This window comes from Actinomyces urogenitalis (assembly GCF_002861525.1).
Taxonomy (GTDB): Bacteria; Actinomycetota; Actinomycetes; order Actinomycetales; family Actinomycetaceae; genus Actinomyces; species Actinomyces urogenitalis.
Map to the genome: position 1 here is coordinate 171,995 of NZ_PKHA01000002.1, position 57,671 is coordinate 229,665.

49 protein-coding genes (2 of these 49 running past the window's edge) are annotated in these 57,671 nt (G+C 66.5%); 17 read left to right on the plus strand and 32 right to left on the minus strand.

What is annotated here, in order from left to right; translation table 11 throughout:
• The 6 genes from CYJ26_RS03470 to CYJ26_RS03495 form a co-directional block, all read left to right on the plus strand.
• Positions 1-738, plus strand: the 3' portion of a protein-coding gene (locus tag CYJ26_RS03470) for a glycosyltransferase family 4 protein (RefSeq protein ID WP_101637956.1). The gene continues 411 nt to the left of window position 1, outside the view; only the last 738 of its 1,149 coding nucleotides appear in the window; its start codon lies beyond the left edge, outside the window; its stop codon occupies positions 736-738.
• Positions 735-1,712, plus strand: coding sequence for a glycosyltransferase family 2 protein (locus CYJ26_RS03475; protein WP_006549045.1), 978 nt, complete (start codon positions 735-737; stop codon positions 1,710-1,712). Before CYJ26_RS03470 ends, CYJ26_RS03475 begins: the two co-directional genes overlap by 4 nt.
• 127 nt (positions 1,713-1,839) lie before the next feature.
• Complete coding sequence (locus tag CYJ26_RS03480; protein ID WP_006549044.1) at positions 1,840-2,763, plus strand: ABC transporter permease; 924 nt, start codon at positions 1,840-1,842, stop codon at positions 2,761-2,763.
• 1 nt (position 2,764) lies between these two features.
• Entirely contained in the window at positions 2,765-3,961 is a 1,197-nt protein-coding gene (locus tag CYJ26_RS03485; protein ID WP_006549043.1) for an ABC transporter ATP-binding protein, read from the plus strand.
• A 43-nt stretch (positions 3,962-4,004) separates the two neighbouring features.
• On the plus strand, positions 4,005-5,054 hold the full coding sequence (locus tag CYJ26_RS03490) for a class I SAM-dependent methyltransferase (protein WP_040319752.1): 1,050 nt from the start codon (positions 4,005-4,007) through the stop codon (positions 5,052-5,054).
• 2 nt (positions 5,055-5,056) lie between these two features.
• Complete coding sequence (locus CYJ26_RS03495) at positions 5,057-6,685, plus strand: glycosyltransferase family 2 protein (RefSeq protein ID WP_244902005.1); 1,629 nt, start codon at positions 5,057-5,059, stop codon at positions 6,683-6,685.
• Between the two features lie 105 nt (positions 6,686-6,790).
• Here CYJ26_RS03495 and CYJ26_RS03500 read toward each other — a convergent pair whose 3' ends face one another.
• The 5 genes from CYJ26_RS03500 to CYJ26_RS11120 form a co-directional block, all read right to left on the minus strand.
• Entirely contained in the window at positions 6,791-7,966 is a 1,176-nt protein-coding gene (locus CYJ26_RS03500; protein WP_244902006.1) for an acyltransferase family protein, read from the minus strand.
• The gene (locus tag CYJ26_RS03505) at positions 7,930-9,810 is read right to left on the minus strand and encodes a rhamnan synthesis F family protein (RefSeq protein ID WP_101637958.1); all 1,881 of its coding nucleotides are present in this window, start codon (positions 9,808-9,810) and stop codon (positions 7,930-7,932) included. The genes CYJ26_RS03500 and CYJ26_RS03505 overlap by 37 nt, the downstream gene beginning before the upstream one ends.
• 72 nt (positions 9,811-9,882) lie before the next feature.
• A complete protein-coding gene (locus CYJ26_RS03510; RefSeq protein ID WP_040319751.1) occupies positions 9,883-10,716 on the minus strand; it encodes an NAD-dependent epimerase/dehydratase family protein in 834 nt (277 codons plus the stop codon).
• Between the two features lie 13 nt (positions 10,717-10,729).
• Positions 10,730-12,646: a rhamnan synthesis F family protein gene (locus CYJ26_RS03515; RefSeq protein WP_006549037.1), complete on the minus strand. Its 1,917-nt coding sequence runs from the start codon at positions 12,644-12,646 to the stop codon at positions 10,730-10,732.
• A gap of 84 nt (positions 12,647-12,730) precedes the next feature.
• Positions 12,731-15,496 (minus strand): N-acetylmuramoyl-L-alanine amidase, encoded by a 2,766-nt coding sequence (locus tag CYJ26_RS11120; RefSeq protein ID WP_101637959.1) that lies wholly within the window; start codon positions 15,494-15,496, stop codon positions 12,731-12,733.
• A 285-nt stretch (positions 15,497-15,781) separates the two neighbouring features.
• Between CYJ26_RS11120 and rfbB the strand changes: the two genes are divergently transcribed.
• Positions 15,782-16,777, plus strand: coding sequence for a dTDP-glucose 4,6-dehydratase (gene rfbB, locus CYJ26_RS03525; RefSeq protein ID WP_006549035.1), 996 nt, complete (start codon positions 15,782-15,784; stop codon positions 16,775-16,777).
• Positions 16,778-17,157: 380 nt separating this feature from the next.
• A complete protein-coding gene (locus CYJ26_RS03530) occupies positions 17,158-18,684 on the plus strand; it encodes a C40 family peptidase (protein ID WP_244902007.1) in 1,527 nt (508 codons plus the stop codon).
• 84 nt (positions 18,685-18,768) lie between these two features.
• Here CYJ26_RS03530 and CYJ26_RS03535 read toward each other — a convergent pair whose 3' ends face one another.
• The 10 genes from CYJ26_RS03535 to CYJ26_RS03570 form a co-directional block, all read right to left on the minus strand.
• Complete coding sequence (locus CYJ26_RS03535; protein WP_101637961.1) at positions 18,769-19,158, minus strand: hypothetical protein; 390 nt, start codon at positions 19,156-19,158, stop codon at positions 18,769-18,771.
• A gap of 238 nt (positions 19,159-19,396) precedes the next feature.
• Entirely contained in the window at positions 19,397-19,936 is a 540-nt protein-coding gene (locus tag CYJ26_RS10700) for an N-acetylmuramoyl-L-alanine amidase family protein (protein WP_180950838.1), read from the minus strand.
• Complete coding sequence (locus tag CYJ26_RS10705) at positions 19,845-20,396, minus strand: ComEC/Rec2 family competence protein (RefSeq protein WP_180950839.1); 552 nt, start codon at positions 20,394-20,396, stop codon at positions 19,845-19,847. The genes CYJ26_RS10700 and CYJ26_RS10705 overlap by 92 nt, the downstream gene beginning before the upstream one ends.
• A 174-nt stretch (positions 20,397-20,570) precedes the next feature.
• The gene (locus CYJ26_RS10560; protein WP_006549031.1) at positions 20,571-20,873 is read right to left on the minus strand and encodes an MBL fold metallo-hydrolase; all 303 of its coding nucleotides are present in this window, start codon (positions 20,871-20,873) and stop codon (positions 20,571-20,573) included.
• A 146-nt stretch (positions 20,874-21,019) separates the two neighbouring features.
• Positions 21,020-22,870, minus strand: coding sequence for an LTA synthase family protein (locus CYJ26_RS03545; RefSeq protein ID WP_101637963.1), 1,851 nt, complete (start codon positions 22,868-22,870; stop codon positions 21,020-21,022).
• 85 nt (positions 22,871-22,955) lie between these two features.
• Entirely contained in the window at positions 22,956-24,944 is a 1,989-nt protein-coding gene (locus CYJ26_RS03550) for a DUF6541 family protein (protein ID WP_101637964.1), read from the minus strand.
• Positions 24,941-26,236, minus strand: a complete 1,296-nt coding sequence (locus CYJ26_RS03555; RefSeq protein WP_006549028.1) for a nucleotide sugar dehydrogenase — start codon at positions 26,234-26,236, stop codon at positions 24,941-24,943. The genes CYJ26_RS03550 and CYJ26_RS03555 overlap by 4 nt, the downstream gene beginning before the upstream one ends.
• A gap of 89 nt (positions 26,237-26,325) precedes the next feature.
• Positions 26,326-28,488 (minus strand): DUF6541 family protein, encoded by a 2,163-nt coding sequence (locus tag CYJ26_RS03560; protein ID WP_048683494.1) that lies wholly within the window; start codon positions 28,486-28,488, stop codon positions 26,326-26,328.
• On the minus strand, positions 28,485-29,894 hold the full coding sequence (locus CYJ26_RS03565; RefSeq protein WP_006549026.1) for a glycosyltransferase: 1,410 nt from the start codon (positions 29,892-29,894) through the stop codon (positions 28,485-28,487). Before CYJ26_RS03565 ends, CYJ26_RS03560 begins: the two co-directional genes overlap by 4 nt.
• Entirely contained in the window at positions 29,891-31,147 is a 1,257-nt protein-coding gene (locus CYJ26_RS03570; protein ID WP_239668747.1) for a glycosyltransferase family protein, read from the minus strand. Before CYJ26_RS03570 ends, CYJ26_RS03565 begins: the two co-directional genes overlap by 4 nt.
• A 117-nt stretch (positions 31,148-31,264) precedes the next feature.
• Here CYJ26_RS03570 and CYJ26_RS03575 point away from each other — a divergent pair, with 117 nt between their 5' ends.
• Positions 31,265-32,914: an asparagine synthase-related protein gene (locus tag CYJ26_RS03575; RefSeq protein WP_006549024.1), complete on the plus strand. Its 1,650-nt coding sequence runs from the start codon at positions 31,265-31,267 to the stop codon at positions 32,912-32,914.
• A gap of 46 nt (positions 32,915-32,960) precedes the next feature.
• Here CYJ26_RS03575 and CYJ26_RS03580 read toward each other — a convergent pair whose 3' ends face one another.
• Positions 32,961-34,088, minus strand: coding sequence for a glycosyltransferase family 4 protein (locus CYJ26_RS03580; protein ID WP_101637965.1), 1,128 nt, complete (start codon positions 34,086-34,088; stop codon positions 32,961-32,963).
• Between the two features lie 36 nt (positions 34,089-34,124).
• Here CYJ26_RS03580 and wecB point away from each other — a divergent pair, with 36 nt between their 5' ends.
• The gene (gene wecB, locus CYJ26_RS03585) at positions 34,125-35,207 is read left to right on the plus strand and encodes a non-hydrolyzing UDP-N-acetylglucosamine 2-epimerase (RefSeq protein WP_006549022.1); all 1,083 of its coding nucleotides are present in this window, start codon (positions 34,125-34,127) and stop codon (positions 35,205-35,207) included.
• 21 nt (positions 35,208-35,228) lie between these two features.
• Here wecB and CYJ26_RS03590 read toward each other — a convergent pair whose 3' ends face one another.
• The 5 genes from CYJ26_RS03590 to CYJ26_RS03610 all read right to left on the minus strand — a co-directional run bounded on the left by CYJ26_RS03590 (position 35,229) and on the right by CYJ26_RS03610 (position 40,684).
• On the minus strand, positions 35,229-36,524 hold the full coding sequence (locus tag CYJ26_RS03590) for a glycosyltransferase (RefSeq protein WP_006549021.1): 1,296 nt from the start codon (positions 36,522-36,524) through the stop codon (positions 35,229-35,231).
• Positions 36,521-37,828 (minus strand): lipopolysaccharide biosynthesis protein, encoded by a 1,308-nt coding sequence (locus CYJ26_RS03595; RefSeq protein WP_006549020.1) that lies wholly within the window; start codon positions 37,826-37,828, stop codon positions 36,521-36,523. The genes CYJ26_RS03590 and CYJ26_RS03595 overlap by 4 nt, the downstream gene beginning before the upstream one ends.
• A gap of 98 nt (positions 37,829-37,926) precedes the next feature.
• Positions 37,927-38,919, minus strand: a complete 993-nt coding sequence (locus tag CYJ26_RS03600; RefSeq protein ID WP_034236830.1) for a Gfo/Idh/MocA family protein — start codon at positions 38,917-38,919, stop codon at positions 37,927-37,929.
• 2 nt (positions 38,920-38,921) lie between these two features.
• On the minus strand, positions 38,922-40,061 hold the full coding sequence (locus CYJ26_RS03605; RefSeq protein WP_006549018.1) for a DegT/DnrJ/EryC1/StrS family aminotransferase: 1,140 nt from the start codon (positions 40,059-40,061) through the stop codon (positions 38,922-38,924).
• Positions 40,061-40,684 carry an acyltransferase gene (locus tag CYJ26_RS03610; protein WP_006549017.1) on the minus strand — a complete coding sequence of 208 codons (624 nt, stop codon included), beginning with the start codon at positions 40,682-40,684 and terminating at the stop codon, positions 40,061-40,063. The genes CYJ26_RS03605 and CYJ26_RS03610 overlap by 1 nt, the downstream gene beginning before the upstream one ends.
• 109 nt (positions 40,685-40,793) lie before the next feature.
• Between CYJ26_RS03610 and CYJ26_RS03615 the strand changes: the two genes are divergently transcribed.
• A complete protein-coding gene (locus CYJ26_RS03615) occupies positions 40,794-41,510 on the plus strand; it encodes a glycosyltransferase family 2 protein (RefSeq protein ID WP_006549016.1) in 717 nt (238 codons plus the stop codon).
• Positions 41,511-41,522: 12 nt separating this feature from the next.
• A complete protein-coding gene (locus CYJ26_RS03620) occupies positions 41,523-41,906 on the plus strand; it encodes a DUF2304 domain-containing protein (protein ID WP_006549015.1) in 384 nt (127 codons plus the stop codon).
• On the opposite strand, the gene CYJ26_RS03625 is transcribed toward CYJ26_RS03620, so the two are convergent.
• Positions 41,842-42,708: a glycosyltransferase family 2 protein gene (locus tag CYJ26_RS03625; RefSeq protein ID WP_006549014.1), complete on the minus strand. Its 867-nt coding sequence runs from the start codon at positions 42,706-42,708 to the stop codon at positions 41,842-41,844. The genes CYJ26_RS03620 and CYJ26_RS03625 overlap by 65 nt on opposite strands.
• 153 nt (positions 42,709-42,861) lie before the next feature.
• Here CYJ26_RS03625 and CYJ26_RS03630 point away from each other — a divergent pair, with 153 nt between their 5' ends.
• On the plus strand, positions 42,862-44,154 hold the full coding sequence (locus CYJ26_RS03630; RefSeq protein ID WP_244902009.1) for an LCP family protein: 1,293 nt from the start codon (positions 42,862-42,864) through the stop codon (positions 44,152-44,154).
• Positions 44,155-44,209: 55 nt separating this feature from the next.
• A complete protein-coding gene (locus tag CYJ26_RS03635) occupies positions 44,210-45,826 on the plus strand; it encodes an LCP family protein (RefSeq protein WP_244902010.1) in 1,617 nt (538 codons plus the stop codon).
• A 16-nt stretch (positions 45,827-45,842) separates the two neighbouring features.
• On the opposite strand, the gene CYJ26_RS03640 is transcribed toward CYJ26_RS03635, so the two are convergent.
• From CYJ26_RS03640 to CYJ26_RS03660, 5 genes are all read right to left on the minus strand, one after another.
• The gene (locus CYJ26_RS03640) at positions 45,843-46,898 is read right to left on the minus strand and encodes a HAMP domain-containing sensor histidine kinase (RefSeq protein ID WP_101637967.1); all 1,056 of its coding nucleotides are present in this window, start codon (positions 46,896-46,898) and stop codon (positions 45,843-45,845) included.
• Between the two features lie 188 nt (positions 46,899-47,086).
• A complete protein-coding gene (locus tag CYJ26_RS03645; protein ID WP_269320475.1) occupies positions 47,087-47,638 on the minus strand; it encodes a response regulator transcription factor in 552 nt (183 codons plus the stop codon).
• Positions 47,639-48,003: 365 nt separating this feature from the next.
• A complete protein-coding gene (gene galE / locus CYJ26_RS03650; protein ID WP_024034479.1) occupies positions 48,004-48,993 on the minus strand; it encodes a UDP-glucose 4-epimerase GalE in 990 nt (329 codons plus the stop codon).
• Positions 48,994-49,057: 64 nt separating this feature from the next.
• Complete coding sequence (gene purE / locus CYJ26_RS03655; protein WP_006549006.1) at positions 49,058-49,582, minus strand: 5-(carboxyamino)imidazole ribonucleotide mutase; 525 nt, start codon at positions 49,580-49,582, stop codon at positions 49,058-49,060.
• A gap of 43 nt (positions 49,583-49,625) precedes the next feature.
• Positions 49,626-50,981: a 5-(carboxyamino)imidazole ribonucleotide synthase gene (locus CYJ26_RS03660; protein WP_374044888.1), complete on the minus strand. Its 1,356-nt coding sequence runs from the start codon at positions 50,979-50,981 to the stop codon at positions 49,626-49,628.
• Positions 50,982-51,014: 33 nt separating this feature from the next.
• Here CYJ26_RS03660 and CYJ26_RS03665 point away from each other — a divergent pair, with 33 nt between their 5' ends.
• From CYJ26_RS03665 to CYJ26_RS03675, 3 genes are all read left to right on the plus strand, one after another.
• Complete coding sequence (locus CYJ26_RS03665) at positions 51,015-52,334, plus strand: hypothetical protein (protein ID WP_034236829.1); 1,320 nt, start codon at positions 51,015-51,017, stop codon at positions 52,332-52,334.
• Between the two features lie 36 nt (positions 52,335-52,370).
• A complete protein-coding gene (locus CYJ26_RS03670; protein WP_034236828.1) occupies positions 52,371-53,000 on the plus strand; it encodes a GtrA family protein in 630 nt (209 codons plus the stop codon).
• A gap of 105 nt (positions 53,001-53,105) precedes the next feature.
• Positions 53,106-53,780, plus strand: a complete 675-nt coding sequence (locus tag CYJ26_RS03675; protein WP_024035143.1) for a VTT domain-containing protein — start codon at positions 53,106-53,108, stop codon at positions 53,778-53,780.
• A 72-nt stretch (positions 53,781-53,852) separates the two neighbouring features.
• Here CYJ26_RS03675 and CYJ26_RS03680 read toward each other — a convergent pair whose 3' ends face one another.
• The 5 genes from CYJ26_RS03680 to CYJ26_RS03700 all read right to left on the minus strand — a co-directional run.
• On the minus strand, positions 53,853-54,398 hold the full coding sequence (locus CYJ26_RS03680) for a hypothetical protein (RefSeq protein WP_180950840.1): 546 nt from the start codon (positions 54,396-54,398) through the stop codon (positions 53,853-53,855).
• Positions 54,343-54,990, minus strand: coding sequence for an ABC transporter ATP-binding protein (locus CYJ26_RS03685; protein ID WP_219619530.1), 648 nt, complete (start codon positions 54,988-54,990; stop codon positions 54,343-54,345). Before CYJ26_RS03685 ends, CYJ26_RS03680 begins: the two co-directional genes overlap by 56 nt.
• Positions 54,991-55,069: 79 nt before the next feature.
• The gene (locus CYJ26_RS03690) at positions 55,070-56,149 is read right to left on the minus strand and encodes a sensor histidine kinase (RefSeq protein WP_048683457.1); all 1,080 of its coding nucleotides are present in this window, start codon (positions 56,147-56,149) and stop codon (positions 55,070-55,072) included.
• Positions 56,150-56,248: 99 nt separating this feature from the next.
• Positions 56,249-56,917, minus strand: a complete 669-nt coding sequence (locus CYJ26_RS03695) for a response regulator transcription factor (protein ID WP_006548998.1) — start codon at positions 56,915-56,917, stop codon at positions 56,249-56,251.
• 138 nt (positions 56,918-57,055) lie between these two features.
• A protein-coding gene (locus tag CYJ26_RS03700; RefSeq protein ID WP_024035872.1) for an adenylate/guanylate cyclase domain-containing protein crosses the window boundary here: on the minus strand, positions 57,056-57,671 show its 3' portion. The gene runs 557 nt beyond the window's last position; only the last 616 of its 1,173 coding nucleotides appear in the window; its start codon lies off the right edge, out of view; the stop codon is at positions 57,056-57,058.

Here is a 57,671-nt window from a genome sequence, read left to right on the forward strand (position 1 = left end):
ACTCACCGAGGCAACGCCTACTTCCGCCGCTGCCTGGCTCGAACCATCGCCCACGCCGACGCCGTCATCGCCCCGTCTAGGGCCACCGCTGACGACTGTGTCGATGCCGGTATTGCGGCCGAGCGCATCGAGGTGATCCCACATGGTGTTCGCCCCCGGACGGTCAGCTCAGCGCATGTGGAGTCCTTCCGGCAGACTTACGGCCTCACCCGTCCGTACCTGTTGTGGACCGGCACACGTGAGCCACGTAAGAACCTGCGGGGTTTACTGGCTGCTTTTGAGCTAGCTGCGCCGCATCTACCTGATCTCGACCTGGTCCTCGTGGGCCCGGCCGGATGGGGCGAAGACTCGACCCAGCAGCCCGTACCAGAGGCCTTGCGCGCAAGAGTCCATGTGCTGGGCCGGCTGTCTGATGACGACCTTGCTGGCGCCTACCGTGGAGCACGTGCCTTCGCCTTTCCCTCGCACTGGGAGGGATTCGGCCTCCCCGTCCTAGAAGCCATGGCCTACGGGGCACCGGTGGTCACCAGTCGCGGTACATGCATGGAGGAAGTTGTGGGAGATGCTGGTTTGCTCGCTGATCCTTCCTCACCAGAAGATATTGCCGCGCAGCTCGTCCTAGCGGCAGGCAGTGCCCACGATGAGCTCGTCGAGACAGGGCGGGTACAGGCCGCTCGTTTTACCTGGGAAGCCTCTGCGGCCTCCCATCTCGCGCTCTATGAGGAGATCGCCCGGTGAAGGACGTACAGGGCAGGCGCCCCAGCGCGCGCATCGTCATCGTCAATTGGCGCCAGAGCGATCTCACTATCCAGGCTGCACGCTCACTTCAGTCGCAGCTGAGTGAGGGGGACCGTCTCGTCGTCGTCGATAACGGATCTGGGGACGGCTCTGCCCCACGCATCCGCAAGGCCGGCTTCGAGGTCGTTGAAGCCGCCACAAATGGTGGCTTTGCGGCCGGCGTCAATCTCGGAGCGCAAGATCTCACGGAAGACGCACTCGTCTTGCTCAATAACGACGCTGTGGCCAGACCGGGCTTCCTCTCTGCCCTGCTGGGAGGTCTCGGCGGCTCTGTCGGGGCGACGACGGCGCTCCTGCTGCTCACGGGCCGTTGGCGCCTTGCGCTACCAGGCGAAGAAGGCGAGCGCGCCCTCGACGGTAGGCTGTGGACTCGTGTGGATGAGGGCACCAGGACCACTGTTGGTGAGCAGGGAGAAGGCGTAGAGCTCGTGAACTCCACGGGCAATGTCGTCGACCGGCACGGCAACGGATATGACCGTGATTGGCTCACTCCCGTGAGCCAGCTCGACGCACCAGCGGAGGTCTTCGGCATCTGTGGCGGGGCCTGCGCCATCGCCGCACAGCCCTGGAAAGAACTCGGAGGGCTTCGCGAAGACCTCTTCATGTACTACGAGGACAGCGACTTCTCCTACCGTTTACGTCAGGCAGGCTATGAAGTGCGCTTCGTGGAGGAAGCAGTGGCGCAGCACGAGCACTCGGCGTCATCGGGCACGAACTCGGAGATGTTCATCCGTGTCAATACCCGAAACCGGCTCCTCGTGGCCGCCGACCACGCCTCGCGCGTGGTCTTCCTCGATGCACTGGTCCGCACCATCGTGCGGGCCCTCCGCACGGGGTTGAGAGGTCCCGTCGCTCAGGGTCTCCGAGAAGCCCTGAGGCGCCTCACGGACAAGAGCCTCAAGCCTCCGCACTGACACAACCGAGCACGCAGCCTCAGATTCGAAACCGCTATGCTCCTGTGCAACAGTGCTGCGCCATGGGATCACAATGTCTCGCGGACAGCGCGATGACGGCACAAGCTCAGGTCAAGGAGGAACGCAGGTGACCACCGCCTCGGAACGCGCTGAGCGTTTAGCACTGGAGCCAATGCGTGCAGCAACCCCTCCAGCAGGTTTCTTCAAGGGTACTGGTGAATCCCTTCATGATATTTGGAGTCGCCGAGATCTCATTCGACGCCTTACTCGACGTGAGATTCGGGCCAAATACAAAGACTCAGTCCTCGGTGTCCTGTGGAGCCTTCTCAAGCCCTTCGTCAACCTCCTCATCTACGTCCTGGTCCTAGGGCGCATTATGGGTGCCGAGCGCTCTATCCCAGACTTCGCTATCTATGTCTTCACCGGTCTCACCGCATGGCAGTTGTTCTCAGACATCATCTCGACCTCCACTGCCTCAATTATCAATAACTCAGGGATCATCAAGAAGATTCAGCTCCCCAGGGAGATCTTTCCAATCTCCGCGGCCGGCGCCTCATTGTTTAACTTCCTGATGCAATTCATGATCCTCGTTCTCGCCGTCACGATCCTGCCTCTCACCAGCAATGCGACGCCACCACAGCTTGGAGCCAATCTCCTCTACCTGCCTTACGCTCTGGTGCTTTTACTTGTCTGGGCCCTCACCCTGGGCCTAGCCCTGTCTGCTCTTAATGTCTACCTGCGAGACATTCAGTACCTCGTCGAGATTGCTCTCATAGTCGGCATGTGGGCCTCTCCTATCGTCTACTCCTGGGAGATGGTGACAAAGGTGGCACACGGCTCGTCCTGGATTGAGGGTCTCTACCTCGCTAACCCTGTCACCCTAGTCGTCATGGGCTTCCAACGCTCCATGTGGGGAGCGGGGGCAGACCAGGTTCTCGCGCCGCACCTCCTTACTCGCATGAGCGTTAGCCTGGTAATCGGCTTGATCAGCCTCGGCTTGGCGCAGCGTCTTTTCGCCGTCCTTCAGCGCAACTTTGCTCAGGAGCTCTAACATGACCACTGTCATCTCCGCAGAAAGCATTGGAAAACGCTTCGTCGTCCATAAGGACAAGTCCCTCAAAGAACGTGTTGTCAACGCCCGGGCCTCACGGAGACATCGTGAGGACTTCTGGGCCCTCGATGACATCTCTCTCGAGATCGCTGCAGGCCAGAGCGTGGGGTTGGTAGGTGCTAATGGTTCGGGCAAGTCGACTCTGCTCAAGGTGATCGGGGGCATTCTCACCCCCGATCGTGGCTCGGTACGCCTGCGAGGTCGTCTAGCCGCACTGCTAGAGCTTGGGGCCGGATTCCACCCAGACCTCACTGGCCGCGAGAACATCTACCTCAACGCAGCAATCCTGGGCCTGTCGGAAGCAGAAACTCAGCGACACTTTGATGAGATCGTCCACTTTTCCGGGATCGAAGAGTTCATCGACACCCAGGTGAAGTTCTACTCCTCCGGCATGTACGTACGCCTGGCCTTCTCAGTCGCTATCCATGTCGACCCAGATATCTTATTGGTCGACGAGGTTCTTGCGGTAGGCGATGAGCCTTTCCAGCGTAAGTGCCTCGAAAAGATCCGGCAGTTCCAGCAAGAAGGACGCACCATCGTCCTAGTCTCTCACTCCGAGGAGCAAGTACGCGAGGTGTGCGATCGCGCAATTATGCTCGATCACGGTCATGTTGTTCAGGATGGCTCTACCAACATGGTGATGGCAAGCCTGCGCAATAAGTATCAGCAGATCATCGAGGCTAACAGGACAGTGGCACCTATTGTCACCAGATCCTCCACTGGTCTGAGTTTCAAAAACGTCGACATCGACGCAACTCTTGACCCGCACGGCAGGCGACAGATTGCACCAGGAAATCCGCTGATCATCCGCGGCACGATTCTTGCGCCTTCCGGTCTACCTGAAGGCTGGGTGCTGTCAATGATGGTATCCAACACGGAGGGCGCCTCCGTGATTGGCACAAACTCACAGCTGCTCAATCACCGCTTGCCCCGGCTCCACGAGAGCGGCAGTTTTGAGGTCGTTCTCCAAGATCTTCAGCTCAGTGACGGCGAGTACAAGGTAACCCTCGCTGTTCTCGACCAGACGATGACTCCCATCGCCGAAGCAAACGATGCCCTGAGTTTCGTTGTGCACGGACCAGGCCTCACGATCGGAAATATCAATTCAATTCCGTTGCTGTCTGTCTCACCAGCCTGATATTTCTCCTACGATCTTTTGAACACTTCATTAGGAGTCCACCTTGAAATACCGCACAATTGTCGACCTCAGCGAACCGAATTCGAGTCAAGCCATCATCGCCAGGCAGATTGACGCCCTGTGCCCGCGGGGAGCCCGCGTCCTTGATCTTGGCTGTGCAGCAGGAGACCTCGGCGCGGCTCTCACTGAGCAAGGTTTTCATGTCACAGGTATCGATCGAGACGCTGAGGCGCTCGCAATTGCTAAGGACCGCATGGCACGCACCCTCGAGGCAGATTTGGCGGAGCGCTCGTGGGTGGGAGCACTTCGTGATGTGGCACCCAACGAGTCCTTTCACGCGATCTGTCTGGGAGACCTTATCGACCAGCTCACCGAGCCTGCTACTTTTCTTCGTGAGGCCCTTGAGTTCTTAGCCACTGAGGGTGTTGTTCTGATCTCAGTGCCAAATGTTGCTCACGGCGCGCTGCGTCTCTCTCTGCTTCAGGGCCAGTGGAGATATACTGAGGAGGGACTGCTTGATAGCACTCACACGCGTTTCTTCACGCTGAATTCAGCTGCTGAGCTCATCCGCTCATGCGGCCTGGGGATTAGTGAGATCAAGGCGACTAGCCGTGAGGTCTTAGACACCGAGGTCTTGATTGACGACGCAGGCTTGCCCGGGTCGATTGTTGAATGGGTTCGCAACCAGGACGGGACAAGCGACTATCAGTACGTTTTCACCTGTTCACCTCAGACACCACCTAATGCTCCCCTGCCTGCTGTCATCCGCGAGGCACCTGCGTCGCGCCCCTATGACCAACATGCTGAACGCCACCGCCTCGAAGCCCATCAAAACCTTGTGAGCCAGCGCCGTGAGCACTTGTTTGAGACAACAGCCCAGCAGCGATACGACACGCTGACGACTCGCGACAAAATCATTGGTCTTCAGGCCCAGGTTGCTCTGCTCAAGAAACAGCTTAATGACCGCGAGATCGAGGCCATTGCGCTGCACGATCAGCTCGTGCGTGCTCACTCTCGACTAGACAGGACCATTGAGGGCGTTACCTATCGGGCAGTACGCAAGACTCTGCGTAGGTTTAAGAAGGGCGAGTGAACATGAGCGCCCCATTTTTCTCCATCCTTACACCGGTCTACAAGCCACGCCCCGATCACCTGGAACTGACTATTGAGTCTGTCCGGTCCCAGACCTGTGAGGATTGGGAGTGGATCCTTGTCGATGATGCCTCAGGAGATCAGGCAGTCCTTCAGGTGCTTCGCCGAGCGGCACAGCGTGACCCGCGCATTAACGTCGTCGAGCGAGAGACGAATGGTCATATCGTCGCTGCTTCCAATGATGCGCTTGCCCGCGCCAAGGGCAACTGGATAATCCTGGTCGATCATGATGATCTTCTTGTTCCCGACTCTTTGACGGTCATCAAGGCAGCCATTGACGCTCATCCTCGAGCGGGCTACATCTACACCGATGAAGACAAAATCGACAACGACGGCAACCTGTCACAGGAATTTCGCAAGCCAGATTGGTCGCCAGAACGTTTACGTCACCAGATGTATCTCGGACATCTCTCAGGACTCCGCCACGATCTTGTCACACAGGTCGGAGGGTTTCATGAAGGGTTCGATGGCTCTCAGGACCATGATCTCGCCTTACGCGTGACCGAGATCAGCGAGGAAGTGGTCCATGTCCCCCGCACCCTATATCACTGGCGTATCGTCCCTGGCTCCACCGCTGGAGATTCCACCGCCAAGGACTACGCCAGCGTAGCAGGGCTGAAGGCAGTCCAAGCACACTTGGAGCGAGTAGGCCTGGATGCAACGATGACCGCTGAACCACACCCTACAATTCCATACACCTATAACCTGCACCGTGAGCTTCCTGAAGACACGCTCGTAAGCGTGGTCATTCCAACGCGCGGAACACAAGGCAGGATCTGGGGCAAGCGTCGTGTCCTCGTCGTCGACGCTATTCGCTCTTTGCTGACTCATACCTCGCATGAGCAGCTGGAGATCGTCGTCGTCTATGACCTCGACACCCCCCAAGAAGTCCTGACTGAGCTCAAAGAAGTCGCAGGCGCCTCGCTCACTTTGCTTCCTTACGATGCTCCCTTCAATTTCTCCGACAAGTGCAACCGAGGCTTCCTCGCCTCCTCAGGTGATGTTGTTGTCTTCTTGAACGATGACACGGAGATCATCTCTGATCGTTTCGTTGAGGAACTATGTGCCCCGCTCGTTGAAGAAGATGTCGCAGCAACAGGTGCTCTGCTCTTCTATGAGGACTCCACGATTCAGCACGCAGGCCTTGGATTCCAAGACAACGAATTCGTTCACCCCTATCTCGGCGCCCAAAAGACAGATCCCGGTCATTTTGCTGAACTATGTGTCGATCACGAAGTCAGCGGCCTGACCGGTGCTGCTGTGGCTACACGTCGCGAAACCTTCGAGGAGATCGGAGGATTTACGCTTGACCTGCCAAGCAACTTCAACGACGTTGACTTTGCCTTTAAACTGCAGCATAAGGGTAAGCGCATGGTATGGCTCCACGACGTGCAAGCTTATCACTTTGAATCCAAGTCGCGGGTCAATACAGTGCACGGATGGGAGCACCAGTTCATTCTGGATCGCTGGGAGCAGCCAAAGACTGACCCCTATATGCCTTTCGCGACCACAGAACTGACGGAGATTCAAAAGGCGTTACGACTGTTGACAGGGGCCGCCGGCCCTCAATAGGAAAGAGGGTCGTGCATCGCCGAGGTCTGCGCGCCAGAAGGCTCTGTGGCTTCCCACGCGCAGACCTCGGCGATGCACATGCTTCAAGGGGATGAGTTCAGTGGCCTAGGAAAGCACAGCCCTATCGAGAGGTCTCCACCACCGACCTTCAAAGGCCTTGGTGACAAAAGCGACGACGGCCTTGACCAAGTGATCAAGGGCGACAGCCAGAGCCGCGATGATGATCAGGGAGGCCAGGAACATCATGGCGAACTGAATGGGGAGGAAAGCGCTGGTATCCATCACCATAAACAAACGCATGATGACGACGTGGTGTACCAGGAAGATCGGGTAGGAGTACTTTGCCCCCCACTCAATGAGGAGGCGGACTGGACCAATGGCCACATATCGGGCCACGGCGACGAGGATCAGGAAAGTCGAGATACCTACGAGCGCCGTACCCACATCTTTGGGCAGTACCGCAGGCCACAGCGAGTTTGCCAGGAGGACAAGGCCGGCACCTATGGCTGAGAACGGGTGGACTCGGCGAATATGACGAACGAGATAGATACCGAAGGCGAGTTCTGGCAGGCGCATCGTAAGGATCACCGAACCCGGGATTGACGGGAAATAGGTCTTCATCACGACGAAGGTGACAGCGAAGATGAGGAGGAGGCTCATTGCTGACGTCTTTGGGAAGCGATCCACGCACCACAATAGAAGGGGAAACACCACATAGAACAGGATGATGAAACCTAGAAACCACTCACCCAGCAAATAGGCCGTCGTGAATCCGAGGACGCTTGCCAAGCCATCGACGCCCAGGAGCGTCCAGATAAGAGAACGTGCCGGAGCCGCGTTCGGTGGTACACCATTGAGGGCCACAAAGAAGTAAAGCGTCCCCAGTAGCCAGGCGATCCAGAATGCCGGATAGATTCCTTTAAATCGCTTCCAATAGAAGCGACGAAGATCGACAGGGCGCTCGTAGGTATAGGCCAGCGCAGCACCAGAGATGATAAGAAAGAGGGACACACCGAGGTCGCCCACGTAGATACCAAAAGGCTGGTTAGTGAGCAGGTAGCGTCCGTCACTCAAGAAGGGGTTATTGAAGTGCGAGAGAACAACGAGCAAAGTTGCCAACGCACGCACGAGATCCAGATAGAACAAGCGTGGGCGTCGCTTCATCATCTGCGTAACAGCCGCAATTGGGGCCACGGACACCTCTGCTTCTCGCGAACTCATGGTCTCGCTCACGGTGTCCCCCATCATCTCTTCCTCCACATAGAACTTGCCGACCGCCACAGCGCTCGCACTCTCGGACGCATCGCCTGCGGTACCAGAACGGCCACCTGGGCTTTGACGATCTGGCGTGTACTACGCATATTGTTGAGACGAAGGAGCATCTCCATCGCTGTCCTGCCTCCCCATCTTTTCGCTATCGCTCGTGCGAAAGAATGCGTGTAATACGCCAGGGCTGTGAGCTCAGCGCGGGCAAACGAGTCGGAGAAGAGCCAGCCGGAGTAGTAGCCCCGAGCCTGTGCCATGTAGCAGTACACACGCTCAATGGCGTGGCTGATCGTACCGTCAATAGGAAGTGGCTCTGCCGGGAAGTCGTCATATCGCCATTCACGCTCCAAGAGTGGTCGAATGGCCTGCGGGCGGAACCAGAAAACTGAGCCGAACGGAGCAATCGCCTCCTTGTCCGGATCGATGGGAGCGTGCAGCCCGAAGGACGCCAAGAGCTCTTTGGTGTTCTTGTCATTGGGGCCCCAGCTAAAGGCCGAGATCGGGAAGTAGTCCCCGTGGTGGGGAGCCGAAGGGGTGAGAACACCCAGCCTGGGCTCAGCCTGGAAGGTAGCGATGACGTTGGAGACGAACTCTGGCGTTGCCAGGACGTTCTCGAAGCAGCGCTTCGCGAAGCCCTCACCGACGGAACCGGGGCGGATCTGCGTGACCTTCTTGTCATGGATGAAGCAGACGAGGTCATAGTCCAGCAGGCGTGGGCAAGCACCCACGAGCAGCGCAGCGACGTCGCGCCCTCGGTTCTCAATGAGGATGGTCTCAACATTGAGTGAAAGACCTGCTGTCGCCTCGCGCACCTGCTGCGCCTTCGCTTCAGTATCAACAGTGGCGATGAGGTCGCAGCCAGCCGGCATGGAAGCGGCGTAGTGAAGAAGCTGGGGCAGCAGGTCCATGTGGTAGACGTGCATGACCAGCGCGATCTTGCTCTCCTCGGGCTGCACCGCGACCGCCTGTGTGGGCAGGATGTAGGTGAGCTCAAGGTTCTTGACGAGATCTGCGAGGTTGTTGGTTCGTAGCAGGTTCTCCCAGATGAGGTCCGTGTCGAAGTCGGTGTGGTCGCGCAGGTAGTCGTAGAGCTCGCGCGTGGTGGTGCCAACAGACTGGTCCAGGACATCGCCGTAGTCGTGGAAGAAAGAGCGGCGTTTGAAGATCGGGCAGCGCTTGTCCTTGATCAGGGTGACCGGCGCAAAGACAATAGGCTGGTAGGTGAAACCTTCGAGGTCGTCTGTGTTGACGTACGCCTCTGCCTTGAATCCGCGGTCCTGGAAGTAGCGGGTGAAGGGAATCTCGTGCTTGGTGACAGAGTCGAGGTAGGTCTCCATCTCCGGCAGGTTGTCCCAGTAGTCCTGGAATGCCTGACTCTGCACCAGGGAGCGGCGGTAGACGTGGAAATGGGACTGCAGGTGGCGAGGGTGGTGAAGCTCGTCAATTTCACCGCGATACTCCGACGGCGCGGCGTGGAACCATGTGGGGCCCCAGAAGTCTAGGTCTCGGCCCGCCATCTCGGAGAACATCTCCTCAAAGGGGTACACCGGCCCCATGATGGTGGCGTTAAAGAGGACGATCTCATCGAACTGCGTCAAGGCGGACCACCCGTAGTGGTCAAGAGCGGCCTTGTACGCCCATGCGTCCAGACCTCTGTTCTCACGCACAAGAAGATGATCGGCATAGCGGGTCAGGGCGACACGACCCTGATCAGTCAGCTTCCCGTTGACGACGACGACGAGCTCGGCAAGCTGGGTCTTCATGCCTTCCAGCATGACCTCGACGTAACGGTCCACGATGCCTTCGCCGTCGTAGAAGAAGAAGATTCCTAGACGGCGAGAATCAGTACCGAGGATCATGGACAGCCCTTCGTACTCAGCACAGGACCCCAGGGAATCACATATGAAGCACCCTGGGGCTCGGTCACAAGGTCAGCGAGCGAGGATCTCGTTGATCTTACTCGGGTCACCCCACACGCCTGGCGAGTCGTAGGGCCGGTCCGGGAAAGCCCCGTATTCAAGGGTAATATTGAGGTTGTTCTCGGCGATGTAGCGCTCGACTCGCTCAGCGAGGCCCACCGGACGGCCTGTGCAGGCGTTGATGATGCCGTTGACCTCCTCCTGAGCGAGGATGGCAGAGATCTGCTGGGCCAGCTCATCGATAGAGATGAAGTCGTACTTGTTCTTGCCCGTGGTGAAGGGGAAGGTCTTACGCCCCTGCTCAGCGGCGTCAAGCAGCTTGGAGAAGATCGAGGAGCCGAACTTGTCATCCCCTACGATGTAGTAGGCACGGATCCACTGCAGAATGCCACCGTGCGCCTGGGCCGAGAGAAAAGCAAGCTCGCGCAGAGCATTCTTTGAGATGCCGTACAAGGACGCCGGCGAGCACGGAGTGTCCTCTGTGATAGGGCCTTCCCAGTAGCCGACCTCATGCATCGTGCCCATGACAGCGAGCTGCTTCAGACCTCCTGCGTAGAGGTTCTCAATGAGCTCATAGTGTCTCGGAAGGTCGTCAATGTGAGCGGGAGATCCATGCTTGAAGCCATCACGCCAGGCCATGTGGAGCACAGCATCCGGCCGTCCCATCTGGTCATAGATGTCTTTACCACCAGAGAAAAGATCAAGAGGCAGACGGTCCGCTCGCTCATCCACGCCGTCGAGCCGCAGGTCAACAGCAGTGACCTCCAGGCCACGGTCCAAAAGCGCCGTCACCACATGCCGACCGATGTATCCCCCAGCACCAGTCACAAGAACAGACTTTCCCACGGCCAGGATCGTATCAGGGGCGGCGGCGCGGTTTGGGGAGGAGTCGCGTGATACCACCGTTTAGACGTCGGTAGGCAGGCTTGAGAGTCTCAGCGAGACCTGGTAGGCGGTGTTCAAGCTCGCGTCGAACCATCGCGCCGAGGCTCGCCTGCGGACCGCTGCGGGAAGCGAGATAGCGCTGGGCCTCTTCAACATCCTCGGGCAGCAAGGCAGCGAGCGCCTGGTAACGATATTCAAGCAGAGCGTAATCCTGCTGAGCTCGGCCGGTCAGAAGCTGACGATAGTGGGCACCCGTACTAAGGAGGGCTGGGACTTCAAGGAATTCAAGGAGCTGACCAGCATCGCGGGCACCGTATGCGGTCCTCAGCGCAGACAGATCACAGGAACGCAGCACTGTCAGACCTGCTGGACGCACAAGGATAGGAGCGCGATAGGCACTGACTGGGCTGTGAGCATCCAACGGAACGCTCAGGCCCAGCGCCGAAGCGCAGTCAACAGCAGCATCCCGGAGGCCCTGCCAGCCGTGTCCCAGCGCTGAGCTGCCACGCACGGGGCTTGGGAGGCCCAGGCCGCCCAGGCTCGGATGCTGGTAGAACAACGATCGCGCCGCCAGCAGGATAGCCAGATCACGAGTGACCGGCTGCTCACCCTCCCCGTCAGGAACCTGTGCGGTGCACTCTTCCGGGGTCTCTTCTCCCCCAGCGCATGTCAGGCGCAGGAGCACACGATCCTTCTCGTCATCATCCAGAAGGTCGGCAGCGTCGCTCAGGAGCGCTGCGAGCGCGCCCAGATCCGGCTGACTTGCCACACGCAGCTCCGCCCGCCCGCGCAGGTCTTCTCCGACCTGTGAAAGAGCAGCCTCTGCCTCACTCTCAACGCGGGAATCGACGGTGAGGATCACGCGTACGCATGTGCGGGCATCGCTGAGGACCCTCAGCCTCGCGACAATCTGCTCAGCTGACGCCCCATCTCCGACATGAAGGTGCGCGTAGAAGGGCATCTCAACCTCGGGTGAGGCTACGTCGTCTGGACGCTGCTCAGTGAGCCCAGCGTTCGCAAGCAGAGTGCGTGGTTCGCTCGAACGGACCAGGCCGGAGAGGATCATGGACTCACTCACCGCGCTGTCCGGAGTCTGACTCACCGTCCTCAGGATGTCGGCACCGTTGGCACCACAGGCGTCCAGATAGAGCGGGTCGTGGAAGAAGATGCGACGTTTGAGTGCCGGGCAGCCCGCCTGGAGCAAAGCCATGGGTTCTTCGAGAGACGGATTGAGGCTGGCGAATTCTTCCGCCGGGTACACCGCAAAGGAGCTGTACCCGCGTGCGTTGAAATATGGCGTGAAACGCGATTCATGATGTGCGATGGAGTCGTGATAGCTGCTGACAGGCGGCATGGTCTCCCAGTAGCGGCGGAAAGCCGGATCCCTCAGCAGAGGCGAGCGCACAGCGAGGAAATGAGACTGTAGATGCCGAGGCATCACTGCCTGACCTAAGAAGGGGTGAGGACGCTGTTCCGCGTGCTCCGTCAGTCCCCAGAACGAGGCCTCTACCCGTTCAGCAGCCTCCTTGAAGACCGGTTCCCAAGGACGCACCGGCGCGAAGAAGGTGTTGTTAAGCAGTACAAGCTCATCAAGGTCTCCGATCTGGTTCCAACCGAGGTGAGCCAAGCCGTCCTGATATCCGCCGACGTCCATGCCCTCGTTACCGCGTACGAGCACATCATGGGCAACCGCATCCAGCCGTGCTTTGCCAGCCACTGACACAGCACCGTTAACGACGACGAGAATGTGGTCAAGAAAGGGGAGCAAGCTCCTGATCACTTGGACCACGTAGTCATCAACGACACCGTCTCGGTCATAGAAGAGGTAGATACCCGCTCGCCGGCACGCTCTGAGCTCACTCGAGAGACCTTCGACCTCAGCTCCGCTCATGCTCACCTATCCACGCGATTGAGAGTAACGGTGTCCAACCGTCAGGTTCCGGACACCATCGGCAGCATAAGGCAGCTCCGTCTCTCAGCCGAAGTGGCTGCGCACCATCGCCATCAGGTCAGTTCCGTACCCCTTCGCCGTGGCCCACCCAGCACCACTCGGATTCTCCTGGGTGCCCAGGTACTCGATGTAGGGGGCGCTCCCCTTCTTCACGTAGGAGAAACGAGGATCGACCACGTCATGGGCCAGCCTGGCCGTCGTCACAGTCGGGTCGGCGTACGCCCGTAGGTGCTGTACCTGTGCCCTCAGCCCGATCTGGACGCTCGCGAAGCTGTTTCCCGGGTTACCTCCACCAGTCGCACCGAGTCCACCAAAGTTGAACTGAGTGGCCTTGACGTCCCCGCCGTACTGAAGCCAGCCGGTCTCCTTCATCGCCTGGACAAAGAGAAGCTCAGGACTCACGCCCTCGGCGGCAGCCTCGTCATAGGCAAGCCCGGCGAAAGCTGAGATCGTGCTGGCCCCACCACGTCCCAGCACAGAGGCCGGGTAGGTCTCTCCTGAGCGCTGGTAGGCAGCCACCATCTTGGCCACCGTCACTGATCGTGTGCTCGTCGGTGCGGCCATCACGAGGTGCAGTCCCTTGGCCTCCGCCTCAGAGATGTAGCCCTTCCAGGCTCCCGATGGAGCGAATTCGCTGTACCGACCGTCGATCAGCTGCGTACCAGTCACCATGGCACCGCTGCCACGCAGGTAGTACCACGTGCCGGAGAGATTGATCCACCCCGTGGACATCGCTCCGGAGGCGTTGAGGTAGTACCACGAGCCACCGATCTTCTGCCAGCCAGTGAGCATTACGCCAGAACGATCCAGGTAGTACCAGGTGCCGTTGACACTCAGCCAGCCGGTCATCATCTCGCCAGAGGAGCCGAGGTAGTACCAGCGTCCGTTGACATGAGCCCAACCAACAACCATGGCGTTGCCTGGCCTGAAGTAGTACCAGGTGCCGTTGATCAACTGCCACCCGAGCGCTGCGGCACCGCTGGGATGCAGGTAGTACCAGGTCGAGCCCAGGTGCAGCCACCCCGTCACCATCGCGCCGGAGTCACTCATGTAGTACCAGCTGCCGCTAACTTCAACCCAGCCGGTCGTCATGGCACCAGACCCGGTGAGGTAGTACCACTTTCCGCTGATTGCCTGCCATCCGGTGGCCATAGCGCCATTGACCGGCGAGAGGTAGTACCAGCTCCCGTTGACCTTCTGCCAGCCAGTCAGCCGTGCGCCGTCCGCGCCGTAGAGGTACCACGTCTTGTCAACAAGCCTCCACGTGGGAGCGGCAGGAGTCGATGAGCCGCCACCAGTCGATCCACTACTGATCTGGCTCTGAGCGACAGAGCGAATCTGCCCCATCTTGGAGTAGCCCCCGTCACCCGGACAGGTTGTGTACCCGACATCGCGGTGCGCAAGGATCCTGGGCAGGTTCACCACCTGACCAGCCTTGTACTTCTCCGTCGTCAGGATCGTGAAGCTCGCCGACGCTGACGCGTTGGTGACGCCAGAGCGCTTGAGGAACCAACCAGCCATCTTCCCTACGCGGTCAATCTGCACGTCGGTGGGGCTTGTCGAGACGTAGTTCCCCATCATGGAGATGCCCATGGTGCCCGTGTTTACGCCACGTGCGTGCCCGCCGATGACCATCTTCCCGGCGGCCGATGAGAGGGTGCCATAGCGGCCTTCAAAGACCTGGCCGTACTTGTCGACGAGGAAGTTGTATCCGATGTCCCCCCAGTCCAGCGTCACGGCATGGTAGTAGTAGATTCCTGCGACGATCGACGCTGACTGCGCTGCGGTGTAGTTGTTGGTTCCAGCCGTGTGGTGCACAACCACGTGCGCAGCGTTGGCGTACTTGGGGGACCACGTCATGTAGGCCTGATTGGCTCCCCACTCGGCGCGCGTCACGACGGGCACCGGCAAGCCGTTGGCGGTCGTTGTCGCAGCCAACGCCGTTGGCAGGTCGAGATTGACACCATGACCTGCGCTCGTCGCGGCAGAAGCAGTCGCACCAGTCGTCTCAGAGACATCCGTTCCTTCATCGGCGGTCGTCCCGTCCTCAGAGCCAACCGGCGCAGTGGCGTCCACCAACCGATCCACCAGCTGTTCCTGCGTGACCGCAGTGTCCTGAGCAATCTCCGTCGGATCCGCCTGAGTAGTTGTCACGTCATCGTCGGACAGAACCTCCTCGCCAGCAGGCTTCGCCGGAACGAGCGCCAGAGTGAGGTCCGTCGGCAGCGCACGGCCTCCACTGACGACCGCCGCCTGAATCGCATCAGCACCGCCGGTCACGAACTCATCCGTCCCTCCGTTGCCTGAGGCATCGTCCGGGCCCGCGTCAGCAGCTTCATTGAGGTACCAGGATGACCAGACACCGCCCTCACGCACTCGCAGATAGATCTGCGTCCCCGTGGGAAGGGCCTCACTACCGCTCCACGTGAAGCCTGCGACGAGGAAGCCGTCAACCTCCAGAGGCTCAGTGAGGAGGTCAGCGTCCCGCTCCAGGTCCGGAGCATCTGTGGCTGCAGCCAGCAGAGATGCGCGGGCAGGAGCGACCCCGTTTCCCTCGGCAGTCCCTGCGGGTACCTCAGCACCGGCCCCAGAGCCCGGCTCCTCCTCACTCAGACCCGCCTGCGCCAGCTCAGTGGTCTCACCACTGGCAGTAGTGAGCTCGATGAGCTGGACCGGTGCGGGGGCTGCCTCGCCAGCAGCCGGCTGAGCCTGAACCGCGGCAACCTGTCCAGCACCCGCGAGTACCAGGGAGATAGCGGATGCGACACGGAGGTAACGAGACGCCGGCATGGAGGGTCCTTTCGGCACGTGAAGGAGTTCCCACATCGCCGAGACGTGTGGGGCAGCCGTGACTGATGTGACTAGTGGGAACGATACTGAGATTCCACCGCAAGAAACGGCCAATTGAGGAGGATCACGTAACTACATGCATGTTGTTCATGCTCATGTACCGGATGACAGGATCGACCATCAACCCACCTGCAGCACTCCACCCCGGACACGGCCCCTGTGGCATCATGGCGAGCGGCAGAACGGCGTTGCTGCGCCGTACCCGATCGTTCAGGGAGCTTGTACATGAACGTCCTCATCACCGGAGGTGCCGGCTTCATCGGTGCCAACTTTGTCCACCAGACCCTCGTACGTCACCCAGACGCCAAGGTCACGGTCCTGGACAAGCTCACCTACGCCGGCAACAAGGGATCCCTGGCGGACCTGGGCGAGCGCGTCACCCTCGTCGTCGGCGACATCGCCGACGCTGACACCGTCGACCCGCTGGTCGCCGAGGCGGACGTCGTGGTCCACTTCGCCGCCGAGTCCCACAACGACAACTCGCTACTGGACCCCTCCCCCTTCATCCGTACCAACCTGGTCGGCACCTTCACCCTGCTGGAGGCAGTACGCCGCCACAAGGTGCGCTTCCACCACATCTCCACCGACGAGGTCTACGGAGACCTCGAGCTAGACGACCCGGCCAAGTTCGAGCCGACCACGCCCTACAACCCCTCCTCCCCCTACTCCTCCTCCAAGGCAGGCTCGGACCTGCTCGTACGCGCCTGGGTCCGCTCCTTCGGCGTGGAGGCCACCATCTCCAACTGCTCGAACAACTACGGCCCCTACCAGCACATCGAGAAGTTCATCCCCCGCCAGATCACCAACCTCATCGACGGAGTCAAGCCCAAGCTCTACGGAGCCGGTGAGAACGTCCGCGACTGGATCCACGTCCTGGACCACAACGACGCCGTGTGGGACATCATCGAGAAGGGCCGCATCGGCGAGACCTACCTCATCGGCGCCAACGGCGAGAAGAACAACAAGGAGGTCGTCGAGCTCATCCTCGAGCTCATGGGCTACGACAAGGACGACTACGAGCACGTCAACGACCGCCCCGGCCACGACATGCGCTACGCCATCGACAACTCCAAGCTCGTCGAGGAGCTCGGCTGGTCACCGAAGTACACCGACTTCCGCTCCGGCCTCCAGGCCACCATCGACTGGTACACCACCAACGAGGCCTGGTGGCGCCCCCTCAAGGCCGAGGTCGAAGCCAAGTACGCCGCACAGGGACAGTAACAGCTCCAGGCCTGTCAGGAGACGCCCCGAATTACTGCATGATGACAATCACGCCCGATATAGTGACATTATCGTCTCGACGCCTGCGCACAGCGTACGTCCCGCTTGCTGTCCTCACCCTCGCCCTCGGCGTCGCTATCCCGGCGCACGCCGATGACGCGGCGTCCACACCGATGCCTACGACCACCATCTCTCCCCCCCAGCAGCAGGAGACGGTCGGCACTGGATCGGACAGTACTTCTCAGCCTCCGGTCCCGTCCCAGGCCCCTGAGGCTGACGGTAGCGCCCAGTCACCCGTCAGGCTGACCGGGCAAGGCCGATGGATAGCCTCAGGCAGTCGCTGGTGGTGGCGAGACAATGATGGCTCGTACCCGCACGGCGTGTGGGGCGAGGTTGAGGGCAGCCTCTACGCCTTTGACGGCTCCGGATGGATGCGGACGGGCTGGTTCAAGGATGGTGACGCCTGGTACTACCTCACCGGCTCCGGCGCCATGGCGAGGGGATGGGCCAAGGTCGCCAGCACCTGGTACTACCTCGACCCCTCCACCGGCAAGATGGCCACCGGCTGGCTCGACACAGGCGGCACCACCTACTACCTCACCGCCTCCGGAGCCATGCACACCGGCTGGTTCAAGGATGGTGACGCCTGGTACTACCTCACCGGCTCCGGCGCCATGGCGAGGGGATGGGCCAAGGTCGCCAGCACCTGGTACTACCTCGACCCCTCCGACGGACACATGCACAGCGGCTGGGCAAAGGTGGGCTCGCACTGGTACTACCTCGCGCCCTCGGGTGACATGCGCACAGGCTGGCAGCAGGTCTCCGGCACCTGGTACTACCTCCACGGTGACGGTCACATGGCTACCGGATGGCTCCAGCTCGGCAGCACCTGGTACTACCTCGACCCCACCACCGGCAAGATGGCCACCGGCACCATCACCGTGGACGGCAAGACCTACTACCTCACCGGCTCAGGCGCCATGGCTACCGGGTGGACCAAGATCGACGGTGCTTGGTACTACTACACCTCTTCGGGGGATCTCGCTAAAGGTTGGCTGGACCTTGGCGGCACCTGGTACTACCTCGACCCCACCACCGGCAAGATGGCCACCGGCACCATCACCGTAAACGGCGGGACCTACAACCTGAGCCCGAGCGGGGCGTGGATCGGGTACACCGCTCCTGCTGGCTATCTGCAGCCGACCGATCGTATTACTCCCCTTGGCTGGGCCACGAACGAGCTGACGCCGGGGATGAACGGTGTCAAGGTCCGTATCGTCCAGCAGCGTCTAGGCATTAGTAATGGAAGCGCCTTGGCAACCGCCAACGGGACCTTTCAGAATGCTGTCCGAAACTTTCAGAGGCGAGCAGGGCTCCCTCAGACTGGTGTTGTTGACCAGCAGACCTGGAACGCCATGGGAACCGGCTTCTCCTGGTGGGTGGACCAGTACCAGGCCACACCGATCGGGCTGAGCGCGACCAGGAGTGAGCGCATCGAGGCGATGATCGGCTATGCCTGGAACCAGCTCGGCTCCTCATACACGTGGGGCGGAGCGGGTACCTACGGTCTTGGCTTTGACTGCTCCGGACTGGTGCTCCAGTCGCTGTACCACGGTGGCATGGACCCTCAGCCCATCAACGTCATCAAGCACGCGTGGCCGGCCTACCGCACGTCCCGCGAGCTCTACGCCTACCAGGGGTTCATGCACGTCCCCTTCAGTCAGCGACAGCGCGGGGACATCGTCTTCTATCGCAGCAGAGGGACCGTCGTCCATGTCTCGATCTACCTTGGCAACGACCAGGTGATCCACACCGACTACATGGGGCGGCCTGCACGAATTGACAACGTCACTGCAGGGTACTCCTGGGGAGCCATTGCCCCGGAGGTGGTTCGTCCCTTCCCGTGATCCATGCGCACCCCACAATGCTATGAGGGGGGCTGCCCGGAGCTTTCCGGACAGCCCCCTCATAGCACTTCTCGTTCACGTCGTCTAGAAGACCACAGGCCAGGACGGCATGCAGGCCGTCAAGGTGGTGTGTGCGGCGACCTGAGCGTCAGTGGCCTCCTGATACGCCGGATTCACTTCCGGCTCTCGCCCCTCCTTGACAGCCATCTCCGCTTCTCGTTCATCAGCGAACTCCGGGATCTCCCCCTGAGACAGGCGCGTAGTAATCATGACATAGTCATCGAGAGCCTGGATGGCGGCCTGTGCGGTCTCATCACCTCCAGCCGCGTCCTCCAGCTGCGACCGGTACTGGCCGTCAACCAGTGTCACGAAGGCCAGCCAGTGCGACTGCGAGTCCTGTCCAGCGGCAACATCTGCAGAAAATGCCTGGCCCTGCGAGGTCGTCGAGAGGGCTTCAGCGAGAATCGAATCCATCGCAGCACATCCATTCGTCGGTGCGATGGTCTGGGGAGGCCCAGATGGAACAGGAGCCGCCGAGGAGGCTGCACTTGGCCGCTGAGCCCCTACCGGATCAGAGCCGGGACTTGTGCAGGCTGCAGAGCCAAGGACGAGAAGTGCGACGCTAAGGGCTGCGGAAAGAACATGATGCCTCATAACTCGAGGCTAGCGTCCTGAAGCCGGTCGGTGCCTAGACTTCACGTCCAAAACAACATCAGGCATACCAGAGCCATGCTCCACTGCTAGCAAAACGAGACTCACGGCCATCAATGACGACGGTGTCTTTGTCGACCATCACACCATCCGTACCCAGGTAGTACCAGGTGCCAGCGACACTCTGCCACCCGGTTGCTATCGCACCATTGGGATGGAGGAAGTACCAGGCACCGTCCACCTTCACCCAACCGGTCGCCATCGCACCACTGGGTTGCAGGTAGTAACGAGCCCCACCGATATCCTGCCACCCAGTCCTCATAGCGCCGTCAGCGCCCAGGTAGTACCAGGTACCTCCCTGCTTCATCCAACCGCCGGAGCGCATCGCGCCAGAGGCCTCGAAGAAGTACCACGTCACACCGTCCTTGGCCCACCCAGTCGCCATCACGCCGGTGTCAGTGAGGTAGTACCACCGTCCCTGGTCCTGGACCCACGTGTTCTCACTTGCGTCAGGCTTGCCGTTGAACCAGTAGTACTGCCCCCAAGAGCTTCTTCCATCCCCACTGAGGAGTGGCCTTTCCTCCTTGATATGCCGTGACATGAGGTCCCGGCGAGGCTCGCCAGCGATAGACGAGAGACGTCTTGACCCCAGCGATAGCCACAGAGCTCTCATCCATGGTGAAGACCACGGCCTTACTGCCATTCGAGCGGATCTCGTCTGCCGGGTACCAGCTGACACCACGACGATTGAGGACATCAACCGTGTCGCTGAACATGTAGGAGTATGAGCCCGTCTGAACGGCAGGCTCCGGATCAAGAGCCTCGAGGAGCTCCTCACTGTTCGAACGGGACAGACCGTGGTGCCCGAGCTTGAGGAAGCCGCCCTTCCCGATCTCAGTTGCGAGACGGCTCTCATCCCCATCGGTCTTCTCGATATCGCCCGACAAGAATGCCGTCTTGCCGTGCGCCGTGACCTTGACGCCCCAGGACATGAGATTGGCGTCCGACAACGCGCCGGGATACTTGTAGTCCTCGGAGTAGCTGACGATCTCGACTTGCATGTCTCCGAGCTCAAAGACCGGGAAAGCAGTATGGAACGCAGAAGGATCAGGGACAACCGGCGCCGCTGGATCAGCAAGGCACCATAATCCTTCCCCGCTTTGCTCCCTGCCTCGACGAGCTGGTCGTAGATGTACTGCTTGTCCCACAGCCGCGCCGAGTCGGAGATCCATAGGTCAGTACTCAGGAGCGTAGATCCTCTTCGGCCTGTATCGCTCGATGACGGTGTCTGCCGTGCCGATATGATCCGAGTGAGGATGCGTACCGATATAGAAGTCGGCATCTGATGCGTTGACGCCGATCTGTCCTAGGTACCGCCAGGGCTCTCCTTCATAGTCCGGGCCCGAGGTGACGGTATGCGGACGAAGAAGGTAGCGAGGATCTGAGCCGTTCGGATAGTCACGATCTTCACCCGAGTCCACAAACGCAAAGCGGCCGTTGCTCTCCAGGATGATGGCATCAGATCCCGCGAAGGCCATGACATGAATCGCCTCCCGCTGGCTGCTACAGCCCCAGGCGCAGGAAAGACGACAAACAATGACGCGACAAGGTCCGCAACCATAGAGCACTGTCGGGATCAGGTCGGCTGGGGAACCAGATTTCTTCCTACAGACTGCTGGCACCGCTAGCCGGTTATCGTGCCTTGTGCCTCATCCGCGCTGGGAACGATCTTGACCTTGATGTGCGCGTTATAGAACTCGGACGAGTCATTGAGCCTCTCGCTAAGCGTGTCAACACCAAGCTCTTCGGCCAGGGTCTGGCTCAACGAGAACATATTGGTCCCCAGGCCCAGACGATCACCCTTGATCCCCACCCCCATCGCGGCCAGGGTCGTGGGGAAGATATCGACCGAGGTAAAGCTCCGGTTAGTCACTGGCCCCTCCGCCGTCACTCCGGGCGCAGGGTTGACGATGAGGTTGACAACCGTCCGGTCATAGTCTGCGCTCACCCCTACGCGTTCAAAGTAGGAGTCATCCATATAAAGGTGGTCACCAGTGATGACAATGGTCGTGTTGTCGTAGAAGGGTTGCTCCTGGATCCACCGAACCAGAGCCGTCACCTGCTGCTGAGAGTGCAGGACCACGTTAGACAGCTGCTCGGCATGGGGCCGTTCCGTCACCTCCTCGGAGAGATAACCGTCGGGGAAGTGCGTGTCCGCGTTCTCGAGGATGAAATAGAAGGGATCGCCTTGAGCCGCCAGCTGTGTGAGCTCCTGCTTGGCGAACTCATACATCTTGTCGTCCTCGTACCCCCACCACACGGAGTAGTCCTCAGGGAGGTAACCGTTCTGGGTCGCATAGACGTGATCAAAGATCTTAAAGGCTCCATGATCCTGGAACAGGTCGCGCTTGGCACCAAAGTCAGCGTTCGCAGCCATCATGATCTCGTTGGTGTACCCCTGTTCCTTAAGCAGGTCACCAACGGTCGCAAAGTCAGGGAAGTTGAACTGCTGGATATCAGTTGCCAGGACAGGCGACTTCAAGGCCACACCTGAGGTCTGGGCAAGCAGGCCCCCGACCGTGAAGGTCGCTCCAGGCAGCTGGTGAAACCCTCCCTTGAGCTCGGTGCTGGAGAAGCTGATGCTCTCCTCCGTCAGCTCCGCAAGATCAGGCATGAGGTCCACTGGCATCCCGCCACCCTGAACAGTGCTATAGAAGGTGTTCTCATAGGACTCAAGGAAGATCTGAATGAGATTTCGCTTCTGCGTCGGCCAGGACAGCTGCACGGAGCCCGGGTCGACGTAGTTGTCCTCGATAAAGGTCGACGGCGCTGCCGGGAAGAGAATCTCCTTCACCGGAAGAGCCCGAGTAAACCAGGTGCCGGTGGCTGCCACCGCAAGGACCCCGGTGACAGCCGCCACGCGACGCACCGCCTTGGCAGGCATGACCCTGTCACGCCCCGTCGCGCTGCGCAGCACCAGACGCATGTCCCACAACCCGATCACCAGACCGATCGCAGCCGCGCACACGGTGGGCGCCACCACGTAGTTGATGACCTGGCTGGTCACCTCAGACGTCGAGTTGGTCCGCCCGGTGGTGAGGGTGAACACCACCTCGTCGGCATCAACCTCACCGAAGTACGTTGAGACCCACCTCGTGCCGAAGCCCAGTAGCCCGGCCACGGCGTACACGAGCGCGCTGCCGACCGCCCACAGCACACGCTTCCACCACACAAGACCCTCCGGGTCTCGACGCAGCCGCAGGACCCCGCCCAAGGCCAGTGACCACAGAGCAAGAGGGATCCACACCGCCAGGTACACCACCGTGTACTTGTAGACGTACGGGAGCCGCTTCGCGGTGTAGAGCAGATGGTCGCTCGCACCGAAGGCCACTATGAGAGTGACGACGACAGCTGCAGCCAATGAGGTCGTCACGGAGCGACGGACCGCAGCCTCCCACGAGCGCCGCATCCGCAGGACCGGAGCGAGAGCAGCGGCAGACACCGCTGCCACCACCAGCTGAATGAGAAGCGCCATCAGCTCAAGCCGTTCCGTTGTCCGCCGTAAAATCTGCGTCAACCTTAGCTGAGCACGGGGCAACCCGTCACTGTCACGGCTGTTGCTACGGCCTTTGTGGGCCCTGTGGTCCCTGTCCCCGGTCACATCCTGTGACCTCCCACAGGCTCACCTGACCTCGGGAGGTGGTCTGGGCGTCGACCAGCCTCAGACCGTCATCGGGCCAGGCGGCCAGGTTCTTGTCCCAGCGCAGGGGAGCGTTGCCGTAGCGCAGACCAGCACTCTCACGCTCAACGCGCAGGTAGTAGCGGGCTCCGAGCCCAGTCAGGGCCTCGCAGGTGCGTGACCCCGGCACGAGCTCAGGCTCAGCCGCCGCCAGGACGTCCTCAGCAGTACCGTCCTCCGGTCCTGACCTCATGGGGTACACCACCCGCACCCCCGCCTGCGACCACAGGTAGGAGGTGCCCAGCGACGGCGCTCCGACCACCACGGCACCCTCGGGCAGCTTGTCAGCGACCCGGTCGTAAAAGGCCAGCTCCTCCCGCGTGGTCAGGGTGCCGAAGGCGATCTGGTCCTCTGCGTGCACGCTCTGGCTCAACCCCGTTGTCAGCGGGAGGCGGGCTGCCCCCATCGCGAGCGCACCAGCGCACAGCACGGCGGCCACGCACCGTGTGTCGCGTCCTCGGTCACGCCAACGCGCGACCAGTACCTGGATCCCGAGTCCGGCCGCAACCAGACCCGGGATGATGACTAAGGGCTCCACCCGCGACTTCTGCAGGTACCACAGACTGCCGATCTGGCGTCCACCCCACTGCGGACCGCCGACCAACGTCACGAGTGCCAGGGCCGTGAGCGCCGTTGCCGTCCAGGTCACCACACCAGCGCGCGATCGTCTGTGACGCCATCCGATAACGGCTAGGGCCGTTACCACCAGCCCCGTCGGCACACCGTGCCAGGCGAGCGGCCCGTACATCGGCGCGTCAGCCACGGCCTGGGCCAGGGTGCCTACGGCGCTACCTCCAGGCCTCTCGTAGCCGAGGAGGGACGCGATCGGTGCACGCATCGCCCAGACGCCGCTCACCAGCGCCAGCGCCAGGCTCACCAGTCCCGCCGTCACACGGAGGCGTCGACGCGCACCCCGTACCGTCGCCGTCGTCGCCACCGGCACCGCGAGCACCAGGAGGTTGAAGGCCCCGGACCCGTGTGCCAGCACAGTGCCTGCAGCCGCCTCCGCGACCAGGACCAGCCCTGGGCCCCACTGTGCTGAGCGCCTGGCCCACGCGACAAGGGCAAGTACCCCAGGCAGGCAGACCACGGACAGCGCGTAGGGCCACACGCTCAGGGTGGTGAGAAGCACGGTCGGTGCACCCACGGTGCTTGCCGCCGCCAGCATCGTCACCACACTCGCCCACTGCCTACGCCCTAGCACCGCCGTCACGAGTCCGCCCACTCCCACGGGCCATGCCACTGCGGCGAGTATGAGGACCAGTGCGTTGGAAGCCTGAGGGACCGTGCCCGGCAGCAGCGCAACGACGCCGTGCCACACCGTCGGGTAGTAGACCTTCTGCCCGTGGTAGAGCGCAGCGAGCCCACCCAGGCTCGAGGCGTTACCACCCTGGCGGATCTCCTGGGCCGCGCTGAGGTGGAAGATCGCGTCGAAGGCCTGAGCTGGGCCGCTTGCGTCTCCGCCGACGAGCAGCCCTGCCCCCACGAGGCAGGCGGCTGCCGCTGCGGCCAGCGGCAGTGCCCAGGACGGAGCGGCTCCATCCAGGACGACCGCGTGGCCGACGGAGGCTGTCTGCGCAGGTCTGTCCAACTGGATCTTCCCCTGTCGCAGCCAGGCAGGCAGGCGTAGTACCCCCCAGGTCAGGGCCGTCAGGGCCACGCCCAGCACGACCGTGACCTCCCAGCCCCAAGGAAGCCAGGCAAGCCTGAGGTATCCGGCGGTGATCTCTGCCAGGCCGATGACGGCGCAGCTCAGCGGCAGGCTGGCTGCTGCGAGCACCGCGCCGCGCAGGCCGCTGGCACGCCCGATCAGGGCCCCGGGCCCTCCAAGGAGCAGGAGGGCGGTGAGGCAGGCTAGCGCCGTCGTCACCGGCCTCCGCCGATGACGAAGCGCGGGGTGCCCACCCACAGCGCCGGGTCCGTGGCGCGCCGACCGTCCAGCAGCAGGCGCACGCCGGGCAGGTCTGCCGGCGTGAGGGTCCGGTACTCAGGGTGGTCGGCCTGGACGATCGCCACGTCCACCGCCTCACCCAGGTGGTAGGGGGTCCAGCCGAAGCCGGCCAGCTCGTCGTCGGAGAACATCGGGTCCTGGACCAGGACCTCGGCGCCCTTGGCGCGCAGGGCCTCCACGGTGGGGAAGACTCCGGAGAAGGCGGTCTCCTTGACCTTGCCGCGGTAGGAGGCGCCCAGCACCACCACACGCAGGCCCTCCAGCGAGCCCAGGACCTGCTCGGCGTGGTCGACGACGTAGGCCGGCATCGTGGCGTTGAACTGGCGGGCCGTGCGCACCACCGAGGCGTCGGGGTCCGTGGACAGATACAGACGCGGGTAGACCGGGATGCAGTGGCCTCCGACCGCGATACCAGGGCGGTGAATGTGGGAGTAGGGCTGGGAGTTGCAGGCGTCGATGACACGCTCAATGTCAAAGCCGGCCTTGTCCGCGTAGACGGCGAACTGGTTGGCCAGCCCGATGTTGACGTCGCGGTAGGTGGTCTCGGCGAGCTTGGCCATCTCAGCAGCCTCAGCCGTACCCATGTCCCACACGCCGTTGGGGCGGGGCAGGTCAGGGCGCTCATCAAAGTCAAGGACCTGCTCGTAGAAGGCGATACCGGCCTGGGTGCCAGCCTCGGTTAGTCCACCCACGAGCTTGGGGTAGCGGCGCAGGTCCGCGAAGACGCGGCCGGTCAGCACCCGCTCGGGGCTGAAGACGAGGTGGAAGTCGCTGCCCTCGCGCAGGCCGCTGATCTCCTCGATCATGGGCTTCCAGCGCCCACGGGTGGTTCCCACGGGCAGGGTGGTCTCGTAGGAGATGAGGGTTCCCGGCGTCAGGTGCTCGGCCAGCGAGCGTGTGGCGGCGTCCATCCAGGCGAAGTCCGGCTCCCAGGTCTCGTCGTTAACGAAGAGCGGGACCACGAGGACGATCGCGTCCGCACCGGGGATGGCCTCGGAGTAGTCCGTGGTGGCACGCAGGCGGCCGGCCGGGACCAGCTCGCTGAGCTTGTCCTGGAGGAAGGCCTCACCCGGGAAGGGCTCGGTCGCCTCGTTGACGAGCCTGACGGTGCGCTCGGAGACGTCGACCCCGATGACCTCGTGGCCCTTCTCGGCGTACTGGACGGCCAGGGGCAGCCCGATCTTTCCCAGGGCGACGACGGCGATACGCATCCGAGCTCCTTGTCTCCAGGCCGTCAGGCGCTCTGCCTGACGGCCACCAGGATAGCGGCCAGTGCCAGGGCCGCAGGCTACAGGCCGCCCTAGTCACAGGCCGTGATCTCCCAGACTCGCGCAGCACCCCCCACGTCAACGAGATGGAACCCCTCACGGGTGTCCACGTAGTACAGACCGGGGCGCAGGCCAGCCAGCCAGGCACCGTTGAAGAAGGTCGAGGCGTCCTCGTAGTAGTAGCGGATGCGGTGGCTGGTGAGGATCTCGCACACGTGAGCGTCGGTGTGGATGTCACGGAAGTGCTCTCGCAGGTACAGACCGTCCTCATCGGACTCGGCCTGCCCGGCGAACATCCACACCGAGCGCACACCGGCCATAAAAGGAAGCATCGCGGTCCCGGCCACCGGGTCCCCGATGACGACAGCGTCCGGCGGCAGCTCGTCCGCCAGCCGGTCCATCATCTCCTTCTCGTACACGGAGGCGACGTAACGCTGGTTGGAGGACCGTGGGGCGAAGGCACCTCTGACGTCTGCTCTCACGCCCGGCCAGGTCGCCGTCGTCGCCACGAGCAGGCCCACGAGACCACCGGTGACCGCGGCCCGTACCGAGCCGGTCCACGCCCTCGTCCTGGGCTCCCAGGCACGAAGGTCAGGGCGGCGCCCCGTCCTCGCGGCCACGCGGGTCACGCCCCAGGCCACCAGCCGCTGGCCGTGCACCACGACCCAGGGGCCGAGGGCGGACACACCGATGGTGACCAGGAGGAGCGCCGGGGCAGCCGTCATCGCCTTGATACGGTGCGGGTTGTTGTAGAAGACGCCGGTCAGCGCCGAGAGCACGGGAACGGGAGCCATCGCCGCGATGATGAGTGGCAGGCACGCCAGCCAGGCCACGACGGCGCCACGGTGACGCGCCCGCCTCATGCTCACGGCCACGCCACCCAGGCACAGCAGGGCCATGGCGACCAGGGTGGCCTTCATCGTCCAGCCGCCGCCGCCGTAGAACAGCACGAGTGCGGAGACGACCTTCTTCCAGCTGTAGTCCCAGGTGCGGAAGGGGCGGCGTCCGAAGTGCGCCTGCTGCGGCCCCGGCCCCAGGACGACCACCGCCAAGGCGATGACGGCGAGCACGGCGAGGGCAAGGAGAGCCACCGCAAACCGACGCTGCTGGCTACCACCGTGGCGCCACAGTCGCCACGCGGCCAGGAGGAGGCCGGTCCAGGCCACCGCGGCCAGCGGCCAGCCGATGATGATGAGGGTCGCGGGGTGGGTCAGGAGCAGTCCCAGGTAGGCTGGCGCGACCGCGGCCAGGGCCACGACGGCACGGCGGCGCCGGTGGGCTCTCCACAGCCACAGGCCGCGCCGCCACAGGGCGATCGTCCTGGCGGCGATCGCCGGGCACGCCGCCAGGGCGAGCGTGTAGGGCCACACGGCCGTGTCCATGAGCAGCCGCATCGGGTAGATGGGGATGAGGGCGCTGGCTCCCAGCGCCGTCCAGGCCGCGCCGCGGATCTCGGGCAGTATGACCCGCACGAGGTAGACCAGGCCTATGAGGTAGACCAGCGGTACCAGCAGGAGCATGGTGTTGGTGGAGATCACGACCTGGTCCCAGCCGAAGGAGGCGAGCGTGGTGATCTCGTGCCACACCAGCGGGTAGAAGGCGTAGCGCCCGTCCAGGCCGTACATGCCGGCGTTGCCGTTGAGCGAGGAGGCGTTGCCGGTGTGCTCGATGAGCCAGGCCTGGTTGTAGTGGTAGATGGAGTCCGCAGACTGGATCGGTACCGAGGGCCCGGTGCCCGGCAGGATCGGGCTGATCATCACCAACCAGGTGACCACCACGGCAAGCGTGGGCAGCCACCTGGGGCCGGCGAGCGCGGGGATGGAGCCGGTCGGCTCTCCAGGAGCCCCGCCCTTGCTGCCCTGCTCGGGGTACCCGGCTCGGTCCAGCGGTACAGCCAGACAGGTCCGCCAGGTCAGCCGGCGCCCGCGCGCAGCCAGGACTCCCCGCCGGCCGGCCGCGATGAGCGCAGCCAGGCCGAGGACGTAGGTGGCCACCGTCGGCACCCGCCACCACACGCCGAGCTTCTCGAAGACGATCGCGCCCACGCCGTAGACGGCGAAGGTCAGGGCCGGCGCACAGGCCAGGCGTGCCAGCCGGCTACGCGCACCAGCCGCCAGCAGGATGACGAGGCCGGGAGCCCAGGTGACGACGACGAGCATCGCCAGGGTGGGCACGGCCTGGGCCCAGACGGTCACCGGCGCTCCCTGACGTCGCGAGCCTGCCGCACCTGCCGCAGGCGCTCTCCCAGCCGGGTCAGCAGGTCGGGGCGGGCGCGCCGTTCCAGGACGACCTCGCGCATGAGGTGGGCCACGGCCTCCCCGGTGGCGCGCAGCGACCGGTGGGCCTCCACCCAGCCGTGGAGCCTCGCAGCACGCTCCTGGCGGCCGGCCGGGTCCAGGCGGGCGTCAGCCGCGAAGGCCTCGCTCAGCGCCCGGGCGACGTCGCCGTCCTCGTGCCGGGCGACCCAGCCTAGGTCGTGCGCCGCGACGTCGTCGGTGACCGGTCCGGGGCCGGCGTAGAGCACCGGGGTGCCGCACGCCAGTGCGGCCAGGACCTTGGTGGGGTAGGCGAAGTCGTAGCCCAGTCCGGGTTTGATGGACACCAGCGCGCAGGCTGCGCCTCGCTGCCAGCGAGCGGCCTGCTCCGGCGGCATGAGCCCGTGCATGACGACGGCGGGGGCACCGTCCGCCCCCGCCGGAATCTGGGCCGCTGCCTGCGCGATGGCCTCCCAGTCCGAGCCCTGACCCAGGTACAGGACCTGAGCGCTCGGGTGGTCGCGGCGCACGGCGGCCAGGGCGCGGGCGAAGACGCCGGCGTCCTGCCACTCTGAGGCGGTGCCGGCGTAGACGGCGTAGGGGCCGGTGATCCCCATCTCCTGGCGCTCCTGGGCGCGGGGCAGGTCCCCGGCCGTGTCAAAGACGGAGGTGTCGATGCCGTTGGGCACCACCTCGACGTCGTGGGCACCGAGCTGACGGACCTTGTCCGCCACCTCCTCGTTGACGGCGATCACCCGCTGGGCGCCGCGCACGGCGAAGGACTCCATGGCGCGAACAGCAGCGAGCACCACCCCGGGAGCGGAGGTGGAGGTCGCGGCCACGGACCACACGTCCGGGGCGTACCACACGTACGGCAGGCCTCGCAGGGCTGCCGCCACGCGCACGACCACGCCAGTAGTGGGCGGCGGCTCGACGAGTACCGCGTCAGGGCGAGGCTGGACCAGCAGACGGCCGAGCAGCGGGACGTCGAAGGACATGTAGGGCACGTAGCCGCGCAGGTAGCCCGAGGCGTCACGCAGCGCCGGCCACCGCGAGACGCTCACGCCCTCCGGGTCACGGTAGGCGGGTTGCGCCTCCTGGCTGTCCTTGGCTGTGCCGTTGCCGGCTCCGGCGGCTGCCGGGGGCGTGGTCGTCAGGACCCGGACCGGGACGTCGTGGCCCGCGAGCGCCTTCTCCACGCCGTCCAGGCGGAAGGAGGCGGCAGCAGCCTCGGGCAGGTGGATGCGGGTGGCGAGCAGGACTCCACGGCGGCGGGCGAGGTCGGGAGCGGTGGTCAGCTGCCGGCGCACCTGGCGCACTCGGTCCCGCAGCCTCGCTGTGCTCATCCCTGGTCCTTCCCGACAGGCTCGTCGTGCGCCTCGCCCCGTGTTGCTGCCCCGATGGTAGACGGTGGCACCTCACGTCCTGACAGATCGTGAGCAACCTGACGAGCACGGGCCGCCCAGGTCTGCCCAGGCAGGACCTGACGCATGCGAGCGCGCACCTGCGCCAGCTCCCCAGGGTCAGCGCCCAGGCGCCGCAGCAGCGCCGCCAGGGCGCCGGCCTCGTAGGGCAGCGTCCAGCCGATCCCCAGCTCGGCCACGATCCTGCCGGCCTCGGTGCCCTGCGTAGCGATGACGGGCAGCTCGTGCGCCAGGTACTCGTAGAGCTTGTAGGGCACGGCGAAGTCCCAGTACTCGTTAGGCTCGACCAGTAGCACCCCGAGGCCGGCCCGCTCGTAGAGCGGCTCGAGGTCGGCACCTGAGGCGTGGAGGACCTCGTGCCTCCCGTCAGGCAGCAGCGGGGTGTAGTGCTCGGCGGTGGCCTGCCACGCCTCGGGGCGGGTGCACACGGTGAGGTGGCAGCCCTCGACCTCGCCCACAGCCTGGCACACAGCCTCCAGGTGGTAGTTGTCGCCGAGCACGCCGATGAACAGCAGGTCGATCCCGGCACCGGGGTCGCGCTCGAGGGCGGAGCGCGAGGGGGTACGCACGGCGGCCGGGTCCGCGCCCGGCGGCAGCGCGCTCATCGCCTCGGGGGCGAGGACCGGCATATGCGCCCTCATCGCGGCGCTAGGCAGGTACACGCTCACCCCTGCCCGCTTCCACTGGCGCAGCTCGGTGAGGTACAGCGCGCTCAGCGCCCGGTCCACCAACGGGTTGATGTCCTGACGGAAGCGTGGGAAGCGCCAGTACAGGTCGCGGTAGAAGACGCCGGTGCGCACGCCTTGCCTGCGGGCACGGGCGAAGAAGGCGGCATCCATGAGCAGGTGCGGCGGAAGGTGACGCGGCTCGGTCAGGGCGTTGGGGATGGTGGCGTTCTCAGAGTAGATGAAGGCCGGAGGCAGAGTCGGGTCGGCCTCGCGCTGCGCCTGGTAGCGACGTAGCCGTTCCTCGGCACGCCTCATGGCACGGCGCCGGGCGGCGGCGTAGCCCGTCACCTCGACCACCTCGTAGCCCAGGGCCGCGAAGGCCTGACGCATGCGCACCGGGCGCAGCCGGGAGGCGGCCGCACGCTCCACCAGCGGGTAGGGGGCGTGGAAGACCATAAGAGGGCGCTGCGTACTGGTGGCTGCCGGCCTCGTCTCTCGCTGGCTCACGCTTCACCTCTCCGCCCCACGCTGCGGGAGCTGCCCTGGTGGACGATGAGGCCGTCAGTACCCTTCAGGCCGTGTGACACACTAGCAGCACCAGCTCGCCACCCGAGGGAGGAAGCCGTGAAGATCGACCTGGCGCTGCGTGCGCCGCAGTGGGCGGCCCTGACGCCCACAGACTGTGGTGGGCCCTGCGCCGTCGCCCCGGAGTCGTCCGTGCACGTGCGAGCCGACTACCCGTGCCCGGCCCCCACGGACCCACAGGTCCTGCGCTCCCACCCCGGGCGCCTGGCGGCTGTCCGGGTGACGGCCTCGACCGTGGAGCTCGCCGTCGACCGCCTGCGCTCGTGGCCGCTGTTCTGGGCACTGACCGACTTCGGCTCGCGGCTGCTGGTCACCGACTCCCCCTCCGAGCTGCTCGGCTCCCTGGACGCCCCGGCCCTGCTGGCCCCGGCGCGTCGTGAGCTGGCGGACGCCGGCTTCGTCTCCGGGGCGCGCACGCTGCTCTCCGGGGTCCACCAGGTCCCCCAGGGCGCCGTGGTGCGGATCGACCGCGCCACCGGCCAGGCGCACCAGGAGGACTACTCCTTCTTCACCTACACCTCTGAGTCCCTGGACGACCCCGAGGTCATGGCTGAGCGCTTCCTGGCGGCCCTGGACTGCTCGATGACCCGCCTCGTGGAGGCCAGCCAGGGGCTCCGCCTCGTCATCCCGCTGTCTGGTGGCCTGGACTCGCGCCTGCTCGTGGCCTGGCTGGCCCTGCACGACCAGATCCGTCCCGGACGCGCCCTGGCCTTCACCTACGGCGTCCCGGGGGCCCGTGAGGTGGAGGTCTCGCGTCAGGTGGCCCAGCAGGTGGGTCTGGAGTGGCACACCGTGCCCTACGAGCGCCGTGCGGTGCTCGAGCACTGGCACTCCCCCGCCACCGGCCGCTTCCTGGACGCTGCCCACCAGTGGTCCGCGCTGCCGCACATCCAGGACTGGTACGCCCTGTCGACCCTGCGCGACCAGGGCGTGGTGCGCGAGGGCGACGTCTTGCTGCCCGGTCACACGGTGGTCGGCAACATGCACAACCTCGAGCTGCTGGACGAGGTCCCTCTGCCCCGCAGCCAGGTGGCCCGCGCCGTCGTGTGGTACCACCACAACCTTCAGGGGCACCCGCAGCGTGCCTGGCACGACCACTGGGTCACCCAGGGAGTACGTGAGGCCCTCACGCTGGCCGGCTACGACACCAGCGAGCGGAGCCTGCGCAGTGCCGTGGAGGGGTACAACCTGCGTGAGCGCCAGACGAAGTACATCAACAACTCGATGCGTACCTACGAGCACCTGGGGATGGACTGGGCCCTGCCCATGCTCGACCACGAGGTGTGGCAGGCCTGGTCCGCCGGCTCGGCCCGCCTGACCGCGGACCGCAACCTGTACCGCGCGCTCATCGACCGACTGTGGGCTGAGGCTACCGGCTCCGCCACCAGCGGGCAGGACGACTACTACGAGGTCACGCAGGTGTCCCAGGCCACGCGTTCGCGTCTCAAGCAGGCCCTGGCCGCCACGCACCTGCTGGGCGCGGCAGAGCGGAGCTTCTCCACCTGGTCCTCGCTGCACTCCTCAATGGCCTTCGACGCCCTCATCACCGACACCTCGCGCCCGCGCGCCGCGCTCGAGCTCATGGCCGGGCGCAAGACCCTGGGGTTCTGGACGCGCGCCTTCCTGGCGGACTCGTGGTCACGCAGCGCCCGCCTCTTCTGCAACCTGCCGGTGGTCGAGGGGGAGTGACCCCGCCTGTCAGCCCGGCCGAGGCCTAGACCGAGCACACCCTGGCTCAGGCCCCGGCCAGGAGGCCGGCGTAGACCTCGTGGTAGCTGCCGCCCACCACCGGTGAGGAGAAGCTGTCCCCGATCGTGGCGGCCACCTGCGCGGCGCTGACCCGCGCCAGCCGCTCGCGGGTGGCGAGCACCGCCTGCGCCCAGCCCGCCGGGCTGGTGCCAGCCGGCACGATCGTGCCGCTGGTCTCCTGGACGTACTCGGTCTGGCCTCCTGCGTCGGAGACGACGACAGGACGCCCGGCCACGATCGACTCCGCAGCGGAGACGAAGAAGTTGTCGCCGCGGGTGGGGCCGAGGAAGAGGTCGGCTCGCGCCAGCTCCTCACGCACGCCTGCGGCGTCGAGGTTGCCGGTCAACCGCACCTGCTCGGCGATCCCGAGCTCGCTGGCACGGCGGGTGACCTGCTCACGCATCGGCCCCTCCCCCACGAAGGTGAGGGTCGCCTGCTCACCGCGCGAGATCAGCTCGGCGACGATCTCCAGGCACGCCAGCGGGTCCTTGCGCTCGACCAGGCCACCGACCGTCACCAGGCGGATGACGCCGTCGTCGCTGCGCTCCTCCCAGCGCCGGGGAGCCGCCTCGCCGTCGGGGTCCACGATGCAGGGCACGACGAGGGTGGGGGCCTCGGCTCGGAAGTGATGGATCGGCTCGGCCAGGTACTCGCACACGGCCGTCACGACGTCGGGGCGCCGCAGCGCCTGGCCGATGACGAGGCATCCGGCCCGCAACGGCGCCGAGAGCGTGCCGGGGTTGGTCAGCCCCGACCAGTGCTCGGTGTGGACCCACGGCGTGGTCAGCCGGCCCGCCAGGTCAGCGGCGGACAGCGGCAGCAGGGAGCTCATCGCCATCGAGTGCAGGACGTCTGTTCCCTTGAGCAGCGACGGCAGGCGTCTGGCCGCGCCAGCCACGGACAGTGGGCTGGCGGGCGCCATAGGCAGGCGCAGGACCGGGATACCGTTCATGACCAGGTGGCGCGTGCCGTCGTCCTGGTGGGGCGGGACGAGGTGGACGATGCGCAGGTGCGCGCCGGCGTCACGGATGGCAGTACAGTCACGCAGCACGAAGCTGCCGGAGGAGGGGGCGACGACGGTAGGCAACCACGTGGTGACGACGGTGACGCGCATGGTGCGAGTCTAGAGGCCACCGGTAGGCTTCCCCCTATGCGCGTGATGTCGATCGTCGGTGCCCGCCCCCAGTTCGTCAAGCTGGCTCCCGTGGACGCGGCCTTCCGGGCCGCAGGGACTGAGCACATCATCGTCCATACCGGGCAGCACTACGACCCGATGCTCTCCGACGTCTTCTTCTCCGACCTGGGCATCTCCTCCCCTGACGTCCACCTGGGAGTGGGCTCGGGTTCCCACGGGGTCCAGACCGGAGCGATGCTTGCCGCGATGGACTCGGTGCTCGCCGAGCACCGTCCCGACTGGATGCTGGTCTACGGGGACACGAACTCGACGCTTGCGGGAGCCCTCGCCGCGGTCAAGCTCCATGTCCCGGTCGCCCACCTGGAGGCGGGGCTGCGTTCCTTCAACCGGGCGATGCCTGAGGAGATCAACCGGGTGCTCACGGACCACGCGGCGGACCTGCTGCTGGCCCCCACCCAGGTCGCGGCCTCTCACCTGGCGCAAGAGGGCCTGGCCGGGCGTACCGTCGTGGTCGGTGACGTCATGACCGACGTGCTGCTCCAGGTCCGCGACGAGGTCGCCGGCTCTCCCTCACCGGTCATGGAGGAGCTGGGGGTGGAGGACGGCGGGTACTGCCTGGCCACGATCCACCGTGCGGAGAACACCGACGACCCTGAGCGCCTGCGCGCGGTGCTGGACTCCCTGGCCGCGGTGGACCACCCGGTCGTGCTGCTGGCTCACCCCCGCCTGGTCGCCAAGTGCGCCCAGCACGGCATCGACCTCACCGACCGCGGGTCGCTGCGGGTCCATCCGCCGCTGGCCTACCCCGCTCTCATCGCCTCAGCGGTTCACGCCCGCGGTATCGTCACCGACTCCGGCGGCCTGCAGAAGGAGGCGTTCCTGCTGCGGGTGCCGTGCACGACGGTGCGCCCGCAGACGGAGTGGGTCGAGACCGTCGAGCTGGGCTGGAACGTGCTGGTCGAGCCCGGCTCCGCCCTGCTCGAGGCGGTCTCCCGCCCGCGCCCGGCCGAGCCGGGTGCCCAGGTGGCTCACCCTTACGGGGACGGGCACGCGGCCCGTGCGGTGGCTGAGGTCCTCAGCGCCCGCTGCCCCGCCTGAGCCGGGCCGCCCTGCAGGGGGTCACCGAGACTGCCACAGGGCTGCGAGCCCGGCGACGAAGTCCTCGTACTGGCGGCGTGCATCACTCATGCGCGCCCAGGTGTCTCGGGCCTGCTGGCTCATCTGGGCGTACGTGTCCTCTCCCATGTCCATGACGGACTCGATCGCGTCGGCAACCTGCGCAGTCGTGACCTCGACCGGAAGCAGGCGGCCGTTGACGCCGTCGTGCACGATCTCCCCGGTGCCGCCGGCGGCGGTGGCGACCACCGGCAGGCCGGTGGCCTGCGCCTCCATGACGGAGACGGGCACGCCCTCGCCGTCCGAGCAGTTGAGGAAGCAGGAGAAGTCCTGCGTCGCGTACAGCTGCCTGACCTGGGCGTTGGTGAGGTGCCCGGTGAAGGTGATGTCAGCGCCCGGGGCCTGGGTGCGGGCACGCTCGCGCATGGCCTCCAGGCGCTCGGTACTGAACTCGCCGACATGCGTCCAGCGCACCTTCCGACCTCGGCGGTGCAGCTCGGTGACGGCATCGAGGATGAGACCCACCCGCTTGTAGGGGGCCATGTGGGAGCAGGAGACCAGGCTGAAGGGCTCGCTGGGGCGGCGCTGGCGGTAGGTGGCCTGCGGGACCCCGAGGCGCCGGACCTCGATCTTGTCCGAAGCCTGCGGGAAGCGCCGGCGCAGGAAGCCGGCGGCGTAGTCGGAGATGGGGTAGACCTTGTCGACCGCCTCCATGACGAAGCGCCGCGAGGGGACGTAGCCGCGCGGGGCGTCAGCCTCGTCGACGTCGTAGGCGTGGGCGCGCGAGACGACCCGCACGTCTCGCCCCGCCAGCTCGCGTCGGCGCAGCATCCCGCCCAGGGCCGCTCCGGTGAAGAACCAGTAGGAGTAGATCGTGATCCGGCCGGCTCCCTCCAGCCCCAGGGCCGGCAGGAGACGGCGCAGGCGTGCGCGCGCGCTCAGGGCGATGGCGGCGAAGCGCACGTCCATCCCGAAGCGTCCGAAGGAGCGCCACGGCGGGGTCTCGACCATCCGTTCACGGCCCAGGAGGATCTGGCCGGCACGCCCCAGCGCCTGCCAGCGCCAGTCCGGGAAGCGGGAGGCGGACAGCAGGGTGCACCGGGCGTTGGCCGGCAGGGTCCGTGTCTGGCGGGCACCTTCAGACAGACGCACCGGCACGACGACGACCTCGTCAAAGGCTGCGGCAAGCGTCTCGATCTCCTGCTCGAGGAACTCCTCCCCTACCTCGTAGGGGTAAAAGTCGGTCAGCAGCAGGAGGGTCGAGGGCCCCTGGGGGGCGCTGGGGGAGGTCGGGCTCATTCCTGCTCCTTCGTCGTGCCGGTCGTGGTGGTCTCGTCCTGGGGTGGCGCGCCGTCTGACTCACGGGGTCCGTTAGCGTCAAAGCGCCGGGCGGCGTAGTCGGCCATGAGGGTCATGCCGACCAGCAGCACGGCCATCCCGACGCCCAGGACGTAGGCGGTGGGCAGCAGGTCCAGCGGGGACCAGGCGAGCCATGCCAGGGGGGCGGCGGCGTAGACGAGGGAGAAGCCGAGCATCCAGTCCTGGTGACCGGTGACCACGAACAGGTTGGAGACCGGAGAGGTGATGAGCAGCATGAACAGCCAGGGAGTCAGTGCCCTGGCGAATCCTCCGGCACTGTCCCACTGCCCGCCGAAGAAGAAGGGGAAGATCCACGGAGCCAGGGCGTAGATCGCGCCGAAGGGGATGACGCCGATGACCAGGGCCCGCTTGATCAGGCCCCGCACGGCCGGACGCATCTGGCCTGGCTCGATGACGGAGAGCTTCTGGAAGAACACGCGTGAGACGGCCCCGTTGATAAGGATGAGCGGCGCGTCGAGCACACGCCACGCCAGCTGGAACTGGCCGAGGTCAGCCACCGAGTAGCCAGCGATGAGCAGCTGGATCCCCGACAGCCGGATGGCGTCCACCAGGGCGTTGGGGGCGTTGAGCAGCGGCATGCGCCGGTAGCGGCTGGCGACCTCGCGCAGGCTCGGCGCGTCCTGGGGCAGCCGACGGCGCAGGGCGGGGGCCTGGCGCCCCAGGTTGCAGAAGGCGTAGAACTGGCCGAGGGTGTGACCGATGACGAGGCCTGGGAGCCCTCCCAGGCCGGCGACCCCGAGGAGGAGCTGGCCACCAGTGAGACCGATCTGCTGCTCGGCCTGGTTGACGGCGATCACCCGGTAGTCGGAGTGCCGGTTGAACCAGTACTTGGCCAGCTCGATGCCCGCCATGAGCAGGGTGGTCAGCCCGACCATCGGCATCCAGGTAGCGACCTCCTGCCCCCAGTGCCGTGCCACCACCGCACGCAGGGGGAAGGCGGCGACCGTGGCGGTGACGGAGACGGCAACGATGCACCACAGGGCCAGACGGGCCACCGCCAGCGCCTCGGTGTCCCTGCGCGGCAGCATGACCGCCATGTCGTAACGCAGGGCGGCGACCGCCATCACGATCCCTGCCACGGAGGTGTAGGTGGCCAGCATCCCCATGTCGTGCGGGCTGTAGACACGCGCCAGCACCATGGTCATGAGGAAGGAGACCGCCTGGGCCACGGCCGTACCGGTCACGAGGGTGAGCACGTGACGCAGGAAGGGCGAGGAGGCCATGACGGAGGCCGTCCACGTGCGCGCTCGCGCCACGAGGCCGGCGGCGACCGGCGTGGCCGCCTCGTCCTCGTGGCGCGTGGGGGCGTCCTGCTCGGCGGTCAGAGCGTGACCGTCCGGTTCTCGGCCGCGGAGGTCAGCACGGCGTCGATGACGTCAAGCGTGGCCACGCCCTCAGCCATCGTGACGATGCCGGAGGCGTCCCCGCGCACGGCGTCGCGGAAGTGCTCCTGCTCCAGGGCCAGGGGCTCGCGCTTGGGGATGGCGTAGCGGATGACGTCGCCCTCACTCACGCCGCGGAAGTTCGCGATCTGGTCCCAGGTGGACTCGACCGTGCCGTTGGCGTAGAAGGTCAGGTCCCCGGTCAGCGTGTCCGCGACGAAGGCGCCCTTCTCACCCGTGACGATCGTGACGCGCTCCTTGAAGGGCGTGAGCCAGTTGACCGTGTGGGAGACGATGACGCCGTTAGCGAGCCGTCCGGTGGCTACCACCATGTCCTCGTTCTCACGCCCGGAGCGGTAAGCCACCTGGGCCGAGACGCTCTCGTAGGGGGCACCAGCCACCCAAGCGGTGAGGTCGATGTCATGGGTGGCCAGGTCCTTGACCACGCCGACGTCGCTGATGCGCGCCGGGAAGGGACCCTGGCGGCGGGTCAGGACCTGGTAGACCTGCCCCAGCTCACCGGCGTCCAAACGCTCACGCAGCGCCCGCAACGCCGGGTTGCACCGCTCGACGTAGCCGACGGCACCCACCAGGCCCGCCTTGTCAAAGGCCTGCGCCACCCGGCGGCCCGAGGCCGCGGTGGCAGCGATGGGCTTCTCCACCATCGTGTGGACGCCGGCCTCAGCCAGGGCCAGGGCCACGTCCTCGTGATAGATCGTGGGAACGGCGACCATGGCGGCGTCCAGGCCCGCATCAATGAGCGCGGCCACGTCCGGCAGCACAGGCAGCTCGCCGGCCACGCCGAACTTGTCACCGGCCGGGTCCGCGACGGCGACCAGGTCCATGCCTGGCGTAGCGCGGATGACGCGGGCGTGGTGGCGCCCCATCGAGCCCAGGCCGATGAGGCCGACGCGCAGGTTCTTCTCGCTCATGCTCAGGCACCTGCCTTCACTGCAGCGCTGACAGCCTCGACGATCCGCTCCAGGTCAGCCTCACTGAGGGAGGGGTGGACCGGCAGGGACAGGCACTCACGCGCCGCCTTCTCGGTGCCGGGCAGCTCCAGGCCCTGAGCGAAGGGCGCCAGCGAGGACAGGCGGTGGTTGGGGATCGGGTAGTAGACGCCGGAGCCCACCTGCCACTCGTCCTTGAGGAAGGACTGGATGCGGCTGCGCTCCTCTCCGCTGGCTCCCTCGAAGCGGACCGTGTACTGGTGGTAGACGTGGGTGTAGCCCTCAGGCACGAACGGGGTGACCACCCCGGTCACGCCAGCCAGACCCTCGTTGAGGGCGGCGGCGTTGGCCTGACGCTGTACGGTCCAGCCGGCCAGCTTGCCCAGCTGGACGCGGCCGACCGAGGCGTTGACGTCCGTCATGCGGTTGTTGAAGCCCACCAGCTCGTTGGCGTACTGCTTCTCCATGCCCTGGTTGCGCAGCAGGCGCACCTTGCGGGCCAGCTCAGCGTCCGCAGTCGTCACCATGCCGCCCTCCAGGGCGGTCATGTTCTTGGTGGGGTAGAAGGAGAAGGAGCCCCACTGACCGAAGGTGCCCACGGGCGCGCCGTCGATCGCGGCGGCGTGGGCCTGGGCGCAGTCCTCCCACACAGCCAGCCCGTGACGCCCGGCGATCTCCAGGATCGCGGGCATGTTGGCAGGCAGGCCGTAGAGGTGGACGACCTCGATGGCCACGGTCTTGTCCGTGATCGCAGCCTCCACGCTGGCCGGGTCCAGGGTGAAGGTGGCCGGGTCGATATCGGCGAAGACGGGGCGGGCGCCAGCCGCGGCCACGGAGTTGCCGGTGGCGGCGAAGGTGAAGGAGGGGACGATGACCTCGGCCTCAGGGTCCACCGGGCGGCCGGAGTCGCTCAGGGACGCCAGCGTGGCCAGGTGCTGGGCGGAGGTGCCAGAGTTGACGGCCACCGCGTGGGCACCGGCCACGACCTGGGCGGAGAACTCCTCCTCGAAGGCAGCCACCTGCGGGCCCTGGACCACCATGCCGGAGGCGAGGACCGCGTCAACGGCCGCACGCTCCTCCTGCCCGAGGATCGGCTTGGCGGCGGGGATGAATTCGCGTGACATCAGCGGGTCACCTCTCGGATCGTGTCATTGGACTGGTCGAACACAGTACCTGTCACCGGGCAGCGCCACCTCGTGGCACCGGCGAGATAGCCTTCCTCGCCCTCGCTCACGGCCACCAGGGGCTCGCCCGCGCGCCCGACCCAGCCGATGCGCCGAGCCGGCACACCCGCCACGAGCGCGTGCGCGGGAACGTCCTTGGTGACCACGGCGCCGGCGGCCACCGTGGCCCAGGCACCGATCCGCACCGGCGCCACGCACACCGCCCGGGCGCCGACCGAGGCGCCTTCCTCGATGGCGACTCCCACCGGCTCCCAGTCCGAGGCGGACTTGAGCGAGCCGTCCGGGTTGACCGCGCGCGGGAAGTGGTCATTGGTGAGCACCACGGCCGGACCGATGAACACCCCGTCCCCCAGCCTCGCGGGCTCGTAGACCAGGGCGTAGTTCTGGACCTTGCAGCGCTGGCCCATGACCACGCCCTCACCGATGTAGGCCCCGCGCCCCACCACGCACTGGCTGCCGAGGACCGCGTGCTCACGAACCTGTGCCAGGTGCCAGATGCTCGAGCCCTCGCCGATCACCGCGTCCGGGGACACGTCGGCGGAGTCTTGAACCCGTACGGTCATCGCTCTCCTCGTGTGGTCATGGCACCGGCTCCGCGTGCTGACCCGGGAGCGTCCCAGGTGTGAGCCAGTTCAGGCCTATCCTACGGCCCGCGCGTGCGAGAATGCCGAGGTGACTCAGACGAGAAGCTCAGACCGGCCTGCCCCGGCGTGGCACGACCTGGCCGAGACCACCTGGCTCGTCGTCCCGCTGTACAACGAGGCCCAGGTCGTGCGCGAGGTCATCACGCAGGCACGCCAGACCTTCCCCTACGTCGTGGTCGTCGACGACGGCTCCAAGGACGACTCCGTCTCCCAGGCCGAGGCCGCCGGCGCCGTCGTCATCCGCCACCCCATCAACCTGGGGCAGGGAGCCGCGCTGCAGACCGGGATCGACTACGTGCTCACCCGCACGAGCGCGCGCTACCTGGTCACCTTCGACGCCGACGGTCAGCACTCCCCCGTCGACGCCGCTGCCATGGTCACCCGCGCCCAGGCCGAGGACCTTGGCTTCGTGCTCGGCTCCCGGTTCCTTGGGGGGCCCGCCCAGGTGGGCTGGCTCAAGCGCCTGGTGCTGCGCACCGCGGCCCGCGTGGCCTCCCGCACCTCCGGTATGCGCCTGTCTGACGCCCACAACGGGCTGCGGGTGCTGCGCCGTGACGCCGCCGGGATGCTCGACCTGACCCAGAACCGGATGGCTCACGCCTCCCAGATCGTGCGTCAGCTGGGGGACACCGGCCTGCCCTGGAGCGAGCACGCCGTCCACATTGCCTATACCGAGTACTCCAAGGCCAAGGGCCAGTCCCTGTGGAACTCGGTCAACATCCTCGTCGACCTGCTCTTCAGCTGATCAAGGACCACCATGAGCTCCCAGTTCCTCATCCAGACCCTGCTCATCATCGCCGTGGCGGCTCTGGGCTGGATGATGCTGCGCTCGCCCGGAGGCGCGCGCCACCAAGCCGCTCGACGTCTGACGACGCTGCTGTTCGTGCTCTTCGCCGTCGTCGCCATCACGGTGCCCGGGCTCGTCACGCGCGTGGCTCACGTGCTCGGCGTCGGGCGCGGGACGGACCTGCTGCTCTACGCCCTCGTCATCGCCTTCCTGGCCCAGGTTCTGTCCTCCTTCCGGCGTAACGCGGCCCGCGAGCGCCAGATCACCCAGCTCGCCCGCCGCATCGCCCTCAGCGAGGCGCCCGAGCCGCCCGCCGCACCTCAGCCTCCTCGTGAAGGCGCAGACCAGCGCTGACGGCCCAGCGCAGCGGCGCCTGCCAGGGCGCGTCGTAGACGCCGTCGAGGTAGTGGCGCGCCGAGGCGTGGTGGGCGCGGATCATCCGCTCCGGCCGCGCCTTCCAGCTGGCTCCCTGCTCGTGGACGACGACGGCGGAGGGCACCTGCACATTGCGCCAGCCCGCCTGGCTCACCCGGGCCCCCAGGTCCACGTCCTCGAAGAACATGAAGTAGGTCTCGTCGAAGCCGCCGAGCCTGAGCCACACCGCGCGAGGCAGCAGGAGGCAGGCCCCGGAGAGCCATCCCACCTCCCGCAGCCGGTCTGACCCTGCCTGGTCGTGGTAGGCGGCAGAAAAGGGGTTGGAGGGCCACACCCGGGTCAGCAGGGCGTGACCAGTGCCCTTGACCAGGGTGGGAAGAGCCCGGCCGGAAGGGTAGACGCTGCCGTCACTGCCCAGCAGACGCGGCCCCAGGCACCCCGCGGTGGGATCGGCCAGCGAGGCGTCGATGAGGGCGTCAAGGCTTCCGGGGCGCCACACGATGTCCGGGTTGGCCACCACCACCCAGTCCTCGGTGAGCCCGGACGCCGCCAGGTTGGCCCCGCGGCCGTAGCCGAGATTCGTCCCGTCCCCCACCACGTGGGCCCCGTGCCGGGCCGCAGCCGCGCGGACACGCTCGTGCTCGGTGCCGTTATCCGCAATAACGATGCTCACGTCACGGCTCGTGGACGCGGGCACGGAGTCGAGGAAGCGCTCGAGCTCGTTGCCGGGGTTGTAGGCGACGGTCACGATCCTGACGGTTTCAGGGCTGGAGGAGGTCACGCCAGGAGACTAGCCGACCCGACCACCCGCCGCCGTGGGCCAGATCAGCAGGACCGTCAATGAGGCTCACGCCACGGCCCGCCCGTGAAGATCCTCCTCAAGGAGGACGGGATCACAGCCGAAAACACAGAGCCTTTCCCTATGATCGTGTTCGTGTCTTCACGACCTAGGCCTCACGCGCGCCACTCTGTCAAGGACCTGAGCCGCCACGGCGGACGCACCGCCATGGTGAGCGTCCTCGCCGTTGTGCTCTTTGCCGCCTCCTTCGTGGCGATTGCCTACCACGACCTGCAGAGCCAGGTCACGCGGGTCGACGTGGCCGGCATGGTCGGCACCGCCCGGCCCACGCGCACGGACGCGGAGAAGGTGCCGGACGACTACGCAGGAGTCGCCGTCAACATCCTGGTCCTGGGCTCTGACACCCGCGCCGGTGACAACAACGTCGACGACTCCGCCGGCAGCGACGAGGTCGCCGGGGCCCGCTCGGACACCGCGATGATCATGCACGTATCCGCCGACCGCTCGCGGATCGAGGTCGTCTCCATCCCACGCGACACGCTGCTGGAGATCCCCTCGTGCACCCGCGCCGACGGGACCACGACCTACGCCCAGTCCAACGCCATGTTTAACTCCGCTTTCTCCAACGGGGCCGGAGAGGGCACCACCGCCGAGAACATCGCCGCCGGCGCCGCCTGCACCCTCAAGACGGTCGAGCAGCTCACCGGCATCCACATCGACGAGTTCGTCGTCGTCGACTTCGCCGGGCTGCAGCGGATGGTGGACGCCCTGGGCGGCGTGACCGTCTACGTCAGTGACGACATCAGCGACGCCGAGCACACCGGCCTCGTGCTCGACGCCGGCTGCTACCACTTCGACGGCGCCACGGCCCTGCAGTACGCGCGTGCACGCTACGGCGCCGGCGACGGCTCGGACCTCAGCCGCATCGAGCGCCAGCAGAACCTCATGGGCGCCATGCTGCGCGCGGCCCAGTCCAAGAGCCTGCTGTCCAACGCCGACGACCTGTACTCCTTCGCCCGCTCGGCGCTATCCACCCTGACCACCTCCCCGCGCATCGGCAGCCTGACGACCCTGGCGGGCCTAGCCCAGTCGCTGCAGGCCATCGGGATGGAGAACGTCAGCTTCATCACGATGCCCAACGCCCTGGTCGGCGCCCGCGTGGTCCCCACCTACGAGGCAGACAGCGTGTGGGACGCCCTGATCAACGACGTCCCCGTCGGCTCCGAGAACGTCTCGCTCCAGGGAACCGGCGCCACGCCGTCGGCCGACGAGCCGGGGACCGAGGCTGAGGCGACCACCCAGGACCAGGCCGCTGGCGCCCAGGGCGCGCAGGATCCCCAGCAGTCCACTGACACGACGACGACCGGCGAAGCCGCCTCCGAGGTGAGCCAGGACCCGGCCGCCCAGTGCTACGCCTCCGGCTCATGACCTGGTTCCTGCACGTCGATTGCCCTGACCCCCAGCTCAGCGAGGCCCTCCACCTGTGACTCCGACCGACTCCGGCGACCTGCCCCCGTCCTTCGCCCCCGGCTCCGGCGAGCCGCGCCGGTCTCGCCCGCGCCAGGACGATCACGCACAGCCCGCCCCGCGTGCCGGGGCCGGCGCCCCGCCGCCGTCGGTCCCCCCATCCTTCGAGCCCGCACGCTCCCCGCGCTCCCCTCAGCCCGCCTCCACACGCTCGCGGCAGGCCGGCGCGTCCTCACGCCGCCAGTCCCCCTCCTCGCCCGGCTCGCAGGCGGGCCGGGAGACCTCCCGCAGGCAGGCTGCCGGCGCCGCCGCGGCCGGCGGAGACCAGGCCAGTACCCCCTCCCGTCAGGACCCTCGCTCGGGAGCACCACGCCGTCCGGCTGCCGGGCACAGCCACGCTCGTCCCGGCTCCTCTGCCGTCCCCCTGGGCTCGGCTCCGCAGGCGGCTCCCCAGCCCACCCGGGTCATGCCTGCCGGGTCCCAGCACGCTGGAGCCCGCCCGCAGCCCGCCTCCTACCCGCCACGGGCCTCCTACCCTGCTCAGGCTCCCTCCGGCCCCTCCCTGCCGCCGCGTGCGCCTGCCTCGGGTCCGTCCCCGTCCCCTGACTGGCCTGCCGGCCCCCGGGGTCCCGTACCTCCGCAGCCGGCACCACGCCCGGCACGTCGACGCCGTCGCCGCCACCGGCTGCGGTGGGTAGCAGCCGTCCTCGTCCTGGCGCTGGTCCTCGTGGCTGCCCGGGTGGGTTGGCTGGTCCACGCGATCAACTCCGGCCTCGGGCGCGTGGACGCGCTGGTCTCCTCCCCGGATACCTCTGACGGCGAGACCTGGCTGATCGTCGGCTCCGACGCCCGCGGGGCCGGCTCTGGCACCGTCCAGGACGAGACCTCCGGGGCCCGCGCGGACTCGGTCATGGTGCTCAACAAGGCGCCCAACGGCCAGACCTCACTCATCTCCCTGCCACGTGACACCTACGTGACGATCCCGGGCTACGGCGGCAACAAGATCAACGCCTCCTACTCCTTCGGCGGCGCCCCGCTCCTGGTCCAGACGGTCCAGGACCTCACGGGCCTGACCGTGGACCACTACGCCGAGGTCGGCATGGGCGCGGTGGAGCAGATGGTCGACGCCGTGGGCGGAGTCGAGGTCTGCCTGGACTATGACGTCTTTGACCCCGACTCCGGGCTGGTCTGGGACACCTCCCAGGGCACCTGCCAGCGGGTCGACGGCACCACGGCACTGGCCTACTCCCGGATGCGCAAATCGGACCCCACTGGAGACATTGGCCGCGGACTGCGTCAGCGTGCGGTGATCTCCGCCGTCGTCTCCGAGGCGGCCTCCTTCAAGACGCTGACCAGCTTCTCGCGCCAGGACGCCCTGGTTGAGGCCGGCACGCACGCCCTGACGGTGGATGACAAGACGGGCACCACGGACCTGGCCCAGATGATGATGGCCTTCCGCTCCGCCTCCTCCGCGGGCCTGACCGGGGCGCCGCCGATCTCCTCCCTGGACTACCGGCCTGGTGGCATCGGCTCGGCGGTCCTGCTCCAGGACACCACCGCGCCAGACTTCTTCGCCAAGGTGCGCTCAGGCGAGCTGACCACAGCCGATCTCAACCAGCTGGCCACGGGCTAGGCCGCACGGGCGCAGTTCAGGACTGCGCGGGCACCCGCAACGTCGTCACCAGCCCACCACGCTCACGCGCACGCAGGCTCAGCGTGCCGTCATGGGCGCGCACCACCGCGTCCACGATGGCCAGCCCCAGGCCGTAGCCGCTGCCTGACGCACGGTCCTGGCCCCGGACGAAGGGCTCGGTCAGGGACGCCAGGCTCTCGGCGTCGACCACGGGGCCGGTGTTGGTCACCGTGAGCATGAGCTCGCCGCCCCTGGACTCCAGCATGATCTCGACGACGCCGCCCACCGTGTTGTGACGCACGGCGTTGCGCAGCACGTTGAGCACCGCCTGGCGCAGGAGGCGGGAGTCGCCCAGGCACAGGGCCCAGGGCTCGTCCTCGTCCTGGCCCGGCCTGGCTGCTGCCTGGCCCGGCCTGGCTGCTGCCTGGCCGGGGTGGGCTCGCATGTCCAGCCTCACCCCAGCCTCCCGGGCCTCAGCGGCAACATCCTCCACCGCCTCGTGGACCAGCACCTCCAGGTCGCACGGACGCCGTCGCAGTCTCGCTGACTGCGCCTGGGCCAGGTCCAGCAGCGCGTCCACGGTCCGCGCGTTGCGGGCGTTGGTGGTTCTCACCCGCTCCAGCAGGTCACGCAACTCCTGGGCGTCAGCCTGAGGATCTGCCAAGGTGACGTCGATCATGGTCTGGATCGTGGCTAGCGGGGTCCTCAGCTCGTGGGAGGTGTTGGCCGCGAAACGCTGGTAAGAGCTCAGAGACTGCTCCAGGGAGTCAAGCATGGCGTCATAGACGTCCGCCCGCTCCCGGATCTCGTCACGCGGGCCGTCAAGGTCGAGCCGCTGGCTGAGGTCGCCGCGCGCAGCCTCTCGAGCAGCCGTGCTCATGGTCGCCAGGGGTGCCAGCACCTTGCCTGCCACGATCCAGCCGATCAGTCCCGAGGCCAGGGCAAGGGCAACCAGGACCACCACGGAGACACCCAGAATGGACAGGAGCAGCTCACGCATGACGGCGAGGTCGAGCTCAACACCGGCTGGTGTGTGCCCGGCCCCACCGAAGCTGATCTTGACCGAGGCCACCGAGGCTAGACCCCACCATCGCGATGAGGATCGCCCCTGCCCCCGTGACCAGCGCGACGTAGGTCAGGGTGAGCCGGGTACGGATCGCGGGCCGCCAGGGCCGAGGCGGCGGTGAGGTGTCCTGCGGGTGCTGATCGGGCTCGTCATGGGCGTCGTTGGTACGGTGTCGCAAACGTGTGGCCTCCGGCTCACTCACCGAAGCAGTAGCCGACGCCGGCAATCGTGTGGATCACGGGCAGTTCCCTGAGCCTCTTGCGAAGCTTGAAGATCGTCACCCTCACCGTGTTCGTGAAGGGATCGATGTTCTCGTCCCAGGCCTTCTCCAGCAGGGTCTCAGCGGACAGGACTCCGCCATCGGCCTCCATGAAGAGCTGGAGCACCGCGAACTCCTTGGGACTGAGCCGCACATTCTTGCCGTCCCGCAGGACCTCCCTCTTGAAGGGGTCGAGTCGCACGCCGTGAGACTCCAGCACCGGCCCCTGGGCCAGGTGCGTTCGCCTGCCCAGCGCACGCAAGCGCACCACGAGCTCGGGGAACTCGAAGGGCTTGGTGAGGTAGTCATTCGCCCCGAGCCGGAACCCGGCGACCCGGTCCTCCAGGGAGCGGGCGGCGGTCAGCATGAGGATGCGGACCTCGGGGTGGGTGCGAGACAGGGCGGCGCAGACCGTGTCTCCGTGGACGACGGGCAGGTCCCGGTCCAGGACGACGACGTCGTAGTCGTTGATCTCGACCTGCTCCAGGACCTAGGTGCCGTCAGAGACGACGTCGACCGCCATGGCCTGACGGCGCAGGCCCGTAGCGATTGCCTTGGCCAGGTAGGCCTCGTCCCCGGCGAGCAGAATGCGCACGTGCGCGACCTCCATCGTGTCTCGACGGTGCCGTTCACCTTGGAGCCCACGGCACCACCCCCGGTCTCCGGGCGGCCTAGCCACCTTAGGCGAGCGGCGCATAACGACAGCGTTAACACTGCCGTCATCTCTGTGCGCCAGCGGCGGTCCTGGCCTTGTCGCGTGCAGACACGGGCCTGATGTCCTACCAGCACATGCTGCCGTGTAGGACGTCAGGCCCGTGTCCCAAGCGTGTTGGTCTCGCCTTGGCAAGCGCCTCAGCCGAAGTGCGGACGGTTGGGGTCCGCCTGCCAGGAGGTGAAGGAGGAGGTGACGATGTCGTCAAGGTCGTGCTCGGCCTTCCACCCCAGGACCGTGCCGATGCGGGTGGCGTTGCCGATGAGCTGAGGCGGGTCGCCAGCGCGGCGCGGCAGCTCCTCCGGCTCCACCGCGAGCCGGGTGGCGGCGATGACCTTCGAGACGACCTCACGCACGCTCGCGCCCTGCCCGGTGCCCACGTTGAAGACGTGCTCGCTCATCTCCTCGCCGCTGGCCAGGTAGTCCAGCGCCGCGATGTGTGCCGCTGCCAGGTCACGCACGTGGATGTAGTCGCGGATGCAGGTGCCGTCCGGCGTGGGGTAGTCGGTGCCGAAGATCTTGGGGGTGTCTCCCTCGGCCAGGCGTTCGAGGACCATGGGGATGAGGTTGAGGGTCGCCATGTCTCCCAGGTCGTCCCAGCCCGCGCCAGCGACGTTGAAGTAGCGCAGGCCGGCCCAGCGCAGGCCCCAGGCGCGCTCGGCGTCAGCCATCATCCACTCGCCGATGAGCTTGGTCTCGCCGTAGGGGTTGATGGGGTGGCACTCGATGTCCTCAGGCACGACCTCCACCGGAGGCATGCCGTAGACGGCTGCGGAGGAGGAGAAGATCATCTGGTCCACACGGGCACGCTCCATGGCGAGCATCATGTTGGCCAGGCCGCCCACGTTCTGCTGGTAGTACCAGGCCGGACGCGCCACGGACTCCCCCACCTGCTTGCGGGCGGCAAAGTGGATGACGGCGGTGACCCCGCGGGACTCCATGACATCCGTCAGCTCCTGGACGGCCTCGTTGGAGGCGACGTCGAGCTGGAGAAGGTCTGCCCCCTCAACTCGCTCGGGCGTGCCGTAGGACAGGTCGTCGACCACGATCACCTCGTCCCCACGCTGAAGGAGAAGACGGACGACGTGGGCGCCGATGTATCCGGCGCCTCCGGCAACAAGGATGCTCATGGTGCCAGCCTAGTGGCACAGGCCTCCTCGCAGGCGGGTTGGAGGGCCTGACCTGCCTGGAGCCTCAGGCCTGGGCGCGGCGCTGGCGCAGGCGAGCGCCCTTGGCGTGAGCCACCTGCGCCAGCTCAGCCTGGAAGTCCCGCATGGCGCTGCGGATCCGCTCAGCCTCAGGGCCCTCGCCAGCTCCCAGGACCCGGGCCGCCAGGAGACCGGCATTACGGGCCCCGCCGATCGAGACGGTGGCCACCGGCACGCCGGCCGGCATCTGGACGATGGAGAGCAGGGAGTCCATCCCGTCGAGGTGCTTAAGCGGCACCGGGACACCGATGACCGGCAGCTCGGTGACGGCGGCGAGCATCCCGGGCAGGTGCGCCGCGCCGCCGGCTCCGGCGATGATGACGCGCAGGCCCCGGCTGGAGGCGGTGCGGCCGTAGTCGATCATCTCGGTGGGCATGCGGTGGGCGGAGACGACGTCGGCTTCGTAGCTGATGCCGAGCTCGTCCAGGGCCTGGGCCGCGGCCTCCATCGTGGGCCAGTCCGAGTCCGATCCCATGACGATGCCGACGACGGGCTGGGTGGTGGCGCTCATGAGCTTCCTTCTTCCGTTGGTGGTCAGTGGCTGGCGGGACGGTTCAGGCATCACCGCGTAGGACGGCGACGACGGCGCGGGCGCGCTCGCGCAGGGCCTCGGCCTCCTCAAGCGTGAGCGGCTGGGCCGGATCCCCTGGCAGGGTGAGGTTGACGTGCCCGAGCTTGCGCCCTGGGCGCCACTGCTTGCCGTAGAGGTGGATACGGGCCTGCGGGTCGACCGCGAGCGCGCGTGCCAGGGCGCCAGGGCCCGGCTCGTGCTGGCCACCGAGGTAGTTGACCATGACGGTGGCCCGGGCGACCGGCTCGGTCGAGCCCAGCGGCAGGTCGGCCACGGCCCGCAGATGCTGGGCGAACTGGCTCGTCACGGCCCCGTCCTGGGTCCAGTGACCAGAGTTGTGCGGGCGCATAGCCAGCTCGTTGACGTACAGCGCGGTGGGCTGGCCCGGCTCCTCGACGGCGAAGAGCTCGACGGCGAGGACTCCGGTCACCCCGAAGCCGGTGGCCACCGCGCGGCCGATGCGCTCGGCCTCCCGGACAGCGGCCTCATCCAGGCCCGGGGCCGGGGCGAGGACCTCGGAGCACACGCCGTCAGCCTGGACGGACTGGACCACGGGCCAGCAGGCGACCTCGCCGCTGGGGCTGCGCGCCAGCAGGACCGCCAGCTCACGGGTGAAGGCCACGGCCTCCTCCAGCAGCAAGCTGGTCACGGCCGCACCTCCCAGGCTTCCCCCGCCTCCGGTCTGAGCGCTGCGGCGTCCCTCACGCGCGGCAGCCGTCTGAGCAATCCACTGACTGGCCTCGCCCTGGTCAAGCTCAGCCGGAGAGTGCACCAGCAGGACCCCGTGACCGTCGTAACCGCCTCGTGGGGTCTTGATGACCAGGGGCCATCCTGTGACCTCACCGAAGGCGAGGATCTGAGCGCGCATCTCCTCCTGGCTGCCGGCGGCCTCGCTCCACCGAGGCTGAGGCAGGCCGGCCTGCGCCATCGCGCGGCGCATCGCGAGCTTGTCACGTGCCAGCTCCAGGGCAGCAGGGGTGGGCTGGACCGAGACCCCCTCGTCCTCAAGCTGACGCAGCAGATCCGCGTCCTGGTGCTCATGCTCGAAGGTGAGGACGTCAGCGGGTGCCGCGGCCTGCAAGCTGGCAGCGTCCTGACTGGGCCGAGCCTGTCCGGTCACCACCCGGCGGACTGCTGCGGCGTCGTCGGCCAGTCCCACGGGCGCGTCCACGGTGACCTGGGCGGTCGAGCCGTCCGGAGCCTCGACGAGCGCACGCAGGTGGATGCCCAGTGCGCTGGCCTCCTCCTGCATCATGCGGGCCAGCTGGCCTCCTCCGATGACGGCCACGACGGGCTCACGGTCAGTGACAGCGGGGGACACGGTGCGTGGAGCGCTCACAGGCCCAGGCTACCTGCCCCGTAGGCTGGACAGGTGCCCACCACCTCTCGCCTCGGCGTCGTGCCCGCTTCATCAGCCTCGGACGCCTCAGCCACCCCCACGCCCCCACCTCCGGCCGGGTCTCGGACCAGCCCCAGCTTCTCCCGCCTGCCCCGCACCGCGCAGGTCCTCCTCATCTGGGCCTGTGCCTCGGCGCTGACGGCCCTGCTGGCCCGCCTGGGCGCGCAGGACACTCCCGCCACGTACTGGGGGCCCGCGGCGCCGTCGTGGAGCACGCATGTGACCTTCTGGGACTCGGGGTGGTACCAGCGGATCCTTGAGGAGGGCTACCCCACCCAGCTGCCGCTGGACGAGTCAGGCAACGTAGCCCAGAGCACCTGGGCCTTCATGCCCTTGCTGCCGGTACTCGCTGGTCTGCTGACCTGGACCGGGATGTCCTTTACCGCCAGCGCGACGGTGGTGAGCCTGGCGTCCTCGGCGACGGCGGCCGTACTGACCGACCGTTGGCTGGCCCCGCGCGTGGGAGCCAGGACCTCGCTGTGGGCGGTGGTGCTGGCCTGGTCCGGTCCGTGCGCGCTCGTGCTGCAGATTCCCTATGCCGAGTCCCTGGCGCTGGCCCTGGCAACAGGCGCCTTGCTGGCGGTGAGCCGACGCCGTTTCCTCCTGGCTGCTCCGCTCGTGGCACTGGCCGCGATCGCTCGTCCCGTCGGGCTGCCGCTAGCCGTCGGCTTCGGGCTGTGGTGGCTGTGGGAGACGGCCAGCGACCGTGGCTGGCGCTGGGTACCAGCCCGAGTAGGCGCGGTGAGCGCCGAGGTGGTCCGGGACACTGACGTGCCCACGCCCCTGGCGGCCCAGGAGCGCCTGCAGCTGGCGGTCCTGACAGCGTGGAGCCTCGCCTGCGCCCTGGCCTGGCCCGCCCTGGCCTGGGCCACGACGGGACGGATGGATGCCTACACCGCGACTGAGACCGCGTGGCGGGGCAGCCACCTGGCGCCCTTCCAACCCTGGTTCACGCGTGCGGGCTGGTGGGTAGGCGACCACCTGGGCTGGGCGCTGCTCATGGCCGTGCTGGCCCTGACCGCGCTGGCGCTGGGCTCACGTGCGCTGCGGGCGCTGGGACCGGAGGCCTGGACCTGGTGCCTGGGCTACGTGCTCTACCTCCTGGCCTTCTTCGATCCCACCACCTCCCTGTTCCGCCTGCTCCTGCCGCTGACACCCCTGGCCTGGGCGCTGGCCTCGGCGTGCACCAAGCAAGGCCGCCTGGCACTGGCCTGTGCGTGCCTGGCCGGACAGGCTCTGTGGATCAGCTGGGTATGGGACTACTCCAGCATCTCGATCCTGTGGGTGCCCTAAGGGGCCACCACGCTGCCACGGCTTAGGATCACCCCCGTGCCCAGCGCAGAGATCAGCACCTCAGCCCAGTCAACCCCACCGACTTCCTTACGCGAACGCGTGGTGGCCTGGGTGCGCGAGTTCATCCAGTTCGGGCTGGTCGGGGCGTTGTCCTTCATCATCGACCTGAGCCTGTTCAACGTGCTGCAGCACGGGCCGATCGGCGTCCTGGCCGGGCACCCGAACACAGCCAACGTCGTCAGCGCGACGATCGCCACGATCTTCTCCTGGGTTGCCAACCGCTTGTGGACCTACCGGGGCCGCACCCAGGCCAACGTGGCTCGCGAGGCTCTCCTGTTCACCTTCGCCAACGTCGGCGGGGTGCTCATCACCCAGTTCTGTCTCTTCTTCAGCCACGAGGTCCTGGGCCTGCACTCGCCGCTGGCGGACAACGTGGCGGCCTACGTCGTCGGCTTTGTCCTGGGCACGGCCTTCCGCTTCGTCTTCTACCACTACATCGTCTTTACCGGTACCCCTGACCAGCCCGCCTCCCCCACCGCGGTCCACGGCGCCGTCGTCGGCGGGGTACCCGCCACCCGCGCAGGTGGCGGCCTCCCGGACGAGGCTGAGGAGCAGAGCGCGTCCCCCTCCTCCACGAACGTGCCCGATCGCACAGATGAGATGTGACGTGCCGGCCAGGCGGGCATGAGGATCCTTCCTTAGCCTGGCCCCGTGACCTCACTCGCAGCTGCCACAGCCCTGGCCACCAACCTGGCCTCGTCCCTACCTACTATGCCTGCTCCCGCCCTCGGGCCGGACTGGCTGGACCCGGCCAATATCATCACCACCTTCGTCGGATGGATCGGCCCGTGGGCCATCCTCGGCGTCATGCTCGTCATCTTCGCCGAGACCGGGCTGCTCGTCGGCTTCTTCCTGCCCGGTGACTCCCTGCTGTTCACGCTGGGGATGTTCGTGGCCATGGGCGAGGCCGACCCGACCAAGGGGGTCCCGGTCCACATCTGGATCGCTGCGCCGCTGGTGTGGCTGGCAGCCATCGCCGGTAACCAGACCGGCTACTTCATCGGTCACAAGGCCGGCCCCGCGATCTTCAACAAACCGGACTCGCGTCTGTTCAAGCAGGAGTACGTCGAGCGCACCAGTGCCTTCTTCGCCCGCCACGGTGGCAAGGCGGTTACCCTGGCGCAGTTCGTGCCGATCGTGCGTACCTTCACCCCCGTCATGGCAGGCGTGGGCAAGATGCACTACCGCCACTTCCTGGGCTTCAACCTCCTGGGAGCGACCTTCTGGGCTTTCGGCATCACGTGGCTGGGCTACTTCCTGGGCAACATCACCTGGATTCAGGAGAACATCGACATGATGATCCTGGCGATCGTCTTCGTCTCCCTGCTGCCGATGATCATCTCCGGCCTGGTCAGCAGGCTCAAGGCCAGGCGCGCAGGCGCCTGAGCCGCGGCTGGCCACGAGGCCTCGCCTGCCCACGCCACGCGCGGCAGACGAGGCCTCGTCGTCGAACCAGCCTCACGCGGTCATGAGGTCACGACGGCGCAGGCCCACGATCCCCGCCCCCACCAGGGCTGCGGCGACCACCGTCATGAGGGCCAAGGCGCCCCAAGAGACCTCCTGAGCCGGGTACTGGCCGATGTGGTGGAAGACGGAGGTGGCCAGCACGGCGTCGTCGAGCCCCATCATCTGCCCGAACACCGTCAGCATCGCCCCGTAGACCTCCAGCGCCCAGACCAGCCCCACCAGGCACGGGGCCACGCCGTAGAGCAGGAGGCCGGCTCCCAGCAGCACCCATGACTCCGGTACGTGGACCACCACGCTCACCAGTGCCGGCCACCACAGCCCGCCCTGACCGGTCGCGGCGACGGCGCCCACGGCCGTGCCCAGGCCGCACACCAGCGTCAGCCACAGGCTCCCGGCACCGGCGACCACGACCCATGCACCCATCCATCGCGCACACGAGACCGCCACGGAGAGCACGGGCTCGGTGCGACGCCCCTGCTCCTCAGCCTTGAGGCCCTGGACGGCGAGGATGGCGAAGACCGAGATCATGACGGACATGAAGACGCCCATGAAGCCGAGGAAGCCGTCCACGATTCCCTCCGCTCCCCAAACAGCTGAAGCAGCTCAGCGGGCATCGCGTCTGCGCCGTTGGCTCATCCAGGAGCAGCAGCTCAACGGGAGAGGCGAGCGCTGCGATGAGCGCGACCTTCTGCCGGTTTCCCTTGGAGTAGGTCCGTCCCTTCTTGCGGGGGGGGTCGAGCTCGAAGCGCTCGATGAGCTCATCCCTGCGCCGGGTATCGACCCCGCCACGCAGGCAGGTGAACAGGTCGATCGCCTCGCCTCCGGTCAGCCCCGACCACAGCTCGACGTCGCCAGGCACGTAGGCCAGGCGGCGGTGCAGCTCCACCGCGTCCCTCCAGGGGTCGCCTCCCAGCAGCCGCACGGTTCCGCGGTCCTGGCGCAGGATGCCCAGCAGGATCCTGATCGTGGTGGACTTGCCGGCGCCGTTGGGGCCCAGGAGGCCGTGGACCTCGCCAGGGGCCACGTGGAGGTCGAGGCCGTCGAGGGCGCAGACGGAGCCGTAGCGCTTGGTCAGGCCGGAGATGCTGATGGCTGCCTGGGCGGGGTCAGCATGCGTCGTGGTGCTCATGAGGCGCTCTCTGCGGGTGTCGGGACGGGGAGAGGTCAAGGCACGGCGGCCGCCTGGCCAGGAGATCGGGCTCTCGTGCTCAGAAACGACGACGGCGCCCCACGCTCACCAGGGCCCCTTGCGGCAGGACCTTGTTGGGGTCCAGACTCTTGGGCACGGCGTTGAGCAGCACGGAGAAGACCGGCGGGCGACGCTGGGACAGCTCGATCCGCCCGCCGTCGGCCTCCACCAGGTCCTTGGCCAGCGCCAGGCCTACCCCCGTGGAGCCGTGGCCCGAGACCGAGCGCTCGAAGACGGTCGGGGCCAGCTCGTCGCTGACGCCCTCGCCCTGGTCAGCGATGTCAATGAAGACGCCGTGCCCGCCCTTGGCGCTGCGCACGCTGACCGAGGTGGTCCCCGCCCCGTAGCGCAGCGAGTTCTCGATCACCGTGGCCAGGACCTGCGCCAGGGAGCCGGGGGTCGCCAGGACCGGCAGCCCCACCTCGTCCCGCAGCACGATCTCGCGCCCGGCAGCCTGGAAGGCCGGCTCCCACTCCTCCCGCTGCTGGTCAAAGACGTCGCTGAGGTGCAGCGCCTCGGTGCTCCCACCGCCGGTGCGCCGCGAGACCCGCAGGAGGTCCTGGACCACCCCGGTCAGCCGGTCGACCTGCTCGATGCAGGCACGCGCCTCCGCCCGGGTCTCCTCGTCCCCTGCCAGCAGCTCCATCTCCTCCAGGCGCAGGCTCAGCGAGGTCAGGGGCGTGCGCAGCTGGTGGGAGGCGTCCGAGGCGAACTGCCTCTCTGCCGCCAGGCGCCCGGCCACGCGCTCAGCCGATCGCACGAGCTCAGCCTGGACCAGGTCGATCTCCTCGATCCCTGAGCGTCGTAGGCGTGGACGCACCTGGCCGCTGCCCAGCTGCTCCGCCTCAGCCGCCAGGTAGATCAGCGGCGCCGAGATCCTCCGGGAGGCGCGCGCGGCCACGATATAGGCCGCGATGAGGGCCACGGCCGTCAGCGCCACGATCGTGAGGATCACCGTGACCACCACCTGCACGCGGTCCTCGGAGTCCCGCATCGAGCGCATGGCCAGGGAGACCCAGGCACCGCCCAGGGGCACACCGAGGATGAGGACGGCAACAAGGACCGCCCCCATGGTCATCTGCATGGCACGACGTCGCATCGGTGGTCAGCCTTCCTTCCGGTCGTGGGGAGCACAGCGCCCCGACCCCACCGGGGCCGGGGCGCTGAGTCGATCAAGCTGGAGCCACAGGCCCAGGACTCACACGGACAGTCGGTAGCCTCCGGCGTCCGCCACGAGCAGCGCAGGTGCCTCGACGTCGTCGCCAAGCTTGCGACGCAACCAGGTCACGTGCATGTCCAGCGCCTGCTGGCTGGCCGTCGGGTCCTCGCCCCAGACCTCCTTGAGGATGTCCTCGCTGGCCGTCACGGCACCGCCGGCGCGCACGAGCACCCGCAGGAGCTCGAACTCACGCGTGGTCAGCTGCAGCTCACGCGAGCCGACGAAGGCGCGGTGCTGCGCGACCTCGACCCGCACGTCCCCGACGCTCAGGTCCTCCTCGGTGGGCTCGCCCGAGGCGCGGCGCACCTGGGCGCGCACACGCGCCAGCAGCTCGGCCAGGCGGAAGGGCTTGGTCACGTAGTCGTCGGCACCCGCGTCCAGGCCGACGACGAGGTCGGTGGCCTCCGAGCGCGCCGTGAGCATGAGGATGGGGGTGGTCAGCCCCTGGGACCGCACCTGACGGGCCACGTCCAGGCCGTCGATGTCAGGCAGTCCCAGGTCCAGCACGATGATGTCAGCGTCGGCGACCTCGGCGAGGGCGCCCTTGCCGGTGCCGTGGGCGCGCACCTCGTAGCCCTCACGCCCGAAGGCGCGAGCCAGCGGCTCGGAGATGGCCGGATCGTCTTCGACAAGAAGCACAGTCGTCATACCTACGGATCGTAGGCGACTGAAAGCCCTCACGTCATCATCCGGGCGGATGAATTGTGACTGCCGTCTCGCACCGTGGCCCTCTCAGCTCCCCCGCAGGGGAGGAACCGACCCGGTCGCGAGGCGACCACAAGGGCGTCAGCGTCCGCCGCCAGCCCGCTCCAGGGACCAGGGCACGATGTTGCCCAGCCCCTTGGCCACCACCTCGTGGCACTCACGCACCACGTAGCGCTGCGCCTGGGGCCCGCGCATGATGGCGCGGGCGGTCGGCTCATCCATGCGGATCCCGCCAGGCTCAGCGGTGTCCACCAGACGGGAGGCGAGGTTGACCGGCGGGCCAAAGACGTCCCCCGAGCGCGAGACCACCCGCCCCTGTACCAAGGAGGCACGCACCCGAATCATCTCCGGCCCGCGCTGAAGCTCCTCGACCAGGGCGGTGACGACTCCGGCAGCGGTCGTCACGTCGTCGGCGATGTACATGACGGCATCACCGATGGTCTTGACCACGCGGGCGCCGCGGGAGGTCACGACGTCGCGCGCCGTGTTCTCGAAGTCCGTCAGCATGGTCTCCAGCTCCGTGCGCCCCATGGTCTGGGCCCGCTGGGTGAAGGAGACGATGTCGACAAAGCCGAGGGAGCGAGTCAGCGGGTACAGGTCCGGCCCGGCCTCCTCCTTGCCGCGCTTGGCCACCTCGGACTCGGTGCGCGAGAGCAGGGCCGTCAGGTGCCGGCGCCAGACGTAGTCGAGCTGGGTG

Excerpts from the sequence above, each read along its gene's own strand:
- CYJ26_RS03555 (WP_006549028.1), bottom strand. The coding sequence starts at position 26,236 with ATGCGTATCGCCGTCGTCGCCCTGGGAAAGATCGGGCTGCCCCTGGCC.
- CYJ26_RS03620 (WP_006549015.1), top strand. The coding sequence starts at position 41,523 with ATGAGCTCCCAGTTCCTCATCCAGACCCTGCTCATCATCGCCGTGGCG.
- CYJ26_RS03605 (WP_006549018.1), bottom strand. The coding sequence starts at position 40,061 with ATGTCACGCGAATTCATCCCCGCCGCCAAGCCGATCCTCGGGCAGGAG.
- CYJ26_RS03545 (WP_101637963.1), bottom strand. The coding sequence starts at position 22,870 with ATGGCGCTTCTCATTCAGCTGGTGGTGGCAGCGGTGTCTGCCGCTGCT.
- CYJ26_RS03595 (WP_006549020.1), bottom strand. The coding sequence starts at position 37,828 with ATGGCCTCCTCGCCCTTCCTGCGTCACGTGCTCACCCTCGTGACCGGT.
- CYJ26_RS03590 (WP_006549021.1), bottom strand. The coding sequence starts at position 36,524 with ATGAGCCCGACCTCCCCCAGCGCCCCCCAGGGGCCCTCGACCCTCCTG.
- CYJ26_RS11120 (WP_101637959.1), bottom strand. The coding sequence starts at position 15,496 with ATGCCGGCGTCTCGTTACCTCCGTGTCGCATCCGCTATCTCCCTGGTA.
- CYJ26_RS03485 (WP_006549043.1), top strand. The coding sequence starts at position 2,765 with ATGACCACTGTCATCTCCGCAGAAAGCATTGGAAAACGCTTCGTCGTC.
- purE (WP_006549006.1), bottom strand. The coding sequence starts at position 49,582 with ATGAGCGCCACCACCCAGCCCGTCGTCGGCATCGTCATGGGATCGGAC.
- CYJ26_RS03495 (WP_244902005.1), top strand. The coding sequence starts at position 5,057 with ATGAGCGCCCCATTTTTCTCCATCCTTACACCGGTCTACAAGCCACGC.
- CYJ26_RS03680 (WP_180950840.1), bottom strand. The coding sequence starts at position 54,398 with ATGTCCGTCATGATCTCGGTCTTCGCCATCCTCGCCGTCCAGGGCCTC.
- CYJ26_RS03695 (WP_006548998.1), bottom strand. The coding sequence starts at position 56,917 with ATGACGACTGTGCTTCTTGTCGAAGACGATCCGGCCATCTCCGAGCCG.
- CYJ26_RS03505 (WP_101637958.1), bottom strand. The coding sequence starts at position 9,810 with ATGATCCTCGGTACTGATTCTCGCCGTCTAGGAATCTTCTTCTTCTAC.
- CYJ26_RS03515 (WP_006549037.1), bottom strand. The coding sequence starts at position 12,646 with ATGAGCGGAGCTGAGGTCGAAGGTCTCTCGAGTGAGCTCAGAGCGTGC.
- CYJ26_RS10700 (WP_180950838.1), bottom strand. The coding sequence starts at position 19,936 with ATGTCACGGCATATCAAGGAGGAAAGGCCACTCCTCAGTGGGGATGGA.
- CYJ26_RS03565 (WP_006549026.1), bottom strand. The coding sequence starts at position 29,894 with ATGAGCACAGCGAGGCTGCGGGACCGAGTGCGCCAGGTGCGCCGGCAG.
- CYJ26_RS03685 (WP_219619530.1), bottom strand. The coding sequence starts at position 54,990 with ATGAGCACCACGACGCATGCTGACCCCGCCCAGGCAGCCATCAGCATC.
- CYJ26_RS03535 (WP_101637961.1), bottom strand. The coding sequence starts at position 19,158 with ATGGATTCGATTCTCGCTGAAGCCCTCTCGACGACCTCGCAGGGCCAG.
- CYJ26_RS03675 (WP_024035143.1), top strand. The coding sequence starts at position 53,106 with ATGCCTGCTCCCGCCCTCGGGCCGGACTGGCTGGACCCGGCCAATATC.
- rfbB (WP_006549035.1), top strand. The coding sequence starts at position 15,782 with ATGAACGTCCTCATCACCGGAGGTGCCGGCTTCATCGGTGCCAACTTT.
- galE (WP_024034479.1), bottom strand. The coding sequence starts at position 48,993 with ATGAGCATCCTTGTTGCCGGAGGCGCCGGATACATCGGCGCCCACGTC.
- wecB (WP_006549022.1), top strand. The coding sequence starts at position 34,125 with ATGCGCGTGATGTCGATCGTCGGTGCCCGCCCCCAGTTCGTCAAGCTG.
- CYJ26_RS10560 (WP_006549031.1), bottom strand. The coding sequence starts at position 20,873 with ATGGCCTTCGCGGGATCTGATGCCATCATCCTGGAGAGCAACGGCCGC.
- CYJ26_RS03690 (WP_048683457.1), bottom strand. The coding sequence starts at position 56,149 with ATGCGACGTCGTGCCATGCAGATGACCATGGGGGCGGTCCTTGTTGCC.
- CYJ26_RS03610 (WP_006549017.1), bottom strand. The coding sequence starts at position 40,684 with ATGACCGTACGGGTTCAAGACTCCGCCGACGTGTCCCCGGACGCGGTG.
- CYJ26_RS03580 (WP_101637965.1), bottom strand. The coding sequence starts at position 34,088 with ATGCGCGTCACCGTCGTCACCACGTGGTTGCCTACCGTCGTCGCCCCC.
- CYJ26_RS03600 (WP_034236830.1), bottom strand. The coding sequence starts at position 38,919 with ATGAGCGAGAAGAACCTGCGCGTCGGCCTCATCGGCCTGGGCTCGATG.
- CYJ26_RS10705 (WP_180950839.1), bottom strand. The coding sequence starts at position 20,396 with ATGCAAGTCGAGATCGTCAGCTACTCCGAGGACTACAAGTATCCCGGC.